62 protein-coding genes, 1 tRNA gene and 1 pseudogene (1 of these 64 running past the window's edge) are annotated in these 56,744 nt (G+C 38.7%); 38 read left to right on the top strand and 26 right to left on the bottom strand.

What is annotated here, in order from left to right; translation table 11 throughout:
- The 24 genes from rpsC to R2Q70_RS00200 all read left to right on the top strand — a co-directional run.
- Positions 1–689, top strand: partial view of a 30S ribosomal protein S3 gene (gene rpsC / locus R2Q70_RS00315; RefSeq protein WP_010599904.1) — the 3' portion only. 157 nt of this gene lie to the left of the window's left edge; 689 of the gene's 846 nt are visible here — the last part of the coding sequence; its start codon lies beyond the left edge, outside the window; it ends in the stop codon at positions 687–689.
- A gap of 40 nt (positions 690–729) precedes the next feature.
- Positions 730–1,152, top strand: a complete 423-nt coding sequence (rplP, locus tag R2Q70_RS00310) for a 50S ribosomal protein L16 (protein WP_010599903.1) — start codon at positions 730–732, stop codon at positions 1,150–1,152.
- A 73-nt stretch (positions 1,153–1,225) separates the two neighbouring features.
- The gene (gene rpmC, locus R2Q70_RS00305; RefSeq protein WP_010599902.1) at positions 1,226–1,438 is read left to right on the top strand and encodes a 50S ribosomal protein L29; all 213 of its coding nucleotides are present in this window, start codon (positions 1,226–1,228) and stop codon (positions 1,436–1,438) included.
- A 13-nt stretch (positions 1,439–1,451) separates the two neighbouring features.
- A complete protein-coding gene (gene rpsQ, locus R2Q70_RS00300) occupies positions 1,452–1,706 on the top strand; it encodes a 30S ribosomal protein S17 (protein ID WP_010599901.1) in 255 nt (84 codons plus the stop codon).
- 1 nt (position 1,707) lies between these two features.
- Entirely contained in the window at positions 1,708–2,076 is a 369-nt protein-coding gene (gene rplN / locus R2Q70_RS00295) for a 50S ribosomal protein L14 (RefSeq protein WP_010599900.1), read from the top strand.
- A gap of 1 nt (position 2,077) precedes the next feature.
- Positions 2,078–2,419: a 50S ribosomal protein L24 gene (gene rplX, locus R2Q70_RS00290; RefSeq protein ID WP_116169305.1), complete on the top strand. Its 342-nt coding sequence runs from the start codon at positions 2,078–2,080 to the stop codon at positions 2,417–2,419.
- The gene (gene rplE / locus R2Q70_RS00285) at positions 2,416–2,982 is read left to right on the top strand and encodes a 50S ribosomal protein L5 (protein ID WP_086547740.1); all 567 of its coding nucleotides are present in this window, start codon (positions 2,416–2,418) and stop codon (positions 2,980–2,982) included. Before rplX ends, rplE begins: the two co-directional genes overlap by 4 nt.
- Entirely contained in the window at positions 2,982–3,251 is a 270-nt protein-coding gene (rpsN, locus tag R2Q70_RS00280) for a 30S ribosomal protein S14 (RefSeq protein ID WP_010599897.1), read from the top strand. The genes rplE and rpsN overlap by 1 nt, the downstream gene beginning before the upstream one ends.
- A 148-nt stretch (positions 3,252–3,399) precedes the next feature.
- The gene (rpsH, locus tag R2Q70_RS00275) at positions 3,400–3,801 is read left to right on the top strand and encodes a 30S ribosomal protein S8 (RefSeq protein WP_231427289.1); all 402 of its coding nucleotides are present in this window, start codon (positions 3,400–3,402) and stop codon (positions 3,799–3,801) included.
- Between the two features lie 18 nt (positions 3,802–3,819).
- A complete protein-coding gene (rplF, locus tag R2Q70_RS00270; RefSeq protein WP_010599895.1) occupies positions 3,820–4,377 on the top strand; it encodes a 50S ribosomal protein L6 in 558 nt (185 codons plus the stop codon).
- A 5-nt stretch (positions 4,378–4,382) separates the two neighbouring features.
- Entirely contained in the window at positions 4,383–4,736 is a 354-nt protein-coding gene (gene rplR, locus R2Q70_RS00265; protein ID WP_316805711.1) for a 50S ribosomal protein L18, read from the top strand.
- Positions 4,737–4,753: 17 nt separating this feature from the next.
- Entirely contained in the window at positions 4,754–5,272 is a 519-nt protein-coding gene (rpsE, locus tag R2Q70_RS00260) for a 30S ribosomal protein S5 (protein ID WP_010599893.1), read from the top strand.
- Positions 5,273–5,276: 4 nt separating this feature from the next.
- Positions 5,277–5,456 (top strand): 50S ribosomal protein L30, encoded by a 180-nt coding sequence (rpmD, locus tag R2Q70_RS00255; protein WP_010599892.1) that lies wholly within the window; start codon positions 5,277–5,279, stop codon positions 5,454–5,456.
- Between the two features lie 136 nt (positions 5,457–5,592).
- Entirely contained in the window at positions 5,593–6,039 is a 447-nt protein-coding gene (gene rplO, locus R2Q70_RS00250; protein WP_316805710.1) for a 50S ribosomal protein L15, read from the top strand.
- Positions 6,040–6,046: 7 nt separating this feature from the next.
- Positions 6,047–7,387, top strand: coding sequence for a preprotein translocase subunit SecY (gene secY / locus R2Q70_RS00245; RefSeq protein WP_010599890.1), 1,341 nt, complete (start codon positions 6,047–6,049; stop codon positions 7,385–7,387).
- A gap of 93 nt (positions 7,388–7,480) precedes the next feature.
- Positions 7,481–8,266 carry a type I methionyl aminopeptidase gene (gene map, locus R2Q70_RS00240; RefSeq protein ID WP_316805709.1) on the top strand — a complete coding sequence of 262 codons (786 nt, stop codon included), beginning with the start codon at positions 7,481–7,483 and terminating at the stop codon, positions 8,264–8,266.
- Between the two features lie 71 nt (positions 8,267–8,337).
- The gene (infA, locus tag R2Q70_RS00235) at positions 8,338–8,556 is read left to right on the top strand and encodes a translation initiation factor IF-1 (RefSeq protein ID WP_010599888.1); all 219 of its coding nucleotides are present in this window, start codon (positions 8,338–8,340) and stop codon (positions 8,554–8,556) included.
- Between the two features lies 1 nt (position 8,557).
- A complete protein-coding gene (rpmJ, locus tag R2Q70_RS00230; RefSeq protein WP_010599887.1) occupies positions 8,558–8,674 on the top strand; it encodes a 50S ribosomal protein L36 in 117 nt (38 codons plus the stop codon).
- A gap of 70 nt (positions 8,675–8,744) precedes the next feature.
- Entirely contained in the window at positions 8,745–9,122 is a 378-nt protein-coding gene (gene rpsM / locus R2Q70_RS00225; protein ID WP_010599886.1) for a 30S ribosomal protein S13, read from the top strand.
- Positions 9,123–9,277: 155 nt separating this feature from the next.
- A complete protein-coding gene (rpsK, locus tag R2Q70_RS00220; RefSeq protein ID WP_010599885.1) occupies positions 9,278–9,667 on the top strand; it encodes a 30S ribosomal protein S11 in 390 nt (129 codons plus the stop codon).
- A 61-nt stretch (positions 9,668–9,728) separates the two neighbouring features.
- Positions 9,729–10,337 carry a 30S ribosomal protein S4 gene (gene rpsD / locus R2Q70_RS00215; RefSeq protein WP_010599884.1) on the top strand — a complete coding sequence of 203 codons (609 nt, stop codon included), beginning with the start codon at positions 9,729–9,731 and terminating at the stop codon, positions 10,335–10,337.
- An 85-nt stretch (positions 10,338–10,422) separates the two neighbouring features.
- On the top strand, positions 10,423–11,415 hold the full coding sequence (locus tag R2Q70_RS00210) for a DNA-directed RNA polymerase subunit alpha (RefSeq protein ID WP_056848536.1): 993 nt from the start codon (positions 10,423–10,425) through the stop codon (positions 11,413–11,415).
- Positions 11,416–11,544: 129 nt separating this feature from the next.
- Positions 11,545–12,075 carry a 50S ribosomal protein L17 gene (gene rplQ, locus R2Q70_RS00205; RefSeq protein WP_316805708.1) on the top strand — a complete coding sequence of 177 codons (531 nt, stop codon included), beginning with the start codon at positions 11,545–11,547 and terminating at the stop codon, positions 12,073–12,075.
- Positions 12,076–12,161: 86 nt separating this feature from the next.
- Positions 12,162–13,004, top strand: coding sequence for a glycoside hydrolase domain-containing protein (locus tag R2Q70_RS00200; RefSeq protein WP_316805707.1), 843 nt, complete (start codon positions 12,162–12,164; stop codon positions 13,002–13,004).
- A 48-nt stretch (positions 13,005–13,052) separates the two neighbouring features.
- On the opposite strand, the gene R2Q70_RS00195 is transcribed toward R2Q70_RS00200, so the two are convergent.
- Both R2Q70_RS00195 and R2Q70_RS00190 read right to left on the bottom strand, forming a co-directional pair.
- The gene (locus R2Q70_RS00195; RefSeq protein WP_316805706.1) at positions 13,053–13,688 is read right to left on the bottom strand and encodes a gluconate 2-dehydrogenase subunit 3 family protein; all 636 of its coding nucleotides are present in this window, start codon (positions 13,686–13,688) and stop codon (positions 13,053–13,055) included.
- Between the two features lie 11 nt (positions 13,689–13,699).
- Positions 13,700–15,436, bottom strand: coding sequence for a GMC family oxidoreductase (locus R2Q70_RS00190; RefSeq protein WP_316805705.1), 1,737 nt, complete (start codon positions 15,434–15,436; stop codon positions 13,700–13,702).
- Positions 15,437–15,719: 283 nt separating this feature from the next.
- Between R2Q70_RS00190 and R2Q70_RS00185 the strand changes: the two genes are divergently transcribed.
- Positions 15,720–16,925, top strand: a complete 1,206-nt coding sequence (locus tag R2Q70_RS00185) for an SAM-dependent methyltransferase (RefSeq protein WP_316805704.1) — start codon at positions 15,720–15,722, stop codon at positions 16,923–16,925.
- A gap of 94 nt (positions 16,926–17,019) precedes the next feature.
- On the opposite strand, the gene R2Q70_RS00180 is transcribed toward R2Q70_RS00185, so the two are convergent.
- Both R2Q70_RS00180 and R2Q70_RS00175 read right to left on the bottom strand, forming a co-directional pair.
- The gene (locus R2Q70_RS00180) at positions 17,020–17,595 is read right to left on the bottom strand and encodes a murein L,D-transpeptidase catalytic domain-containing protein (RefSeq protein WP_316805703.1); all 576 of its coding nucleotides are present in this window, start codon (positions 17,593–17,595) and stop codon (positions 17,020–17,022) included.
- Positions 17,596–17,604: 9 nt separating this feature from the next.
- Complete coding sequence (locus tag R2Q70_RS00175; protein WP_316805702.1) at positions 17,605–17,967, bottom strand: DUF1304 domain-containing protein; 363 nt, start codon at positions 17,965–17,967, stop codon at positions 17,605–17,607.
- A gap of 272 nt (positions 17,968–18,239) precedes the next feature.
- Between R2Q70_RS00175 and R2Q70_RS00170 the strand changes: the two genes are divergently transcribed.
- The 4 genes from R2Q70_RS00170 to R2Q70_RS00155 all read left to right on the top strand — a co-directional run bounded on the left by R2Q70_RS00170 (position 18,240) and on the right by R2Q70_RS00155 (position 21,576).
- A complete protein-coding gene (locus R2Q70_RS00170; protein WP_010601060.1) occupies positions 18,240–18,809 on the top strand; it encodes an RNA polymerase sigma factor in 570 nt (189 codons plus the stop codon).
- Positions 18,790–19,542: a hypothetical protein gene (locus R2Q70_RS00165; RefSeq protein ID WP_316805701.1), complete on the top strand. Its 753-nt coding sequence runs from the start codon at positions 18,790–18,792 to the stop codon at positions 19,540–19,542. The genes R2Q70_RS00170 and R2Q70_RS00165 overlap by 20 nt, the downstream gene beginning before the upstream one ends.
- Positions 19,543–19,626: 84 nt before the next feature.
- Positions 19,627–20,421 (top strand): outer membrane beta-barrel protein, encoded by a 795-nt coding sequence (locus tag R2Q70_RS00160; protein WP_316805700.1) that lies wholly within the window; start codon positions 19,627–19,629, stop codon positions 20,419–20,421.
- Positions 20,422–20,583: 162 nt separating this feature from the next.
- Positions 20,584–21,576, top strand: a complete 993-nt coding sequence (locus R2Q70_RS00155; protein WP_316805699.1) for an ABC transporter ATP-binding protein — start codon at positions 20,584–20,586, stop codon at positions 21,574–21,576.
- A gap of 12 nt (positions 21,577–21,588) precedes the next feature.
- Here R2Q70_RS00155 and R2Q70_RS00150 read toward each other — a convergent pair whose 3' ends face one another.
- Positions 21,589–22,005 (bottom strand): hypothetical protein, encoded by a 417-nt coding sequence (locus R2Q70_RS00150; RefSeq protein ID WP_316805698.1) that lies wholly within the window; start codon positions 22,003–22,005, stop codon positions 21,589–21,591.
- Between the two features lie 126 nt (positions 22,006–22,131).
- Between R2Q70_RS00150 and R2Q70_RS00145 the strand changes: the two genes are divergently transcribed.
- Positions 22,132–22,692 (top strand): DUF4230 domain-containing protein, encoded by a 561-nt coding sequence (locus R2Q70_RS00145; protein WP_316805697.1) that lies wholly within the window; start codon positions 22,132–22,134, stop codon positions 22,690–22,692.
- Positions 22,693–22,747: 55 nt separating this feature from the next.
- Here the strand turns inward: R2Q70_RS00145 and R2Q70_RS00140 are convergent, their stop codons facing one another.
- The 19 genes from R2Q70_RS00140 to atpD form a co-directional block, all read right to left on the bottom strand.
- Positions 22,748–23,098: a cupin domain-containing protein gene (locus R2Q70_RS00140; protein ID WP_316805696.1), complete on the bottom strand. Its 351-nt coding sequence runs from the start codon at positions 23,096–23,098 to the stop codon at positions 22,748–22,750.
- 154 nt (positions 23,099–23,252) lie between these two features.
- Positions 23,253–24,503, bottom strand: a complete 1,251-nt coding sequence (ilvA, locus tag R2Q70_RS00135) for a threonine ammonia-lyase IlvA (RefSeq protein ID WP_316805695.1) — start codon at positions 24,501–24,503, stop codon at positions 23,253–23,255.
- A 299-nt stretch (positions 24,504–24,802) separates the two neighbouring features.
- Positions 24,803–25,963: a 2-isopropylmalate synthase gene (locus R2Q70_RS00130; RefSeq protein ID WP_316805694.1), complete on the bottom strand. Its 1,161-nt coding sequence runs from the start codon at positions 25,961–25,963 to the stop codon at positions 24,803–24,805.
- Positions 25,964–25,973: 10 nt separating this feature from the next.
- Positions 25,974–27,065: a 3-isopropylmalate dehydrogenase gene (leuB, locus tag R2Q70_RS00125; RefSeq protein ID WP_316805693.1), complete on the bottom strand. Its 1,092-nt coding sequence runs from the start codon at positions 27,063–27,065 to the stop codon at positions 25,974–25,976.
- 101 nt (positions 27,066–27,166) lie between these two features.
- On the bottom strand, positions 27,167–28,687 hold the full coding sequence (locus tag R2Q70_RS00120; protein WP_316805692.1) for an ATP-binding cassette domain-containing protein: 1,521 nt from the start codon (positions 28,685–28,687) through the stop codon (positions 27,167–27,169).
- 47 nt (positions 28,688–28,734) lie between these two features.
- Positions 28,735–29,316 (bottom strand): 3-isopropylmalate dehydratase small subunit, encoded by a 582-nt coding sequence (gene leuD / locus R2Q70_RS00115; protein ID WP_316805691.1) that lies wholly within the window; start codon positions 29,314–29,316, stop codon positions 28,735–28,737.
- A 65-nt stretch (positions 29,317–29,381) separates the two neighbouring features.
- Positions 29,382–30,143 carry a class I SAM-dependent methyltransferase gene (locus tag R2Q70_RS00110; protein WP_316805690.1) on the bottom strand — a complete coding sequence of 254 codons (762 nt, stop codon included), beginning with the start codon at positions 30,141–30,143 and terminating at the stop codon, positions 29,382–29,384.
- A 70-nt stretch (positions 30,144–30,213) separates the two neighbouring features.
- On the bottom strand, positions 30,214–30,501 hold the full coding sequence (locus R2Q70_RS00105) for an antibiotic biosynthesis monooxygenase (RefSeq protein WP_316805689.1): 288 nt from the start codon (positions 30,499–30,501) through the stop codon (positions 30,214–30,216).
- Between the two features lie 112 nt (positions 30,502–30,613).
- Positions 30,614–32,020, bottom strand: a complete 1,407-nt coding sequence (gene leuC, locus R2Q70_RS00100) for a 3-isopropylmalate dehydratase large subunit (RefSeq protein WP_316805688.1) — start codon at positions 32,018–32,020, stop codon at positions 30,614–30,616.
- An 86-nt stretch (positions 32,021–32,106) separates the two neighbouring features.
- Positions 32,107–33,588, bottom strand: coding sequence for a ketol-acid reductoisomerase (ilvC, locus tag R2Q70_RS00095; RefSeq protein WP_316805687.1), 1,482 nt, complete (start codon positions 33,586–33,588; stop codon positions 32,107–32,109).
- Between the two features lie 263 nt (positions 33,589–33,851).
- Entirely contained in the window at positions 33,852–34,325 is a 474-nt protein-coding gene (locus R2Q70_RS00090; RefSeq protein WP_316805686.1) for a DinB family protein, read from the bottom strand.
- 3 nt (positions 34,326–34,328) lie between these two features.
- Positions 34,329–34,712 carry a glyoxalase superfamily protein gene (locus R2Q70_RS00085; protein WP_316805685.1) on the bottom strand — a complete coding sequence of 128 codons (384 nt, stop codon included), beginning with the start codon at positions 34,710–34,712 and terminating at the stop codon, positions 34,329–34,331.
- Between the two features lie 132 nt (positions 34,713–34,844).
- The gene (gene ilvN, locus R2Q70_RS00080; protein ID WP_316805684.1) at positions 34,845–35,483 is read right to left on the bottom strand and encodes an acetolactate synthase small subunit; all 639 of its coding nucleotides are present in this window, start codon (positions 35,481–35,483) and stop codon (positions 34,845–34,847) included.
- Positions 35,484–35,575: 92 nt separating this feature from the next.
- Positions 35,576–37,318 carry a biosynthetic-type acetolactate synthase large subunit gene (ilvB, locus tag R2Q70_RS00075; protein ID WP_316805683.1) on the bottom strand — a complete coding sequence of 581 codons (1,743 nt, stop codon included), beginning with the start codon at positions 37,316–37,318 and terminating at the stop codon, positions 35,576–35,578.
- A 21-nt stretch (positions 37,319–37,339) separates the two neighbouring features.
- Positions 37,340–37,894, bottom strand: a complete 555-nt coding sequence (locus R2Q70_RS00070; protein ID WP_316805682.1) for an ORF6N domain-containing protein — start codon at positions 37,892–37,894, stop codon at positions 37,340–37,342.
- A gap of 77 nt (positions 37,895–37,971) precedes the next feature.
- Positions 37,972–39,654 (bottom strand): dihydroxy-acid dehydratase, encoded by a 1,683-nt coding sequence (gene ilvD, locus R2Q70_RS00065; protein ID WP_316805681.1) that lies wholly within the window; start codon positions 39,652–39,654, stop codon positions 37,972–37,974.
- A 77-nt stretch (positions 39,655–39,731) separates the two neighbouring features.
- Positions 39,732–40,622, bottom strand: a complete 891-nt coding sequence (locus tag R2Q70_RS00060; RefSeq protein WP_316805680.1) for an aminotransferase class IV — start codon at positions 40,620–40,622, stop codon at positions 39,732–39,734.
- 624 nt (positions 40,623–41,246) lie between these two features.
- Positions 41,247–41,492 carry an ATP synthase F1 subunit epsilon gene (atpC, locus tag R2Q70_RS00055; protein WP_010601039.1) on the bottom strand — a complete coding sequence of 82 codons (246 nt, stop codon included), beginning with the start codon at positions 41,490–41,492 and terminating at the stop codon, positions 41,247–41,249.
- An 80-nt stretch (positions 41,493–41,572) separates the two neighbouring features.
- Entirely contained in the window at positions 41,573–43,075 is a 1,503-nt protein-coding gene (gene atpD / locus R2Q70_RS00050; protein WP_116169329.1) for a F0F1 ATP synthase subunit beta, read from the bottom strand.
- Positions 43,076–43,236: 161 nt separating this feature from the next.
- Between atpD and R2Q70_RS00045 the strand changes: the two genes are divergently transcribed.
- From R2Q70_RS00045 to R2Q70_RS00035, 3 genes are all read left to right on the top strand, one after another.
- Positions 43,237–44,166 carry an SDR family oxidoreductase gene (locus R2Q70_RS00045; protein WP_316805679.1) on the top strand — a complete coding sequence of 310 codons (930 nt, stop codon included), beginning with the start codon at positions 43,237–43,239 and terminating at the stop codon, positions 44,164–44,166.
- A gap of 191 nt (positions 44,167–44,357) precedes the next feature.
- Entirely contained in the window at positions 44,358–44,822 is a 465-nt protein-coding gene (locus tag R2Q70_RS00040; protein WP_316805678.1) for a peroxiredoxin, read from the top strand.
- Positions 44,823–44,918: 96 nt separating this feature from the next.
- Positions 44,919–44,992: transfer RNA gene (locus R2Q70_RS00035), tRNA-Arg, on the top strand.
- 728 nt (positions 44,993–45,720) lie between these two features.
- On the opposite strand, the pseudogene R2Q70_RS21860 reads toward R2Q70_RS00035, so the two are convergent.
- Positions 45,721–46,509 (bottom strand): annotated as a pseudogene (locus tag R2Q70_RS21860) (recombinase family protein); the annotation flags it as partial.
- The gene (locus tag R2Q70_RS00030; RefSeq protein ID WP_316805677.1) at positions 46,490–46,807 is read right to left on the bottom strand and encodes a hypothetical protein; all 318 of its coding nucleotides are present in this window, start codon (positions 46,805–46,807) and stop codon (positions 46,490–46,492) included. The pseudogene R2Q70_RS21860 and the gene R2Q70_RS00030, both read right to left, overlap by 20 nt.
- A 1,554-nt stretch (positions 46,808–48,361) precedes the next feature.
- Here R2Q70_RS00030 and R2Q70_RS00025 point away from each other — a divergent pair.
- The 5 genes from R2Q70_RS00025 to R2Q70_RS00005 form a co-directional block, all read left to right on the top strand.
- Complete coding sequence (locus R2Q70_RS00025) at positions 48,362–49,318, top strand: methionyl-tRNA formyltransferase (protein WP_316805676.1); 957 nt, start codon at positions 48,362–48,364, stop codon at positions 49,316–49,318.
- Between the two features lie 24 nt (positions 49,319–49,342).
- Complete coding sequence (locus tag R2Q70_RS00020; RefSeq protein ID WP_316805675.1) at positions 49,343–49,873, top strand: phage tail protein; 531 nt, start codon at positions 49,343–49,345, stop codon at positions 49,871–49,873.
- A gap of 30 nt (positions 49,874–49,903) precedes the next feature.
- Positions 49,904–50,422, top strand: a complete 519-nt coding sequence (locus tag R2Q70_RS00015; protein ID WP_316805674.1) for a phage tail protein — start codon at positions 49,904–49,906, stop codon at positions 50,420–50,422.
- Between the two features lie 27 nt (positions 50,423–50,449).
- Complete coding sequence (locus R2Q70_RS00010; protein WP_316805673.1) at positions 50,450–50,965, top strand: phage tail protein; 516 nt, start codon at positions 50,450–50,452, stop codon at positions 50,963–50,965.
- A gap of 118 nt (positions 50,966–51,083) precedes the next feature.
- A partial coding sequence (locus R2Q70_RS00005) for an MBG domain-containing protein (protein ID WP_316805672.1) occupies positions 51,084–56,744 on the top strand: 5,661 nt, incomplete at its 3' end.

Genomic DNA, 56,744 nt, shown 5'->3' with positions numbered 1-56,744 from the left:
AAGTTGTTATCGAGCGTACGTTAAAACGTATCACGGTAACCATCCACACAGCTCGCCCAGGTATCGTAATCGGTAAAGCAGGTGCTGAGGTTGATAAAATTAAAGAAGAGTTAAAGAAATTAACTAAAAAGGAAATTCAAATTAACATCTTCGAAATTAAACGCCCAGAACTTGATGCACAATTAGTTGCAGAAGGTGTTGCAAAACAATTAGAAGCAAGGATCTCATTCCGTAGAGCAATGAAATCTTCTATCGCATCAACAATGCGTATGGGTGCTGAAGGTATCAAAATCATGACTTCTGGTCGTTTAGGTGGTGCTGAGATGGCACGTACTGAGCAGTACAAAGAAGGAAGAGTGCCTTTGCATACATTCCGTGCTGATATTGATTATGCTTTAGCTGAAGCTTTAACCACTTATGGTAAAATCGGCGTTAAAGTATGGATCTGTAAAGGTGAGGTTTATGGAAAACGTGATTTGTCTCCAAACATTGGTTCAACAAACAACGGTCCAAAAGGCGCATCAGATAAACCAGCATTCGGTGGAAGAGATAACCGTGGCGGAAACGATAGACGTGGTGGTAACGACAGACGTGGTGGAAACCAAGGTGGTGGTCGTGGCCCAGGTCAAGGTGGCCCAGGTGCAAATAGAGGTGGTGGCGCAGGCGCTAACAGAGGTCCTCGTAAATAATTGATTTATTAACATCGTTTAACGATTAGAACAAAATAAAATGTTACAGCCAAAAAGAACGAAGTTCAGGAAGATGCAAAAAGGCAGAATGAAGGGTTTAGCTTCTCGTGGAGCTGAATTAGCATTCGGATCTTTCGGTATCAAATCTTTAGAAGCAACTTGGATTACAAGTCGCCAGATAGAGGCTGCCCGTATCGCCGTAACACGTTTCATGAAACGTGAAGGTCAAGTATGGATCAGAATTTTCCCGGACAAACCAGTAACTAAAAAACCTGCTGAGGTACGTATGGGTAAAGGTAAAGGTGCTCCTGAATATTGGGTAGCAGTTGTAAGACCTGGACGCGTAATTTTCGAAGCTGAAGGTGTGCCTTTAGAAGTAGCTAAAGAAGCATTGCGTTTAGCAGCTCAGAAATTACCAATCCAAACCAAGTTCGTAGTACGTAGAGATTACGTAGAAGCATAGTAAAGTGTTGAGGTGAATGTTGTAAATACTTGTTTATTATAACCGCTACACTCAACGTAAAAGAAAAAGAAAAATGAAAAATTCAGAAATCACAGGGCTTTCAAAAGAAGAATTAGTAGCTAAGATTGCGGAAGAAAAAGAGAACTTATCAAAATTAAAGTTCGCACACACTATTTCAGCTATCGAAAATCCTTCGCGTATTGCAAAAGTAAGGAAAGACATAGCCCGTTTAAACACTGCGTTGACTCAAGTAAAAAACACTGAGTCAGCTACTGAAACTAAATAATTTGAGAGTCGACATGGAAAGACAATTAAGAAAAACAAGAACGGGGTTAGTGGTAAGCAACAAGATGGATAAATCTGTTGTAGTGAGCGTGGAACGTAAAGTGAAACACCCGATTTATGGTAAGTTCGTTAAGAAAACTACCAAATTTATGGCTCACGACGAGAAAAACGAATGCGGTATCGGTGATACCGTATTAATTATGGAAACTCGTCCATTGAGTAAAAACAAGAACTGGAGATTGGTACAAATTTTAGAAAGAGCTAAATAAGATGGTACAACAGGAATCGAGATTAAACGTTGCTGATAACAGCGGCGCAAAAGAAGTATTGGTAATTCGCGTGCTAGGTGGAACCGGCAAACGTTATGCTTCAATTGGTGATAAGGTAGTTGTTACCGTAAAAAGCGCATTACCGTCAGGTAATATTAAAAAAGGTACAGTTTCTAAAGCAGTTGTTGTAAGAACTAAAAAAGAAATCCGTCGTAAAGATGGTTCTTATATCCGTTTTGACGATAATGCTGCTGTATTATTGAACGCACAGGATGAGCCAAGAGGTACACGTATCTTTGGCCCGGTTGCGAGAGAACTACGTGAAAAACAATTCATGAAAATTGTATCATTAGCACCGGAGGTATTATAAAATGGGAAACAAAGTAAATACACCATCAAAACTTAAAATCCGCACAGGAGATTTAGTTAAAGTAATTGCTGGCGATTCAAAAGGTCAACAAGGAAAAGTACTTTCAGTACAAATAGATAAAAACAGAGCCATTGTAGAAGGCGTTAACTTAGTGTCTAAACACACTAAACCAAATGCTGCAAATCCGAACGGTGGTATTATTAAAAAAGAAGCTGCTCTTCACATTTCTAACTTGATGTTGGTTGATCCAAAATCTGGTAAAACTACCCGCGTTGGTCGTAAACTAAACGCTGATGGTAAAATCGTTAGAGTTGCTAAAATTTCAGGGGAGGAAATTAAATAATGGCTACACCTAGATTAAAAAGCAAATACAAAGAAGAAGTTGTAAATGCATTAAAAGAGAAATTTCAGTACAAAACTGTAATGCAGGTTCCTAAATTGGAAAAAATCTGTATCAATCAGGGTGTGGGTCGTTTTTCTGTTACTGATAAAAAGATTATGGATACCACTATCGTTGAGTTGACTACCATTACTGGTCAGCAAGCGGTTCCGGCTAACTCTAAGAAAGATATCTCTAACTTTAAATTACGTAAAGGTATGCCAGTAGGTGTACGCGTAACATTACGTGATAACAATATGTACGAGTTCTTAGATCGTTTGATCTCTGTAGCTTTGCCTCGTATTCGTGATTTCAAAGGTATTAACGATAAAGGTTTTGATGGTAAAGGAAATTACACTTTAGGTGTAACGGAACAAATCATCTTCCCAGAGATTAATATAGATAAAATCAATAAAATTTTAGGGATGGATATAACTTTCGTAACTTCGGCAAAATCTGACGTTGAGGCGCTTGAGTTATTGAAACAATTCGGATTACCATTTAAAAATCAAAAAACAGCAGAATAATGGCAAAAGAAGGTGTAAAAGCACGCGAAGTTAAGCGCCAAAAATTGGTGGCTAGATACGCTGAAAAACGTGCAGCATTAAAAGCTGCAGGAGATTTCGAGGGTTTAGATAAATTACCTAAAAACTCATCTCCGGTACGTTTACACAACCGTTGTAAATTAACTGGTCGTCCTCGTGGATATATGCGTACCTTTGGTATTTCAAGGGTAACATTCCGCCAGATGGCACTAGACGGTAAAATACCAGGTGTTAAAAAAGCATCTTGGTAATATAGCTTAGAGCTGAAAGCTTAAAGTCTAAAGCGAATAAACCCGCTTTAGGCTTTAGTCTTTTTGCTTTTCGCTTAAAAAAAGAATTTTAACCGATAGCAGGTCCCACAGCTGGGTAGCAGAAGGAAACCACTATCAAAAACAATAAATAATGAATACAGATCCAATAGCAGATTATTTAACAAGAGTAAGGAATGCCATTAAGGCCAACCACCGTGTTGTAGAAATTCCTGCATCAAACCTTAAAAAAGAAATTACTAAAGTTCTTTTCGACAAAGGTTACATCGCGAACTATAAGTTTGAAGATACTACAGTTCAAGGCACTATCAAAATCGCTTTGAAATATAATCCAATTACTAAAGTTCCTGCTATTCGTACATTAGTGCGAGTAAGTAAACCAGGTTTGAGAAACTACGCTGGTGTTGAAAATATGCCAAGAGTATTAAACGGTTTAGGTATCGCAATCTTATCTACTTCTAAAGGTGTAATGACTGATAAAGAAGCAGCCAAATTAAACATTGGTGGTGAGGTATTGTGTCACGTTTATTAATATTAGGAGAACAGCACAATGTCAAGAATAGGAAAAGCCCCAATTACAATCCCTGCAGGTGTTACGATCACGGTATCAAATGATAACGTTGTTACCGTAAAAGGCCCTAAAGGTGAATTAACACAAGCAGTAGATTCAGATATCACTGTAAGTCAAGAAGATGGAATTTTAACAGTTCAACGTCCATCAGAACAAAAGAAACACAAAGCATTACACGGTTTATATCGCTCATTGCTTAACAACATGGTTGTTGGTGTTACAGAAGGTTATAAATTAACTCAAGAATTAGTAGGTGTTGGTTACCGTGCTACAAATCAAGGTAATACATTAGATCTAGTTTTAGGTTATTCTCACCACTATGTATTCCAATTACCAGAAGAGATTAAAGTAACTACATCTTCAGAAAAAGGTCAGACTCCTAAAATCATTTTAGAAAGTATTGACAAACAATTGATCGGTCAGGTAGCAGCGAAAATCCGTTCGTTACGTGCACCAGAGCCATACAAAGGTAAAGGTATCAAGTTTGTAGGTGAAGTGTTAAGAAGAAAAGCAGGTAAATCAGCATCTAAAAAATAGTAATCATGGCAGGTAAAAAATTATCAAGAAGAGATCGTATTAAAAAAGGGATCAGAAAAAGACTTACCGGTTCGGAAGAGCGTCCAAGGTTATCTGTATATAGAAGCAATAAAGGGATTTATGCGCAGGTAATTAACGATGTAACTGGTACAACAATAGCTTCAGCATCATCTTTATCAAAAGATTTTTCTGGAACAGGTAATAAAAGCGATCAATCAATTGCAGTAGGCAAATTAGTAGCTGAAAAAGCAATTGCAGCTGGTGTTAAAGAAGTTGTTTTCGATAGAAATGGCTATTTATACCACGGTCGTGTAAAATCGTTAGCAGAAGGTGCTCGCGAAGCTGGTTTAGTATTTTAATCTGAAGAAAAAGTAAGATGTCAACTATCAATATAAAAAGAGTTAAAACCACCGATATCGAATTAAAGGATCGTTTGGTTAGTATACAACGTGTTGCCAAAGTAACCAAAGGTGGTCGTACTTTCAGCTTCTCAGCAATTGTTGTTGTTGGAGATGAAAACGGTGTTGTTGGTTTCGGTTTAGGTAAAGCGAAAGAGGTAACTGAAGCAATCGCTAAGGGTGTGGATGATGCTAAAAAGAATTTGGTAAAAGTTCCAATTTTAAACGGTACTGTTCCTCACGAGCAAATCGGTAAATTTTCAGGTGGTTTTGTTTTAATTAAACCAGCTGCAGTAGGTACTGGAGTAATTGCTGGTGGTGCGATGCGTGCTGTATTAGAGAGTGCTGGCGTTCATAACGTATTGGCAAAATCTAAAGGTTCATCAAACCCACACAACGTGGTAAAAGCAACTGTTGATGCATTAACTAAAATGCGTGATGCTTATACAGTAGCTCAAACTCGTGGTATCGATTTAAACAAAGTATTTAACGGATAATATCATGGCTAAGATCAAAATAACACAAGTAAAAAGCGTTATCGACAGAAGCGAGCGCCAAAAAAGAACCGTTCAAGCTTTAGGTTTATCTAAAATGAATCAAAGTGTTGAGGTAGAAGCTACACCGCAAATTATCGGTATGGTTCGCAAAGTGAATCACTTAGTAGCTATCGAAGCAATATAATAAAATTATCAAATGAATGAGTTTTGAGTGAGTGAATGTGCATATTGCAAAACATTCAATCATTCAAAATTCAACCATTATTTATTTACCGTTGTACCTGTTTAGTGAAAGCGAAGGGCAACACAAATTCAAAAAAATGAATTTAAGTAATTTAAAACCTGCAGTAGGTTCTACAAAAAACAACAAAAGAATAGGTCGTGGTACAGGTTCTGGTCGTGGCGGTACTTCAACTCGTGGTCACAAAGGTGCGGGTTCTCGTTCAGGTCACTCCACTAAAATCGGTTTTGAAGGTGGTCAAATGCCTTTACAACGTCGTGTGCCTAAAGTTGGTTTCAAACCAATTAACCGTACAGAATATGTTGGCGTAAACTTAGATGTATTACAAACTTTAGCTGAGAAACACAGCCTAACAACTATCGATTTCGCTGCTTTACAAGCACATGGTTTAGCTTCAAAAAACGACTTAGTTAAAATTTTAGGTCGTGGTGAAGTTAAAATAAAATTAGAAGTTACTGCACATGCATTCTCTGCAACTGCGCAAAAAGCTATCGAAGCTGCAGGCGGTTCAATTGTAAAATTGTAATTATTAAATGAAGAAGCTATTTACTACTTTAAGTAATATCTGGAAAATTCAAGAATTAAAAGAGCGTATATTGTTTACGCTCTTAATTCTTTTGGTATACCGTTTCGTATCTCACGTGGTTTTACCAGGTGTAGATCCAACTGCTTTAGGCACTAACGAAAAATCAGGACTTTTAGGCATATTAGATATGTTTGCCGGAGGCTCTTTCTCTCGTGTGTCTATTTTAGCATTAGGGGTAATGCCTTATATCTCTGCATCAATTGTGGTGCAACTATTGGGTATTGCTGTTCCTTCTTTTCAAAAAATGCAAAAAGAGGGCGAAAGTGGTAGAAAGAAAATGAACCAGATCACTCGTTATCTAACGGTAGCGATTACAATCGTTCAATCTGTAGGTTACGTTAAAACGCAAGTTCCGGCAGAAGCTATTTTATTACCGAATACTTTATTTTTAGTGTTATCTACGTTTGTATTAACAGCAGGTACATTATTTGTAATGTGGTTAGGTGAAAAAATTACTGATAAAGGTATTGGTAACGGTACATCACTAATCATTATGGTTGGTATTATTGCCCGTTTGCCAATTGCAATTTCTCAAGAGTTTAGTGCACGTGTGGGTTCTGCCAGTGAAGGTGGAGGTCCGGTTGCTTTGGTTTTAGAGATTGTTGCACTTTTTGCTGTAGTAATGTTTACCATTTTAATTGTTCAAGGTGTACGTAAAGTGCCTGTACAATACGCTAAAAAAATTGTTGGTAACCGCCAGTTTGGTGGTGTTCGTCAGTACATTCCGTTAAAGGTTAATGCTGCTGGTGTAATGCCAATCATCTTTGCTCAGGCATTGATGTTTATTCCTGGTGCTTTAACGCAATTTGTTCCTTCATTACAAGGTTCATGGTTAATTCAGTTCAGCAATACAACTTCATTGGCTTATAGCTTAACATTTGCGTTTTTAATTATCGCCTTTACTTTCTTCTACACTGCTATTACAGTGAATCCAACTCAAATGAGTGATGATATGAAGAAAAATGGTGGTTTTATTCCAGGTGTTAAACCAGGTTTTGCTACATCAACTTTTATTGATGATGTGATTTCTAAAATCACTTTTCCAGGTGCGGTATTTTTAGCGATCATTGCTATTTTACCTTCTATTGCTGTTAAGTTTGGTATTAAACAAGAATTTGCTCATTTCTTTGGTGGTACTTCGTTGCTTATCTTGGTGGGTGTGGTGTTAGATACTTTACAGCAAATTGAAAGTTATTTATTAATGCGTCATTACGATGGATTAATGAAAACAGGTAGAGTTACGGGTAGAACGGGAGTTCCTGCCGCAAGTAGCAACGCGGCGTTGTAATAAAAAACTATTAGATTTTGAATGATAGAATGAGTGAAAGCTTGGTAAAGTGTTTTACTCATTCATAATTCACTCATTCAAAACGATAAATGAATGTCTAAAATTTATTACAAATCTCTTGAAGAGATTGAGTTAATAAGAGAAAGTTCCATGCTTGTTTCTAAAACTTTAGCTGAAGTAGCCAAGGTTATTAAAGCAGGCATGAATACTTTAGCCCTAGACAAGCTAGCTTATGAGTTTATTAATGACAATGGAGCGATTCCTGCATTTTTAAACTACAACGGTTTTCCAAATTCTTTATGCATTTCGCCTAATGAGCAAGTTGTTCATGGTTTTCCGAGCGATTACATTATACAAGAAGGCGATTTAATTTCAGTAGACTGTGGCGTAATTAAAAACAATTATTTTGGCGATTCGGCTTATACTTTCTCTATTGGAGAGGTTGATGCTGAGAAGCAGAAGCTGGTTGAGGTTACTAAACAGTGTTTGGAGTTAGGCATTGAGAAAGCTGTAGTTGGTATGCGTACTGGAGATATTGGCTTTGCCGTTCAACAATATGCAGAGGCAAATGGATTTGGTGTAGTAAGAGAATTAGTAGGACATGGTGTTGGCGTGAAACTTCACGAAAAACCAGAAGTTCCGAATTATGGAAAGCGTGGAGCAGGACCGAAACTTGAAGAGGGTATGGTGATTGCAATAGAACCCATGATTAATGCCGGCGTTGCAGGTGTAAAATTTCATAAAGACGGATGGACGGTGACCAGTAAAGACAACAAGCCATCAGCTCATTTTGAACACACAGTAGCAATTAGAAAGGGAAAAGCAGATGTTCTATCTACGTTTTCGATGATAGAAAAAGTTTTACAACAAAAAAAATAAATAATTAAAATTTTTTATTTAATTTTGCAACCCTGTTTAGAAGCAGCTAATTAAGTAACAATCAATAAAATATGGCTAAACAAGCCTCAATTGAACAAGACGGAGTAATAAGAGAAGCATTATCGAATGCGATGTTCCGAGTAGAACTTGAGAACGGACATGAGATTATTGCTCACATTTCAGGAAAGATGCGGATGCACTACATCAAAATTCTACCTGGTGACAAAGTAAAACTAGAGATGTCTCCTTATGATTTAACAAAGGGACGCATCACTTATAGATACAAATAAAATGAAAGTTAGATCATCAATTAAAAAACGTAGCGCTGATTGCAAGATTATTCGCCGTAAAGGTAAACTTTACGTTATCAACAAGAAAAATCCGAAATACAAGCAACGTCAAGGGTAATTAGAAAATATTGTAATGTACCGTACAACGGTGGCCCGCCGTTCGGAATTACTTAAAAAGATAAATAAATATGGCAAGGATTTCAGGTATTGATTTACCAAGAAACAAAAGAGGAGAGATTGGTTTAACTTATATCTATGGTATTGGTAGAACTACTGCACAACGTATTTTAACTACTGCAGGTATCGATCTTAACAAAAAAGTACAAGACTGGTCTGATGATGAGTTATCAGCTATCCGTACAATGATCAACGATGAGATTAAAGTAGAAGGTGCTTTAAGATCAGAGGTTCAGTTAAACATCAAACGTTTAATGGATATTGGTTGTTACCGTGGTTTACGTCACAGAAAAGGTTTACCTTCTCGTGGTCAGCGTACTAAAAACAACTCACGTACTCGTAAGGGTAAGAGAAAAACAGTTGCTAACAAGAAAAAAGCTACTAAGTAATAGATAGATGTGAGATGTGAGATTTAAGATGTGAGCACCACATCTTTAAAATCCGCTCTAAATCTGGAATAAAAGAGAAAAAAATTAGGATACTGGGTATCGGGGTAGAGAAAGTCTCATATCTCAAGTCTCATATCTAAAATTTAAAAGATAAAATGGCTAAGAGTAAAAAAGTAACAAAAAAACGTATCGTTGTAATTGAGCCTGTTGGTCAGGCACATATCAATGCTACTTTCAACAACATCATCGTTACGTTAACCAACAACAACGGACAGACTATTTCGTGGTCTTCTGCCGGTAAAATGGGCTTTAAAGGTTCTAAAAAGAACACTCCATATGCAGCTGGTCAAGCAGCTTCAGATTGCGGTAAAGTTGCATTTGATTTAGGTTTACGTAAAGTTGAAGTGTTTGTAAAAGGTCCGGGTTCAGGTCGTGAATCTGCAATCAGAACTTTACAAGTAGCAGGTATTGAAGTAACATCTATTAAAGATATTACTCCACTTCCTCACAACGGATGTCGTCCTCCTAAAAAGAGAAGAGTTTAATTAATTTTAAAGCTAAGAATCTTCAGTTACAGGCTGAATGATACTTTAAAAACAGAAAAAAATGGCAAGATATACAGGCCCAAAATCAAAAATCGCCCGTAAATTCAGAGAACCAATCTTCGGTCCTGATAAGGTGTTAGACAGAAAAAATTATCCTCCTGGCCAACATGGCGTTTCAAAAAGAAGAGGAAAACAATCTGAGTATGCTATCCAGTTAATGGAGAAACAAAAAGTAAAATATACTTATGGTGTATTAGAAAAGCAGTTCAGTAACTTGTTTAAAAAAGCATCTTCACGTGCAGGTATCACAGGTGATAACTTACTTCAATTATTAGAAGCACGTTTAGATAACACAGTTTACCGTTTAGGTATTGCAACAACCCGTTCTGGTGCACGCCAGTTAGTTAGCCATAAACACGTAACCGTGAATGGTGAAGTTGTAAATATCCCTTCATATCAGTTAAAGGCTGGTGATGTAGTTGCGGTTCGTGAAAAGTCGAAATCTTTAGAATCAATTAGTAACTCAGTTGCAGGCAGAACCATTAACAAGTTCGCATGGTTAGAGTGGAATGCTAGTGAATTAACTGGTAAATTCTTAACTTACCCACAACGTGATGAGATTCCTGAAAACATTAAGGAAAACTTAATCATCGAGTTATACTCAAAGTAATAAATAAGATAGTTAATTACCTCGAAAGGGTAATTAACTTTTTTCTTGTTACTATATATTCAATAACGAATTTAAAAAAATATAAATGGCAATTTTAGCATTTCAGAAACCTGACAAAGTGATCATGCAGAAATCTACAGATTTCGATGGCACATTTGAATTTCGTCCTTTAGAGCCCGGTTTCGGTGTAACAATTGGTAATGCCTTAAGAAGAATTTTACTTTCTTCGTTAGAAGGTTATGCTATTACTACTATTCGTTTTTCAGGCGTTTCGCATGAGTTTTCTACCATGAAAGGTGTTGTAGAAGATTTAACTGATATCATCTTAAACTTAAAACAAGTTCGTTTTAAGAAAACAGGTGATTCTGGTGATGCTGAAAAAGTTTTCATCATTGTTAATGGTCAAGATCAATTCAAGGCTGGTGATATCACTAAATTCTCTAACAACTTTACAGTATTAAACCCTGAGCATGTAATTTGCAACATGGATAAATCTGTTACTTTAGAAGTGGAATTAACCATCAATAAAGGACGTGGTTATGTACCTGCTGAAGAAAATAAAGTTGCTGATGCTGTTGTAGGTGTTATCGCGATCGATTCGATCTACACACCAATGAAAAACGTAAAATACACAATCGAAAACTTCCGTGTTGAACAAAAAACGGATTATGAGAAATTGGTATTAGATATTTCAACTGACGGTTCAATCCATCCAGAAGAAGCATTAAAAGAGGCGGCTAAGATTCTTATCCAACACTTTATGTTATTCTCTGATGAGAACCTGGTATTAGAATCTCAGGCAAAAGAAGAAACTAAAGAAGTTGACGAGGAAATTTTACACATGCGCAAAATCCTTAAAACTGAATTAGTCGATATGGATCTTTCAGTTAGGGCATTAAACTGCTTAAAAGCTGCTGATATCCGTACTTTGGCTGATTTAGTTTCTTACGATGTTGCTGACATGTTAAAATTCAGAAACTTCGGTAAAAAATCTTTAACAGAGATTCAAGAACTTGTAAAATCAAAAGGTTTATCATTTGGTATGAACCTGTCTAAATTTAAATTAGACGAAGAATAAATAGAAGTTATAGGTTATAGGTGTTACGTAGTACGTAGAACTTAAAACTTATCACTTTTAAAATAATTAGATTTTCACTGTGTATAATTCCCTCTGAGACAGAGACGGTATACACTTAATTAAAAAACAATGAGACACGGTAAAAAAGTTAATCACTTAGGCAGAACCGACAGCCACAGAAAAGCGATGTTAGCTAACATGGCTACTTCACTTATTAAGCACAAAAGAATCTCTACAACTTTAGCTAAAGCTAAAGCTTTACGTACCTATGTTGAGCCACTTATCACTAAATCAAAGAATGATACTACTCACTCACGTCGTACAGTTTTCTCTTACTTACAAGATAAAGAGGTAGTAACTATTTTGTTCCGCGAAGTTGCTGAGAAAGTTGCTAATCGTCCAGGTGGTTACACTCGTATCATTAAATTAAATAACCGTGCCGGTGATAACGCTGAAATGGCTTTAATTGAATTGGTAGATTATAACGAAGTTTACGGTAAAGATGTAGAAGCTAAAGAAGGGAAGAAAACAACTCGTCGTGGTAGAAGTAAAGCTGCTGCTCCTAAAGCTGCTGAAGCGAAAGCTGAAACTGCTGAAGAAGCTGCTCCAGAAACGACTACTGAAGAAGCTCCAGCTACTGAAGCACCAAAAGGAGAATAATTTATTCCACTTTAAAATTTTAAAAGTCCTGTTCGAAAGAGCAGGACTTTTTTTGTTTATATTGGTTTTTTATTGAACCATCCAACATGAAAAAATCATTTGCGATTATTATCCTATTTTTTTATTTTTTTTCTTGTGCAGCGCAACAGAAAGTTATCTCCATTGCTGATCACTTCATTTCTATCCCTGGAAGAAAATTAGAAATTAATACTGACGGATTTCCAAAACAGATTCAATCTGATTATCATCTACAAAATGCTGATGGTAAGGCAATAAATTTGCTCTATGAGCCCATCCATTTTCACTATTATAGCACACCTAAAGCTCAAATCAAATTAAATGTTTCTGATTTTAAAATTATTTCAGTATCAGATAATCACATCATTTGGAATGCAATAAGTGCTTCAACTGATTTAGAACAAAAAATTACAGGTCAGATGTTGGATAACGGACTCGTTAAGTATAAAATTAGCGTTAAGGCCTTAAAAGATGTTTTGCTTCACAGTATCAATTTTCACATTCCTTTTGAAAAATCAGCATCGAAATACCTTGCTGGTTTAAATGAAAAAGCTGGTTTACGAGCAGATACAGTAAAGTGGACTTGGGGTAATGGCAACAAAAAGCTGCCGGAGGTTTGGATTGGAACCGAACAGCTAGGACTTTATTTGAGCTTGAGTGCACAAAACATGTTCGGTACTGCTGGCATTATGAACGGCTGGGTAAATGATGGCAATGGAAAATTACAAATCAATATTAAAGGTAGTTCTATGCTAGCTGAATTTACCACTGGAAATATTAACTTAAAACAAGGAGATGAATTGGTTTTCGACTTTAATTTGGTCATCTCTGAAGCAGCAGATGCAAATAAAGGGGTTAATCCGGCTAAAGAACTTAAAGCCAGCAATAAGCTTGTGGCCAAAGCAAAGTAGCATGTTCGAAGAACGAATTTTAAATTTCATTCTTCGAACGATAAGTTATCAAACTTTTACATTTTCCATTCCATATTGTTTCAATACATCGTCTGGAACGCCTGTCCACTGATTTGGCGCATTACCGGCATAGCCAATATCTTTTACACCGATTTCGGTTGTGTAAAAGCCAGAAGCGGTTAAATTTCGCATTCTATTAAAGAAGGTTACACCCGCCTGAACTTCAGGCTTCGCTTTTTTAGGATAGGCGATTTCATCGATGATCGAAATCTGTTGATCTGAAGAGGCATCGATAAAAGACTTACTAAACTTGTTGAAGCAATAAACATCTAGCCATTTTAAACCACCTCTCATAGGTACCTTGTGTTCTGGAATATCTTTTACAATAAATTCGATAAACTCTGGCACTTTAGCATCTGATGCACTTCCAGAGACATCGTCTTTCGGGATGATAATATCTGCCAAAACCGTGATGGTAGCCATCTCGTGCTTAGTAAAATAGGTTTCTGCTTTTAATTTTTTATCACGGTCAATTTCCCACTGTTCTCGTCCGGCTTCTTTACTAGTTTCATCTGGAGTTGTGGCAACTTCTGTTTTGGTATCGGGTTGTTTGCAAGCCTCTAACAATACAGCGGTACTCACTGCAGTTAAGCCAATTGCTTTTAGGGAATCACGTCTGTTCATATTGCAATTCTTTAAATGTTTTGTTTCTTCTTTTGAGCTAAAATATATTCCGCGGTGCGCATAGAGAGTGCAAGAATTGTCCAGGTAGCATTTTTATCGCCCTGTTGTACAAACGGGCCAGCATCAACTACAAACAAATTTTTACAATCATGCGCCTGACAATATTTGTTCAAAGCGGATTTTTTAGGATCATCACCCATACGTATGGTTCCCACTTCATGGATAATTTTGCCGGGAGGAAGTAAGCCATAATTGGTTTCAGGGCCTTGAATTTCTGATGTTACTACGCCGCCCATTTCTTTCATCATGTGTAAGAAAGTATCTTGCATGTGTTTCGCTTGCAAAATCTCCTCCTTTGCCCACTTGTAGTGAAAACGCAAAACCGGAATACCAAATTTGTCAACCGCATTTGGGTCTATTTCGCAATAATTATCTTCACGGGCAATTGCAGTTCCCCGGCCAGCCATGCCCACCGTTGTACCATAAAACCTGCGATAGTCATCTTTTAATGATTTTCCATAACCTCCTGCGTCTTTCATCTTACCATCCCGGCCCGGAACCATACCGTTCATTTGCGCCACACCTCCGCCAAAGCCATAAGCAGGCATTCCCATTCCGCCCCAGTATTCGATATGGTAACCGCGTGGAAAATTTAACTTTTTATTATCCAGCCACCAGGGTGAGTAAATGTGAACACTGCCTAAACCATCTTCATTATACCGTTTACGATCCATTAACTGTGGAAGAAAACCCGACACACTTACTCCTGTAGAGTCATGAAGGTATTTACCAACAACGCCACTACTGTTGGCTAAGCCATTAGGATGTGCCGAAGATTTCGAGTTCAATAAAATCCGGGCAGATTCACAGGCACTCGCACCAAGGATCACCATTTTTCCGTTAACCTGGTATTCTTGTAAATCTTTTCTATTGACATATGAAACGCCTTTCGCTGAACCATCTTTATCGGTAATCACTTCACGTACCATAGCCTCAGTAATCACTGTTAAGTTCCCTGTTTTTACTGCCGGGATGACAAGGCAAGAAGAGGAAGAAAAATCGCCGTAAACTTTACAACTTCTGCCGCATTGGCCGCAATAGAAACATGGAGCCCTATCGCTGTTATTTGGTAATGGTTCGGTAAGTACAGAGCCACGTCCAGCAATTACTTTAACTCCGGCTTTATCTGCTCCTGTTTTGATGAAAAGCTCTGTTAAACGAGGCTTTGGCGGTTTCATAAAGATGCCATCGGGTTCATTAGGTAAGCCTTCTTTGGTTCCGTAGATACCAATCATGCGATCAACCTTATCATAAAATGGCTTTACATCATCGTAAGTGATCGGCCAATCGTCTGTTAATCCATCTTTAGCCTGGAAATCTAATGGACCCATTCTGAGGGAGATTCTTCCCCAGTGGTTTGTTCTTCCACCCAGCATTCTCGAGCGGAACCATTCAAACTCAGTTTTGTTTTTAGTGGTATAAGGTTCTCCTTCTAATTCCCAACCGCCATATGAAGCGTCGAAATCTCCAAACGGACGAACGGTACTTGCACCTCTGCGGGGAGATTCCCATGGCCATTTTAGTTGGTGGGCATCTAATCTCGGATCGAAATATTGCCCCGCTTCAAGCATCAAAACTTTTTGTCCGGCATTTGCCAAAACATAGGCCGCCATGCCACCGCCTGCTCCCGATCCAACAATAATAGCATCGTAAACAGTTGGCGATTTTTTTATCTGAAAGTCACTCATGAATATTGGTTAGAAATGAATTGATATTCTAAGCTAAAGTTAATTTTTTTGAAATAAAAGCGATTGGTGATTTTGGAATGATTACAGATAATATCTTGCTTACTGATATTCCTAAATCGTATTACCTAAATCTTTTCTTAACTTATCGAAAACCAGCTTTTAGAATATTTTTCCATTTGGATTTTAAGATTTTCGCTGGCAAAAAGTCGCTCAATTGTTACATTAATTTCTGCAGTCTGTTCTGCAGATAAATTGGTTTATCTTTGTGGTTTAAAATTTATCGATGGTATTTTCAGCACATTTAGAACAATTTACATCGGCTTTAACGCAAAGCCTCAATGACCAAAATTTTGTTAAAGTTTCGCTAGGGAACTATAAAGGGGAAGAAAATGCGTTGAAGCAAATTCATATCCGTAAAGTGATTATCAAACGAGAAGATAAGCTTGCTTTTACCTTTCGTTACCAAACACGTGATGTGGTTAAAAATTTTGATTTAAACGAGGGCATTAACTTAATCGCTGAATACCTGAATACTGGTTTTAGAATTGGTACGCTGTTTACTACAGTGAAAGATTTAATCCTTGAGCAGTTGAATAATGGTAAGGTTGTATTAAGGGAAACAAAGGCTTCTGCGACTGAGGTGCCAACAGCGAGTCACGATAAAGAAAAATCAAGGCTAATTACAACTGATGCAAAATCATATTTAACCGAGTTAAAAATTACTGATGCTGATGGAAAAGTGTTTAAAAATGCACAGGATAAATTTCGGCAGATTAATCACTACATCGAAATTTTAAGTTCCCTGATTAAAGAATTACCCGATAGTACCATAAAAAAAGTTGCCGATATGGGGTCGGGAAAAGGCTATTTAACTTTTGCCTTGTACGATTATTTACATTCCGTTTTAAAGCTAGATGCTGAAGTTGTGGGAGTGGAATATCGTCAGGATATGGTTGATTTATGTAACAGTGTTGCAAGGAAATCGAGCTTTAATAAATTGAACTTTGTTCAGGGAACAATTGAAGACTATCATGCTGAAGACGTTAATTTATTAATTGCACTTCATGCATGCGATACGGCTACTGACGATGCGATTTTTAAAGGCATTAAAGCTAACGCTGAATTGATTGTGGTTGCCCCTTGCTGCCATAAACAAATCCGGAGGGAAATTGAGCAGAATAAAGTGAAAAACGACGTTTCTTTTCTGACTAAATATGGCATCTTTTTGGAACGTCAGGCCGAAATGGTGACGGATGGAATTAGAGCTTTGATTCTGGAATATTTTGGCTACAAAACCAAAGTATTTGAATTTATTTCAGATGCGCATACCCCAAAGAATGTGCTGGTCGTTGGGATTAAGAAAAGTCCGAAGTCTTTAGTTGGAAGTCAGATGAGTGAGGAGCAGAAAGTATTGCTCCAAAAAATTAAAGACAGTAAAGCTTATTTCGGAATTGGTTATCATCATTTAGAAAGATTGTTGAACTTGTAGTAATAAACTCGTCATGCCGAATTCATTTCAGCGTCTGAAACTTTAATCCGCTTTGCATTGAAGACCTTGGAATGAATTTAGCGTGATGCTAGTATTAAACATAAATCCAAAGTAATACTGGCTTTTTCTTTGTTTTTAAAAGCGCATCTATTTTGCGCATCACTTCATCAGCCAAAACAGGGCAACCAGCACTTTGACCAAATAGGGTTTGCGGATAAATTTCTTGGTTAGGAACTGGCGTGTACGAATGTAATACAACAATTCTTTTAAATGCATTGTTATTTGTTTCTTCTAAGCCATGCATTTTGTAGTGTATATGAATTCCCCAGTTGCTATATGAACGCCCTTTAACTTTATACTTTCCTAATGATGTACAATTGCTACCCAATTTGTTGCTGAATACTGGTTTTGTTGCCGTACTTCCATTGCCAATGCCATGAGCGCAAAGCCCTTCGATAAGGATTTTTTCTTTGTTAAAATCGTAAACGAAAATTCTATTCTTACCCGAATGGATGCTCATATCGACCAATATGGCAACTGAAATATCCATTTTGTTTTTCTTACAAAAAGCTAAAGCTTCATTGATTTTTGTCTCACTTATTTTATTATTCGAAGATGGTTTAAAACTGAAGAGGATAAAAGCACTGATGAGGATTGTGAAATTTCTCATACTCTCTCCTTACTTCAAATGCAATAAAATAATAGCAATTAATGCAGGAATAGATTGGACATAAAGAATTTTTTTGCTAGCGGTGGTTGCGCCATAAATGCCGGCAATAACTACACAGGTTAAGAAAAATACCGCAACGTATAATCTCCAGTGATGATCGCTGATACAAAGTGACCAAATTAAACCAGCCGCAAGAAAACCGTTGTATAAGCCCTGGTTTGCAGCCAATGTTTTTGTTGGTACAAATAAATCTTTTGGGATGGTTTTAAAAACTTTAGGTGCTCGGGTAGTCCATGCGAACATCTCCAACCACATGATATAAATGTGAATAGCGGCTACTAAGCCGATGAAAATTTGTGCTGCTAACTGCATTTTGTTTGGTTTTGAGATTGAAGATACAACAAATAAGGTATTATCTACTAGTAAATGGACGCTGCGATTTTCACTGGATTGAAAATATTGTTTAGAAAATATCTTACTATTACATTACAAGTCAGAATAATTATATCTTTCTTGAAATTTTACTAAAAGCTATATTTCTGATAATCAGCTGCTGTAAGTTTATTTTAACTTTTATTTAACTTTTTTTACTAACTGATGCAACCAATGTTTGTAATCTGCCATCTTCTATCTACAAACACACAATGAAATTGACGCGGAGCTATACGATAAACGATTTGATGGAGGGCTGCAAAGCAGGCGACCGGAAGATGCAGGAGTTGCTTTACAAGCAAACTGCCTCGAAAATGCTAGCGGTTTGCATGCGCTACGCAAAAGATAGAATGGAGGCTGAGGATGTATTACAAATGGGCTATATCAAAGTTTTTCAAAAAATTAAAGAGTACCGGGGTGAGGGTTCTTTTGAAGGGTGGATCAGGAGAGTAATGGTGAATACGGCCATTGAAAGTTACCGCAAAAATTTAAGAAGCCTGAATGTGGTAGAAATTGATGAGGCTTATGAGCAACCATCAACAGGGTTTGACTTTGGAACTTTAGGCATGCAGGATTTAATGAAAGTGATACAAAAATTGGCTGATGGCTATCGGATGGTTTTCAATATGTACGCCATTGAAGGCTATTCACACAAGGAAATTGGAGAAACGCTGGGGATCTCCGAAGGCGCCAGCAAATCGCAGTTATCAAGAGCCAGAGCAATTTTAAAAGAAGAAATTATAAAAATGGAGGGATTTGGTTATGCAACCTATACAGGATAAAGATTTCGATAAGTTATTCAAAGATGCTTTCGACGATGCAGAGATTACACCATCGAGAGACTTATGGGCAAATATTGAAAGCGAAATTGAACCAAAGAAAAAACGAATTATTCCGATTTACTGGTTAGCTGCTGCAGCAGTTTTGGTAGTAACAACAGTTGGAATTTTAGTTTATCAACAGCAAGTTGTTGAACCAAAACAGTTTGCAAATAATATCGCAACTAAAACTGAAAAACCGGCGATCAAAATTCAACCGGTTGGAGACTCGACAAAAGTTGTTGAAGCCGTAACACAAAAAGTTGAACAAGCTTTACCGGTTACTGCGAAACCTGTTCAGGCGATTGCGAAAAATGAGGTTAACAAAACAATTAAGCCAGTAGAGAAACTGAAAATAATTTCTGCTCCTGAAATGCAAAAACAAGAAACCATGATTGCTCGGGTGGAGAAACCTAAAGAAGACATCAAGGCTAAAATTGAGGATGCGGTTTCAAGGGTTAATCAAGAGACTGTAATTGCATCTACCGCTACGGCAATAAAAGCAGATGAAGTGACAGGAGAGGATAACCAATCAGATAATAAAGGCATCCGAAATGTTGGCGATGTAGTAAACCTGATCGTAAATAAGGTTGATAAAAGAAAAGATAAGTTTATCCAGTTTCGTACCGATGATGATGATTCTTCAATCTCCTCTATTAATATTGGCCCGTTCAAATTCGGAAAAAAGAAAAAATAATTAGGATTGATTAAGGTTTAAAAATCGGGTTGTTAAATCTATCATTCAATAATTCATTCATTTAAAATATAAACACACACAAATATGAAACGTCTAATTTTTACAGCACTAATGGTAAGCGGACTTGCCGGTGCTTTTGCTCCAAGCGCTTTTGCACAACAAGATAGTACCAGAAGAAATAAAAAAGATTTAAATTATGGTATTGTTACGATCACCAGAGGTGATAAAGATAGTACTCAAACAGATCCTAAAAAAGGTAGGTTCATAGGAGGTGTAACTTTTACCCGAATTGATTTAGGTTTCTCCAGATTAATCGATAATGGAAGCTTCAATCTATCTCCAAATAACGAATTTCTAGATTATCGCGGCGGTAAAACCAGTACATTTTCTTTTGATGTTTTGCAATTTGGCTATCGTTTTAACTCTAATTTTAAACTTTATATAGCTGGAGGTTTCGACTGGACATTAATCAGGTTGAGAGATAATGTTACCATTCAAAAAAACCTGCCTACGTTAACGGCTCTTCCAGAAAATGTTGATTTTTCTAAAAATCGTTTTTCAAGCAGCTATGTTCACATTCCTTTAAATTTTGAGTTCCGCACCAATGAAACCCGCAAAGGAAAAAGATTCTACTTTATCTTAGGTCCTGAAGTTAGTTTCTTATTGGGTGGAAAGGTTAAACAAATCAGCGAGGAGTTTGGCAAGCAAAAACAATATGATAACTATCACTTCCAGTCAGTTCGTTACGGAGGTTCATTCAGGTTTGGTTACGGTGGATTAGGTTTATTTACCAAATACTATTTTAACGATATGTTCGATACAGCGGCTCAGGCAGGATTAAAAAACATGAGCTTCGGAGTAACTTTTGGCTTAAATTAGCACCATTAACGTTTTGGTTTAAACTCATGAACCAATGATTGATTAACGATTAATACACACAAATAAAACTAGATCCTGTTTCGGTTAGGCGAAACAGGATTTTTTGTTAAAACATTTTCGGTAAAGCTTTAGTCTTTCTGCTTTAAGCTTTATATTTACCCTGTGAGCGATACGATAATCAGTGTAAAAAACCTAACGAAACAATACCAATCAGAACAGGCTGGAGGGATAAAAAATATTAGTTTTGACATTAATAGCGGTGATGTAGTTGCCATTATTGGCGAAAGCGGAAGTGGAAAATCGACGTTGTTAAAATCAATTTTCGGTTTGTTAAAAACCGACGAAGGCAACGTTTTCTTTGAAGATAAGCGTGTTTTAGGACCTGATGAACAACTGATTCCAGGGCATAAACAAATGAAAATGGTTACTCAGGATTTTTCATTGAATATTTATGCGAAGGTTTATGATAACATTGCCTCACAATTATCTAACACCGATTTAAAAACCAAGGCCGAAAAAACCTTGGCAATAATGGAACATTTACGCATACTTCCGCTGCAAAATAAAAAAATTATAGAGCTAAGTGGCGGTGAACAACAACGTGTTGCCATTGCCAAAGCGATGGTTGCCGATACTAAGGTTTTATTGTTGGATGAACCCTTTAGTCAGGTTGATGCTTTACTTAAAAACCAATTAAGGGCCGATATTAAACGTGTTGCGGCAGAAACAGGGGTTACGGTTATTTTGGTTTCACACGATCCCGCTGACGGATTGTTTTTAGCCGACCAGTTGCTTATTTTGAGAAACGGCGAACTTCTGCAAACCGGTAAACCATCTGAAATTTACCAGCATCCAAAACACATTTACACGGCACAAATTTTAGGAAATGCTGTTGTTTTATCTCGTGGCGATGCTGAAAAAATAGGACTTAAAACTTTCTCGGGAAATGTAGTTTTCTACCCGGAATGGGCAGAGATCAGCAACAATTGGAGCAGCAGGCGTTTTGAGGTAAAAGATGTTTATTACAAGGGTTTTTACGATGAATTACTATTAGAAAGAAATGGGGTAACGGTTCGGGCGTTACAACTGAACAGGGGAGAGCATAAAAAAAACGACCACGTTCAACTGAACATTAGTCGTTTTTTAGAGTTTTAATTTTATTAACAGTTAGTTTCCAGCATAATCTGATGGAATAATAACAACCTTAACCAAGGTATTATAATTTGGTGGAACTGTGGAGGTTAAATTGTTAGTGTCTTGAACATCGAACCTCAAACCGCCACTGTAAACTTTATAACTAAAAGCATTATAATTATATGTATAGGGTAACTGAATGTCGCCCGTTGGAACCTCCACAGGATGTTCAAAATAAACTAAAATACCCTCATCGTCCAATGTTATTCCGTCAATTGCCGCTAATGATTTGTTAACAGAATAGCTTCCATTAGCATTACGTTGCCATTCATTTGCATTGATCGTAAAGTTGTACGTTTTTGCCCTTAACTCTTGATAAATTGTTTCTTTCTTGCATGAAGCCAGGCCTAGCGTAGCAATGCAAAGCATTAGGATAGTAAGTTTTTTCATTGTGATTAGTTTTTATTTGTGTGTGTATTGTGCATAATACAAAACAACTGCCAAAAATTCAGAATCACACATTGTGGATTAATAATTGTTTATCTTAAGGATCACAATAATGAAATTTCGGTTTGTATGAGAATAATTTTTAGAGTTTTGCCCTGGTTAATCCTGCTGGTTGCAGGCTATTTTTTCATATCAAAAAAGTTCAGTATCAACACTTCAGTAGAGAGCAAACATCAGCTATTGGTCGAAAAAATTGAGGCTATGGGCAAGTTAGAGCTGGTTCGTTATCAAATTAGCGATGTTATTGAGCATAAAAATAAAACAGATTTCCTGCCCGAAGCCAGCGTTTTACTCATCGTTAAAGCAGAGGCAGTAGGCTGCATCGACCTTACAAAAATTACACGTGAAGATATCAAAGTTGAAGCCGATACCGTTGTAGTAAATTTACCACAGCCAGAGATCTGTTACGTAAAAATTGATCACGAAAGTTCACGGGTTTATGATACCAAAATGGCCTATTTCAGGGAGGCAAAATTGGTAGATGAGGCTTACAAAGCGGCAGAGCAAAAAATATCTTCAGAAGTTAAAAAATCCGACATACTAGCCCAAACTAAAACCAATGCATCAAGTGTGTTGAAGCCGATTATCGAAGGTTTAGGCTATAAAAATGTACGGCTGACTTTTGACTAAAAATTAACCACAAAGGTCTCAAAGAAAAATGTTTTCTAATCTTTGTGGTTAAATTCTATTTTAAAAAATCCTCACGGTGTGGATTGAAAATATCAATTAACAAACCCGCTTCTAAGCAAACAACGCCATGAAATACATTCGAAGGTGCAAAAAAAACATCTCCTTCGTTAAGTATTTTCTTGTCATCACCCATGCTTACTTCAAAACTGCCCTCTGCCACGTAACTTAATTGCAAATGTGGATGATTGTGAATTGTTCCGATAGCGCCTTTTTCAAATGCAACCTTAACCAGCATTAAATTATCATCAAAAGGCATTACCCTACGCTTTACACCTCCACCCAAATCATCCCAATCGAGGTCGTTATCCGTTATTAATGTTTTGTTGGTTAAATCTTTGAAATTCATTTTTCTAACTTTTAACGTCACCCTGAATTTATTTCAGGGTGTTTTTTGTTACTAAGATGCTGAAATAAATTCAGCAGGACGAAATGTATTAAAATAGTCTTTGCGTTCTTTGCGAAAAACTCAGCGTCCTTTGCGGTTAAATCGGTTAAACTAACTATACTAAATACTCAAATAAAGTCTGGTCTTGATTCAACTCGATAATCTCGAATTTAAAATCTTTCATGCGTTGCAATAAGCTTGCATAATCGTCTTTGTTGGTCAATTCAATTCCAACTAAAGCAGGCCCGTTTTCTTTGTTTGTCTTTTTAATAAATTCGAAACGGGTAATGTCATCCTGCGGACCTAAAACCTCATTCACAAATAACTTTAAAGCTCCCGGACGCTGCGGGAAACGAACAATAAAATAATGTTTCAAACCTTCAAAAAGCAAAGATTTCTCTTTGATTTCCTGCATGCGTTCGATATCATTGTTGCCACCACTCACCACGCACACAACGGTTTTGCCCGCAATCTGGTCTTTTACCTGCTCTAAAGCTGCAACTGATAATGCGCCTGCAGGTTCAACTACAATCGCATCTTCGTTGTAAAGTTTTAAAATAGTAGTACAAATTTGCCCTTCCGGAATAAGGTAAGTCGAGCTCAGCAATTCCTTACAGTATTGGTAAGTAATCCAGCCCATTCTTTTCACCGCTGCGCCATCAACAAAACGTTCTATATTTTCAACCGTAACTGGCCCACCATTTTTAAGGGCCTCGCTTAACGATGGTGCACCCATTGGTTCTACGCCGAAAATTTTCACATCAGGTTTTACGGTCTGCAAATAAGCACTTACGCCAGAAGCTAAACCGCCGCCACCAACAGGTACCACAATCACATCTAAATCCGGCAAATCCTCAAAAATTTCCATCGCGACAGTCGCCTGCCCTTCAATTACTTTTTCATCATCAAATGGCGGAATAAATGTCGATGACTTTTCTTCACAGTATATTAAGGCTTCTTTCAGGCAATCATCAAAAGTATCGCCAACCAACACAATTTCAATATTATCGCCGCCAAACATATTTACCTGTTTAATCTTTTGCTTTGGCGTTATTTCAGGCATAAAAATTACACCTTTAATCCCTAGTTTTTTACAAGAATAGGCAACACCTTGCGCATGGTTACCAGCACTTGCACACACAATGCCGTTTTTCAGCTCATCGGCAGGTAAGGCACTTATTTTATTATAAGCACCACGTAATTTGTACGAACGCACAATTTGTAAATCTTCTCGTTTGAGATAGATGTTTGCATTATACTTTAACGATAATCCTGCATTAAATTCAAGCGGAGTGCGTTTTACAACGCCAGTCAAAGTTTTAAAAGCCCTTTCAAAATCGAAAGTGTTTTTTATTGTATCGTTCATTTTTTAACCCCAAACCCCTATATGGGCTTTTAATATTGTGTACATTTTTTTTGAAAAGCAAGTTTTGTGCTTTTCGGTTATTGTAGTCCTGCCATACATTACAATCTTTTTGCGATTATCAGTCTGAGCTTGTCGAAAACCTGCAAACAAAAAGTATTTCCATTGCTGTCAGGTTTAGCAAACCTTAGTCTGTGCAGGGAAGTAAAAATTAACCCCCAACCCCTGTTTGCAAGTAGGGAGGAGAGTTTCATTCAAAGTCCAAGTCGCAATGATTGCTTCACGCTTTAGCCTTTCAGCTTTTAAGCCAAATGCAAAGCGACCAATTGGTTCAAATCAGTATCGTTAATACCTTGTTTGCTGTCTGCTAAAACAAGGAATTGTTTGTAAACGATATCTAAATGTTCTTTTTCTAATTTATGTCCTAAGCGGTCTAAATGGTGTTTCAAGGCCGCACGACCACTTCTAGCCGTTAATACGATTGTTGCATCAGGGAAACCAACATCCTGTGGTTTAATAATTTCATAATTTTCACGGTTTTTTAAGAAACCATCCTGGTGAATTCCAGAACTGTGAGAAAAAGCATTACCACCTACAATTGCTTTGTTAGGTTGTACCGGCATGTTCATTTGGTTTCTCACCATGTGGCTCATTTCGTAAAAACGAGTCGCATCAATTTGAGTATTCAAACCTAAAACCTTATGCGTTTTCAAAATCATCACCACTTCTTCCATTGAAGTATTGCCGGCACGTTCTCCGATTCCGTTGATGGTACATTCTACCTGACGGGCACCGTTTTGTAAACCAGCAATGGAGTTGGCAGTAGCTAAACCTAAATCGTTATGGCAATGAACCGAGATAATGGCATTATCGATATTTTTCACGTTTTCTTTCAAAAACAAAATTTTCGATCCATACTGGTCTGGTAAACAGTAACCATTTGTATCTGGAATGTTTACTACAGTGGCACCGGCAGCAATAACAGCCTCAACCATCTTCGCTAAAAATTCAATATCTGCTCTGCCCGCATCTTCTGCATAGAACTCGATATCTTCAACATATTTTTTAGCATATTTTACGGCATCAACAGCACGCTCTAAAATGTCTTCGCGGGTGCTGTTAAATTTATGTTTAATGTGGAAATCTGAAGCGCCAATTCCAGTATGAATACGAGGACGTTTTGCATAACGCAAAGCATCGGCAGCTACATCAATATCATTTTTATTTGCACGCGTTAAAGCGCAAATGATGGGGTTGTTAACAGCTTTTGAAAGTTCAATAACGCTGTTAAAGTCACCTGGACTAGAAACCGGGAAACCAGCTTCAATAACATCAACACCTAAAAGCTCGAGTGATTTAGCGATTTCTACTTTCTGGTTTGTATCTAACTGGCAGCCTGGAACCTGCTCACCATCACGTAAGGTGGTGTCGAAAATATAAACTTTGTTCGGGTCGTGAATCATAATCTTTTATTTAGGAATTGATTAATTTTTTTGATAAGAATTTTAATACCAATTTGCCCATTTCGGCAGTGCCTAAAACTTTAAATCGGTTGGTGCTTTGGTCGGCAATGTCGTGTGTTCTAAAACCTTCTTTTAAAACGGCATCAACAGTATCAACCAATAATTTAGCTTCATCTTTTAAGCCGAAACCAATTTCGAGCATTAAAGCTGCGGATAGGATAGAGGCCAAAGGATTTGCTAAATCTTTACCGGTAATATCATGTGCCGAGCCATGAATGGGCTCGAAGAAGCCTGTGCTCTCGCCTACAGATGCCGAAGCCAGCATCCCCATCGAACCTGCAATTTGCGAAGCTTCATCAGTTAAGATATCGCCAAATAAATTTGCGGTTAAAACCACATCGAATTTCTTAGGGTTTTTAATTAACTGCATCGCAGCATTATCAATAAACATGTGTTCCGTTTCCACATCAGGGTATTGTTTTGCAATCTCCTGAACGGTTTCACGCCACAAGCGAGAACTTTCTAACACGTTTGCTTTATCAACAGAACATAACCTTTTGCTGCGTTGCTGAGCAGCCTGGTAAGCTTTGTGCGCAATACGCTCCACTTCGTAGCGGTGGTAAATCATCAAATCAGAAGCCGTATTTCTATCTTCGGAACGCGATTTTTCGCCAAAGTAAACATCGCCTGTTAATTCACGGAAGAATAAAATATCGGTTCCTTTTAATATTTCCGGTTTAATGCTCGATGCCTGAAGAAGTTCATCAAATAGTAATATCGGGCGGAGGTTTGCAAATAAACCAAGTTCTTTGCGGATTTTTAAAAGGCCTTGTTCTGGTCTAACTTTTAAACTCGGGTCGTTATCGTATTTGGCATGGCCGATGGCGCCAAAGAGGATGGCATCGCTTTTTCTTGCTTTTTCTAAGGTTTCGTCTGGCAAAGGTTCGCCGGTTACTTCGATAGCCGCATGGCCCATTAAAGCTTCATCAAACTCAAATTCATGACCGAAAATTTCTGCAATTTTCTCAAGTGCTGCTTTTCCCCAAGTGGTTACTTCTGGTCCAATACCGTCTCCAGGTATTACTAAAATGTTCTTCTTCATTTTCGACTTCTATTGTTTTTCGGCTAATCATTTGCCACGGAGACTCGGAAATTAGGAAAAAATTGATTCCGTGTATTCTGTGTTTCCGTGGCAATTATGTTTTAGCTTAGTATTTCTATATTCAAATTTTCGACGACTTTTACCTCGCCTTTTTCTAATAATATTCTTTTTTCGATGCAGGTTGGCAACTGCGATTCAAAATGGCCAACATAAATTAAGGTCATTCCGTTGCTGCACAACTCATCAACCAATTGGTTAAAATGCTGCGTTTGCTGCTGGTCCAAACCCTGGCAAGGTTCATCCAGAATTAATAATTCCGGGTTTTTGATGATGGTTCTCGCCAATAAAACCAATCGCTGTTTACCTAATGGGAGCGAGGCTAACAACTCATTTTTACTTTCTGTTAGTCCAAAATATGCTACCAATTCATCAACCTGTTGGCTTTTACTGTAAGGCAATTGCTGAAATAACCCAACGGTATCATAAAAACCAGACGCAATGCTTTGCCAAACAGTAGAATTGGCATCAAAATACCAATGAAATTCAGGAGATATTAAACCAATGTGCTGCTTAATGTCCCAAATGCTTTCGCCACTGCCTCGTCTGTTTCCAAATAAATAAAGTTCGTTCGCGTAAGATTGCGGATGGTCGCCATTTACCAGGCTTAACAAAGTTGATTTTCCGGAACCATTGTGGCCTTGCAACAACCATTTTTCGCCTGCCTTAACTTCCCAATTAATATTCTTTAAAACCTGCTTTTCGCCATAGCTGATGTTCACATCAATCATTTTTACAATTTCTTCTGATGAATAAAGCGGCGATTCTTTCAAGAAATCTGGAATTTCTTTTAAACGTTTTTCATCACGCACCGCTGATGTAGCTCTTGAATCTGAAACACTAATTTTGCCATCTTTTATCTCCGCGAATCGATTAATTGAAGTCGGTAGTTCGGTATCGTTCGAAATCAAAATCAACTGAACACCATTTTCAGCAACTTCATCCATTAAAAGATTCAGGTTGTTACGTGATGCAGCATCCAAGCCTGTGTAAGGTTGGTCGATGATTAACAATTGCGGTTTAAGCCACAAAGCTTTAACTAATTGCAGTTTTTTGTGTTCGCCGCTTGATAATTCTATTAATTGCGAACTGGCAAAAGAGGAAAAATTTAAGGCTTCTAAAATGTGTTCAACTTGATCTAGATGAAGACCTTTTTCTTTACCATAACTCACCAGTTCTGCATGAACGGTAAGTGTGTCTTTCGCCTGCTGACTGGTGTAACGTTGCTGATAATAAAAGTTTGCAACGCCTTCTAAATTTTTAAACTGATACCAGCTTTCTACAAATAAAACTTCAGCAGGTAACTGGCTTTTATCATTAAAGTTGATTTTTACTTCGCCAATGGCACTTTGTAAGCCAGCAATTATTTTAGCTATGGATGTTTTTCCACTTCCACTTTCGCCAGATAAAACATATTGTTCACCAGTATTTATAGTCCAGTTCAAATCCTTTAACACCGATTTTTGTTGGTGTTTTAGGTTTAAATCTGAAATGGCAACAAAAACCCCTAAATCCCCTAAAGGGGACTTTGATTTTCTATCGTTAATGTTTATCGGACCAGCCATTTTTACAATTGTATTTACTGTGGGTTTTCAGTTCCTCCTTCAGGGGGCTAGGGGTTTTCAAATTCCTCAATCAAATCCTTCTGCGCCAGGATGAAATCGATATCATCATAACCATTAATCAGACACGATTTTTTGTAAGCATTGATCTCGAAAGATTCCTGAGCACCTGTTTCAACAATGGTTACCGTTTGGTTTTCTAAATCAACCTCCAATGGAGATTTTGCATTGTTATCTACTGCCTTGAAAATTTGTGCTAAGAAATCCTCACTCACTTGGATCGGTAGCAAACCATTGTTCAAAGCATTGCCTTTAAAAATGTCGGCAAAGAAACTACTGATTACCGCATCGAACCCTGCATCTTGTATCGCCCAGGCCGCATGTTCACGGCTGCTTCCGCAACCAAAGTTTTTACCAGCTACTAGAACCTGACCGCTGTAGGTTGGATTATTCATCACGAAATCTGCTTTAGGCTGATTATCGTTTTCATAACGCCAGTCGCGGAACAAGTTTTCGCCAAAACCCTCACGAGTAGTCGCTTTCAAAAACCTCGCAGGAATAATCTGGTCGGTATCGATGTTCTCTATGTTTAATGGCACTACTGCCGATGTTAATTTTGTGAATTTTTTCATTGTGTCGTTTTTTTGTTCTTTGGTTTGTTGGTTGTTTAGACTTACAACGTATAACCTAAAACTTATTACTTTTTTATCGCTTTCACCCGCAATCTTCTGTAATCTGCCACCCATTCTCCGTTGATAAAATAATTGGGTTTCAGTATTTCTACGGCTAAATTTTTAATGGATTCAGCTTGTTCTTTTGTTAAGTTTTTAAACGCATGCTGTGCGAATTGATTAATCCAAACATACATGCCTTCTTCGCCAATCAGTTTGGTTGGTCTGTCGAATAACCAAATTTGCTCCACTTCAAATCCTTTTGATTCTAAAAGCGTTGCATAAGTACTCACTGATGGAAAAAACCAAAAATTTGTCAGTACTTGATCAGCAAGTTGTAATTCTTCGGCAGCAGCTTTTATCGCATGAGTGATGCTTTTAACATTACCTTTTCCACCAAACTCCGCAACTAATCTTCCGCCAGTTTTCAGGCTTTTGTATAAACCTTCAACTAGGGCATCCTGGTTTTCAATCCAGTGAAAAGTTGCATTACTGAAAATTGCGTCAAACTTTTCATGGTATGGAAGTTGCGTTCCATTAACCACTTCAAAGCTTAAATTTGGGTAAGCAGCTTTTGCATTGGCAATCATATCTGCCGATGCATCAGTTCCTAAAACCACAGCACCACTTTCGGCAATTTGCGCAGCCAGCTGACCAGTTCCACAACCTACATCTAAAATGTGTTCGTCGGCTTTAGGGGCTAACCATTGCAAAACATCCGCTCCGTAATCAGATACGAAGTGGTGTTGTTTATCGTATAATGTTGCATCCCAAGCTATTTCTGGCATTTTTACTTATTTTAAATTTTTATCATCTAAGAACCTAAGGGCATCTAAGAGATTTCAAAGGATTTCAGCTTTAAACTTCTACATAATGTTCAACAATTGGAAAAGGCTCATAAAAATGATGCAATAACTTTTTCCAGTCCTGGTATTCTGCTGAACCTCTGAAGCCTTCCGTGTGTGCTTCTAATGTTTCCCAGTTTACCAGCAAAATGTATTTATCAGTTACTTCTAAACATTTTTTCAGCTGATGCGAAATGTAACCATCCATAGAAGAAATGATTTTTTGAGCCTCGTTAAAAGCTTTTTCGAAATCAACTGATAAATCAGCCTTTACATTTAACATCGCAACTTCTAAAATCATATTTTTTACCTTTCCGTCATTGCGAGGTATGAAGTAATCTATTTTATAAGAGAGATTGCTTCGTGCCTCGCAATGACGGATGTGTTAACATTCTGCTTTAATCTTTCTGCTTTTAGCTTTCAGCTAAAAACTCCCTAACATCCGTAATCACACCCGTAACAGCAGCAGCAGCAGCCGTTAACGGACTCGCCAACAAAGTTCTTGCATTTTGTCCTTGCCTACCTTCAAAGTTTCTGTTCGAAGTAGAAACACAATATTTTCCTGCTGGGATTTTATCCTCGTTCATACCTAAACAAGCGCTACAGCCTGGCTCACGTAATTGGAAACCAGCCGCTTCGAAAATTTTATCCAAACCTTCGTTTTTAGCTTGTTGTTCTACTTGTTTCGAACCAGGAACAATCCAAACCGTTACGTTATCCGCTTTGCGTTTGTCTTTAACAAAATCAGCTACTTCACGTAAATCTTCAATACGGGAGTTGGTGCAACTCCCAATAAAAACATAATCAACAGGTTTACCAATTAACGATGCATCATCATCAAAACCCATATAATCCAATGCTTTTTGATAAGAAAGTTTTTCTTTCTCAGGTTGTGCACTGGTTGCAGGGATATGCTCCTGGATGCCCATTCCCATTCCCGGGTTGGTTCCATAAGTAATCATTGGTGCAATGTCTGCTGCATCGAAAGTTAACACACTATCAAACGTTGCATCAGCATCGCTGTACAGAGTTTTCCAATAAGCTAAAGCTTTATCCCACTCTTCACCTGCTGGCGCAAATTTTCTACCCTTAATGTAATCGAAAGTAATTTGGTCTGGAGCAATTAAGCCACCTCTTGCACCCATTTCAATGCTCATGTTGCAAATCGTCATTCGAGCTTCCATGCTTAAACTCTCGATTGCCGAACCGGCGTATTCAATAAAATATCCGGTTCCACCAGCCGCAGATATTTGAGCGATGATGTAAAGAATAATGTCTTTCGCACCAACACCTTTTCCAAGTTTGCCATTTACTTCAATTTTCATGGTTTTAGGCTTCGACTGCAACAAACATTGCGTGGCGAAAACCTGCTCTACCTGTGAAGTTCCGATACCGAAAGCAATTGCCCCGAAGGCGCCATGTGTAGAAGTATGACTATCGCCACAAACCATCGTTTTTCCTGGCAAGGTAATACCTAATTCAGGACCTATAACATGAACAATCCCCTGAAAAGGATGACCCAAACCATAAAGTTCGATGCCAAATTCTGCACAATTTTTAGTCAGCATATCCACCTGGTAGCGGGAAAGCTCTTCTTTAATTGGTAATAATTGGTTTAAAGTTGGTACGTTATGGTCGGCCGTTGCCACTGTTTGCTGCGGACGAAAAACAGGTAAACCTCTTTTGCGCAAACCGTCAAACGCCTGCGGAGAAGTTACCTCGTGTATTAAGTGTGTATCAATGTATAAAATATCAGGAAATCCTTCTTCACTTTTTACAACGTGTGCATCCCAAATTTTTTCTACTAATGTTTTTGACATTTGTTAATCTTTTTTAAACCTCGCAGGTTTTTAAAACCTGCGAGTTTTTGGTTTTGTATTTAAAGCCCCCTTCAGGGGGTTGGTGGTTATGCAGTTTTAATCGCCTTCATTGCCGTCATCGCTTTGCGCAAAGTAGCACCAATTTGTTCTACCTCGTGAGAGCGGATTGCCTCGTTCACATCAATTAATTTTCTGTTATCAACAGCGCCATCTTTGCCTTCGTTAAAATTTTTACCCACTAAATCAGTATCTACTTTTTTCATGAAATCAGCCAATAGTGGTTTACAAGCTTGGTCGAATAAGTAACAGCCGTATTCAGCAGTGTCAGAAATTACGCGGTTCATTTCGAACAATTTTTTACGGGCAATCGTGTTTGCAATTAGTGGCGTTTCGTGTAACGATTCATAGTAAGCAGATTCTGGTTTGATACCCGCCTGAACCATCGTTTCGAAAGCCAACTCAACACCAGCACGTACGAAAGCAACCATCAATAAATAGTTGTCGAAATATTCTTGCTCGCCGATTTTGACATCGCCAGCAGGTGTTTTTTCGAAAGCAGTTTCGCCTGTTTCAGCTCTCCATTTCAATAAATTTTTATCGCCAGCAGCCCAGTCTTCCATCATCGTGCGACTAAACTCGCCACTCATGATATCATCCTGGTGTTTTTGAAATAACGGACGCATAATATCTTTCAATTCTTCCGAAATTTCGAAAGCTTTGATTTTTGCAACATTGCTTAATCTGTCCATCATTGCCGTGATACCACCTTGCTTTAAAGCCTCAGTAATCACCTCAACACCATATTGAACCAGCTTAGATGCATAACCAGCGTCGATTCCTTTTTCTACCATTTTATCGAACGATAGGATAGAACCTGTTTGCAATAAACCACAAAGAATGGTTTGTTCACCCATTAAATCAGATTTAACTTCAGCAACGAAAGACGATTTTAACACACCCGCTCTGTGACCGCCAGTACCTACGCAATAAGCTTTAGCCTGTGCTAATCCTTTTCCTTGCGGATCGTTTTCAGGGTGCACCGCAATTAAAGTTGGTACGCCAAAACCACGAACATATTCTGCTCTAACCTCGCTACCAGGACATTTTGGTGCCACCATAATTACGGTCAAATCTTTACGGATTTGCATGCCTTCTTCCACAATATTAAAACCATGAGAATACAATAAAGTAGCGCCATCTTTCATTAAAGGCATAATTGCATTCACTACCGCAGTGTGTTGTTTATCAGGGGTAAGGTTAATTACCACATCAGCAGTTGGAATTAATTCTTCGTAAGTACCAACCTTGAAGTTGTTTTCCGTTGCATTTTTCCACGAATCCCTTTTGCCTTCAATTGCCTCTTTGCGCAACGTGTAACTTACATCTAAACCACTATCTCTTAAATTTAAACCCTGGTTTAAGCCTTGTGCGCCACATCCTACAATTACTAGTTTTTTGCCTTTCAAAGCGCTAACGCCATCTAAAAATTCGTTGCTATCCATGAAATCGCAAACACCCAGTTGGTTTAATTTTTCTCTAAGAGGTAATGTGTTAAAATAATTTGACATCGTTTTTGTTATTTATTTTATGGTTCTATTTTTCTAATTATTGTTCTTTTTGAAAAGTAATTTTCTGTACTTTTCGGTTATTTCAGTCCCGCTTTACATTGCAATCTTTTTTAACTTCTGTCATTCAGGAACGAAGAATCTGTTTCATCGGTTGCAGATGCTTCGTGCCTCAGCATGACAGCTTATTCAAGGTTGCTGCTAAAAAAGTATTTCCACTTCAATCGGGTTTATCTAACTTGGGTTTGGTGTTTTTACCCTAAACCCTAAACCTTTTCTACACCTTTCTTCAGCGCCCATGCATATCCATAATGCACATTATCATGGCCTATGGTTGTAATCAAAACCTCTTCAATACTTTTCATTTCCACACCATAGGTTGAAGTTGAAAATGGAGTGATGTTCGCAAACACGCCATTAGCATAGTCTTCTTTTATTTTCTCAATACTCTCAAGTGCTAGGGCCTTTAATTCTGCTACTTCCTCTGCTGTTACAGTATAAGTCGGGCGAGTATCTTTTCTATAAAATTCATTAAACTTTACAGCACCCGCATCGGCCAAAATTCCAGTGCGCACATAACAAAGTGTTTGCGTACTCACCACAATATGCCCGAAATTCCAGATGATATTGTTATTGTAACCATCAGGAATTTTATTCAACTCTTCAATCGTTAATCCATCAACAAGCTGAATAAATGCTTTGCGTGAGCTTATTATAAAATCAAATACTTCGTTCATCATTTTTTATGCTTCTATCTCCGATTCGTCTAAAGGCTGGTTAAAGGTTATCTTATTAAAGAATGGGTCATTTACCGTAACTGCCCAACTTCCGTAAAAGGTTCTTTCCAAACCCGGTCTGTTATATTTATATTTTTTATCAATCAGCTCCTTATGAAATTCTTTCAATCCAGTGCAATCGATATGAATGTGTGCACCGGGAGCACAATCGCCATGATGCTCACTTAAATGCAATTCGATACCAGCTAATGAAATCTGCATATAAATAGGAGCGTTGTCATCAAAACGATGCTCCCAATCTATTTTAAAGCCAAGCCAATTCACATAAAATTCGATTGCTTTATCATAATCGAACATTCTCAAAATTGGCTTAACGCTATTACATTTCATATTTGTTTGATTTGCCGCTATCAGTATGAGTCTATCGAAGGCTATTTGTGCGCTTCGACAGGCTCAGCATGACAACTCGCTTTAGTTTTACGTCCTGAACTTATAACTTACTACTTATCACGTAGTACTTATTTACATCGTAAAAATCTTATCCCCCTTTTCTAAAAATTCATTCTCTACCAATTCTTCTCCAGGTTCGAAAGCTTCAAATTCTTTCAGTTTTTCGTGGAAACCAGCACTGTCTTTAATAATCGCAACCCTTGCCGAACGCACAAACTCAATCAATTCGTAAGGTTCTAAAGCTTTAACCAACGCATCAGTTTCTTCTCTGTGGCCTGTTACTGCAAAAACGGTATAATCCTTGCGTATTACGACTGCACTTGCACCATATTGTCTAAGCAAACGTTCTACGGTTACTTTTTCCGCAATTTCATCAGTAGAAACTTTGTATAAAGCCAATTCCTGCCAGATAATCTCGTCATTGGTGTTGAAGTACACTTTTAATACTTCAATTTGCTTTTCGATCTGACGGGCAAGTTTTCTAACCACTTCATAACTTTCTGTAATCACAATGTTAAAGCGGTGTATACCATCAATTTCAGATGGAGAAGTATTCAAACTTTCGATATTGATTTTTCTCTTCGAGAAAATAATCGCAATCCTGTTTAATAAACCGATACGGTTTTCCGCATACACAGTAATGGTGTATTCTTGCTTTCCCTCGAAATCGGCTTTTGCTATCTTATGTTCTAATGTATTTTCAGTACTCATGTTTCTTGGATTAAGGATAAAGGAACAAGGACAAAAGACATTGTGCCAGTGCTTTTAATCTTTATTCCTTGCTCTTTGTTCTTTTATCTTAATTATTTCAACCTAATCTCACTTACGCTCATTCCTTGCGGAACCATTGGGAAAACGTTATTTTCTCTTCCAACCATCACCTCAAGTAAATAGGAGCCTTCGTGGTTAATCATGGTTTCCAATGCTGTTCTTAAGTTAGCACGTTCATCAACCTTATCGGCTTCGATGTAATACGCTTTAGCTAAAGCTACAAAATCAGGACTGGTGATGTTCACAAACGAATAACGTTTATCGTGGAATAACTGTTGCCACTGGCGAACCATGCCTAAGAAACGGTTGTTCAATATCAGGATTTTCACCGCTGCACCAAACTGCATAATGGTACCCAATTCCTGTGGCGTCATTTGGAAACCGCCATCGCCGATGATGGCAATTACAGTTTTGTTTGGCGCACCATATTTAGCGCCGATTGCCGCAGGCAGACCAAAGCCCATTGTGCCTAATCCACCAGAGGTGATGTTGCTACGGGTATTGTTAAATTTAGCGTAACGGCAAGCTACCATTTGGTGCTGACCAACATCGGTTACAATTACAGCATCGCCACCACAAATTTCGTTAATGTTACGTAAAACTTCGCCCATCGTCATTTCTTCGCTTGTTGGGTAAAGTTCTGGCGTAATCACCTGGTCTATTTCCTGTTGATTATAATCTTTGAATTTCGCTAACCAATCTTCGTGTTTGTTCTCGTTAACCAAGTTGGTTAACAGGGGTAAAGTTTCTTTACAATCGCCCCAAACGCCAACTTCTGCCTTAACATTTTTGTCAATTTCAGCTGGATCGATATCCAGGTGGATAACTTTGGCTTGTTTTGCGTATTTATCTAAGCGCCCAGTAACACGGTCATCAAAACGCATTCCGATGGCAATTAATACGTCACACTCGTTAGTTAAAACGTTTGGTCCGTAATTACCATGCATGCCCAACATACCAACATTCAGTGGGTGAGAGGTTGGAATTGCGCCATCGCCCATAATTGTCCAAGCAGCAGGGATGCCACTTTTTTCGATAAAAGCTTTAAACTCTTGTTCTGCGCTACCCAAAATAACACCTTGTCCGAATAATACAAATGGTTTTTTTGCTGAGTTGATCAATTCAGCTGCCTGCTCGATAAACTCAACCCTAACTTTTGGTTTTGGTCGGTAGGAGCGAATATGATTACACTTTACGTATTCAGGAAATTCCTCAACCTGTAATTGTGCGTTTTTAGTAATATCAATTAAAACTGGTCCTGGTCTGCCGCTTTTAGCAATATAAAATGCTTTTGCCAAAACCTCGGGGATTTCCTTAGCATCGGTAACCTGGTAATTCCACTTGGTAACTGGTGTAGTAATGTTAATTACATCCGTTTCCTGAAAAGCATCGGTTCCCAATAAGTGAGCGAAAACCTGTCCGGTGATACAAACCAGAGGCGTACTGTCGATTTGCGCATCAGCTAGACCTGTAACCAAGTTGGTGGCGCCGGGTCCGCTGGTAGCAAAGCAAACACCTACTTTTCCGCTTGTTCTGGCAAATCCCTGCGCAGCATGGATACCGCCCTGCTCATGGCGAACCAAAATGTGTTCTAATTTATCTGCGTAATCGTAGAGTGCATCATAAATTGGCATGATTGCGCCACCTGGATAACCAAAAATGGTGGTGACACCTTCTTCAATTAATCCATTCAACAAAACCTGTGAGCCCGTTCCCTTGAAAGTTTTTGAGGTTTCTGCCTTTGCCTCGGTTTGTATTTCTTGTGCAGTTTCCATAATTATGTTTTTGCGGTTCTATTATTCTTTAATCTTAAACCCAATTCTTTCTCTGTCTTTCCACTTCAATTGAGCAATTTTCTCGTCTAACAAATTGTCCATAGCATCGTACAATTCATTTAGCTGAACATCATGTTCTCCAAGTCGCTCTTTGATTTCCAATAATTGCTCATTGATGTTAGCTTGCTTAAATAAGATTTTTCTTACATCAACAAAAGCTCTCATAATAGCAATATTCATGTTAATCGCTTTTTCACTTCTTAAAACACCACTTAACATGGCAACACCCTGCTCTGTGAAAGCGTAGGGTAGAGCAGAATTTGGTCTTTTGGATGAATATGTCATCACAATTTGTGATGACATATCGTGATTATTAATTTCCATCCTAACATTTTCAAACTCTTGATTATTGAGCTGAAACATAAAATCTTCAGGGAAACGTTCTATATTTCTTTTTACTGCCTGATTCAATACTCTTGTTTCAACTTCATAAAGTGTTGCTAAATCGAAATCTAATATTACTCTTTCCCCCCGAATTTCATAAATTCTACTTTGAATACTTTTAATGATGTGCATAGTAATTCATTTTAATATTTAATTCATAGTCGGGATGACTGATGTTCAAGGTTTGTATCCACAAACCTGATTCAATTCTAATATTCGTCGGTTACGCAGCCACTTGCTGCATCTGAAACTGTTTTAGCATATTTATATAAAACGCCTTTTGTTACTTTTAATGCCGGCTGAACATATTTTTTTCTTCGCTCTGCGATCACTTCTTCGCTTACTTGTAAACTGATGATGTTATTAACGGCGTCGATTAAAATTGGGTCATTATCTTCAACCAAACCAATTAAACCACCTTTATAAGATTCTGGAGTGATGTGACCTACCACGAAACCGTGAGTGCCACCAGAGAAACGGCCATCAGTAATCAAAGCAACCGATTTACCCAAACCTGCACCAATAATGGCTGAAGTTGGTTTTAACATTTCTGGCATACCTGGAGCACCAACCGGACCAGAGTTTTTAATTACGATGACATCGCCTGGTTGAACGCGACCGCTAGAAATACCAGCTATTAAATCGTGTTCACCATCAAATACACGAGCAGGACCTTCGAATTTTTCGCCTTCCTTACCAGAAATCTTTGCCACTGAACCTTTCTCTGCCAAGTTTCCGTAAAGGATTTGTAAATGACCAGTTGCCTTAATTGGCTCACTCATTTTTTGAATGATTTTCTGGTCGTAATCCATAATCGATTTTACGTCAGCTAAATTTTCAGCCATTGTTTTACCGGTTACCGTTAAACAATCGCCATGCAATAAACCTTCGTTTAATAAAAATTTCAAAACGGCTGGAATGCCTCCATATTGATGTAAATCTTGCATCAGGTATTTTCCACTTGGCTTAAAATCGGCCAAAACAGGCGTAACATCACTCATCCTTTGGAAATCATCCTGCGTAATTTCTACACCGATCGCTTTTCCCATTGCGATAAAGTGTAACACAGCATTGGTACTTCCACCTAAAATAATGATTGAACGAATTGCATTCTCGAATGCTTTTCTCGTCATAATATCAGATGGTTTAATATCTTTTTCTAATAAAACTTTGATGTATTTCCCAGCATCCAAGCATTCTTGTTTTTTCTCAGGACTTACCGCTGGATTTGATGAGGAATAAGGCAAACTCATCCCTAATGCCTCAATTGCTGACGCCATTGTATTTGCCGTGTACATACCACCGCAAGCACCTGCACCCGGACAAGTATGTTTTATAATGCCTTGATAATCATCTTCTGATAAATTGCCGCAGATTTTTTGTCCTAAAGCCTCGAAAGCTGAAACAATGTTTAATTCTTCGCCTTTGTAATGCCCAGGAGCAATTGTTCCGCCGTAAACCATAATCGATGGGCGGTCTAAACGAGCCATTGCCATAATTGCGCCCGGCATATTTTTATCGCAACCCGGAATTGAGATTATCCCATCATAATATTGGCCACCACAAATGGTTTCGATACTATCTGCAATTACATCGCGACTTACCAATGAATAACGCATGCCATCAGTACCGTTGCTCATTCCGTCACTAACCCCAATCGTATTAAAAATCAAGCCCACTAAATCATTTTTCCAGACCCCAGCTTTAACATCTTTTGCAAGGTCGTTAAGGTGCATGTTGCAGGTGTTGCCATCGTAACCCATACTTGCAATTCCAACCTGTGCTTTTGCCATATCTGCATCGGTTAAGCCAATTCCGTAAAGCATGGCCTGAGCTGCAGGTTGTGTTGGGTCTTGTGTAAATGTTTTACTGTACTTATTTAATTCGCTCATTGTTTTGGTCGGTTGTAATGTTGTATTGTTTTAAAGTTGTAATGTTTGTAATCAGTCTTGATTCTCGCTACTCGATACTAAATGATCACTTCGTAATTCACTTTTTCAAGCACAAGGTTTTTGTAAGCCCGTTGTATGGTATAACCGATCGATTCTCTCCAAGGGGTGCGGAAAACGATATCGTCAATTGATGCTATTCCGGCAATTTCAGTAGCTGTGCCACATAAAAAAGCACTGTCTGCTTGTTTTAAATCTTCTACAGTTAATTTCCGCTCAATGCATTCGATATCTAGAACGGTACAAAGTTCTTTAACTGTAGCCCTGGTAATGCCGGGTAAAATATTTCCTAAAGATGGTGTATAAAGTTTGCCATCTTTCTCCAAAAAGATGTTGGCTCCCGATGCTTCGGCTACGAAACCATGCATGTCTAAAAGCAAGGCTTCATCGTATCCTTTAATGTTGGCGGCGGTTGTTGCCAATATTGAGTTTACATAGTTTCCGCTCAGTTTCGCTTCCATTGGAGTCGATTTAGGGTTCGGTCTTTCGTAATCTGAAATGGTTAATTTTAAAAGCTTTATTCCTGAATAGGCATCCCAATCCCAGGCGCAAATTAAAATTGAAACACCACTTGGTTCATTCAATTTCATATTTGGGTGGCAAAAAACCAATGGCCGGATGTAGGCATCTTTCAGTTTATTTAACGTAAGAAGTTTATAAGTTTCTTTGATTAATTCTTGTTTATCCCATGGGAAAGGGATATTTGCCAGTTGACAAGAACGTTCTAAACGATCAAAATGTGCAGCAGCTTTAAAAATGCGATTGCCATTGTGTGTTTTGTAGGCTCTAATCCCTTCGAAAGCAGCATAACCATAATGCAACGACTGACCGTAAAGGTCCGTGCTACTATCTACAGCTTTTTCAAACTTTCCATCAAGGTAAATAATCGTGTTCGAATTATAATATTTCATCACGTTTTGTTATTTAAAAAAAGCGTCCTGTTTCTATCAGGACGCTTTAGGTATATTTAATTTCTTTTAAATCTATTATAAGCAGTCCGTCTTCTTCCCTAAAATATCTAGGAGTAGCAGGTTAAGTAAAATGACAGGCAATAACACAACATTTCCAGCTGCAATTGCAGTAGAATTGTTTGAAAATGTATTGCGTTGATTAATCATGTTTCCTTAATGTTTATAAATACCAATTTAGTTTTTGGTTCATTAATTTGCAAGAGAAATCACAAAAAAGTGAAATAAGAATATAATTCTTTATTTAGGTTGTAAAACAGAATGTTGTTTGTTATTACGATGGGATTAGTGATTTAATGCCGCTAGCCGTAGACCAAATATCAAAACGGTATACGGTATGTTTGTTATGCTTGCATTATAAATTTTCTGATTTTCTTCCTAAAATGGATTTTATCCCACTAATTCTTAGGATTTCTTGATTTTTGAAAGGGGGCACAACATGCAGATTTTTTTAATTAATTGGTTAGTGTTTTAATGTAAGATAAGTTCTAATAAAAAAAGCCTTTCCGAAATTAATCGAAAAGGCTTTTGTTGAAATGCTGAATCAATCAGCATGAAGAATTTTAATTAAGCAATACCTTCTGCTAAAACAACAATTTTATTATGAATAGCTTCTACTACACCACCTTTAATAAAAAAACGTTGTTCTTCATCTTTGCCTGCTTTTATAATAACTTCTCCATCTTCTAAAGTCGAGATGATTGCCGCGTGGTCTCTCAGGATTTGAAAAGAACCTAAAGTCCCCGGAACTGTAACTGCTGTTACTTCACCTTCGAAAACTTTTTTATCTGGAGTTAATATTTCTAAGTTCATTCTTTTATAGATGTAAGATATGAGATATGAGACATAAGATTTTGCATCTCTTCTCAAATCTCAAATCTAATGTCTCAATTCTAGTTCGCTTCTGCTAATAATTTTTTACCTTTTTCAATAGCATCTTCAATGCTACCAACTAAGTTAAATGCAGCTTCAGGATATTCATCAACTTCACCATCCATAATCATGTTGAAACCTTTGATGGTATCTTTAATGTCAACCAATACACCTTTTAAGCCTGTAAATTGCTCAGCTACGTGGAAAGGTTGAGATAAGAAACGTTGAACACGACGAGCTCTTGATACCACTAATTTATCTTCTTCAGATAATTCGTCCATACCTAAAATCGCGATGATATCTTGTAATTCTTTATAACGTTGTAAAGTTTCTTTAACACGTTGTGCAGTGTTATAGTGCTCATCACCTAAAACAGCAGGAGAAAGGATACGAGAAGTAGAATCCAATGGATCTACCGCTGGATAAATACCTAACTCAGCAATTTTACGTGAAAGCACAGTAGTTGCATCTAAGTGGGCAAAAGTTGTAGCCGGAGCCGGGTCAGTTAAATCATCCGCAGGTACATATACCGCTTGTACTGATGTAATTGAACCACGTTTAGTTGAAGTAATACGCTCTTGCATTAAACCCATTTCAGTTGCCAATGTTGGTTGGTAACCTACTGCAGATGGCATACGACCTAATAAAGCCGATACCTCAGAACCTGCCTGCGTAAAACGGAAGATGTTATCAACGAAGAAAAGGATGTCTTTTCCAGCGCCTTCACCATCACCATCACGGAAATATTCTGCAACTGTTAATCCTGATAAGGCTACACGAGCACGAGCACCAGGAGGCTCGTTCATTTGACCGAAAACCAATGTTGCTTTTGATTCTTTTAATTTTTCAGTGTCAACTGATTTTAAATCCCATCCACCTTTTTCCATTGAGTGTAAGAATTCATCACCATAGTTGATTACGCCAGATTCGATAAACTCCCGAAGTAAATCGTTACCCTCACGAGTACGCTCACCCACACCTGCGAACACTGATAAACCAGCATAAGCTTTAGCGATGTTGTTTACCAACTCCATGATCAATACAGTTTTACCTACACCAGCACCGCCGAACAAACCGATTTTACCACCTTTTGCATATGGCTCTAATAAATCGATCACCTTAATACCTGTAAAAAGTACTTCAGTTTCAGTTGATAAATCTTCGAACTTAGGAGGAGTAGCGTGAATCGGGCGACCGTCAGCTTTATCTACTGCAGTGATTCCGTCAATTGCGTCACCAACTACATTAAATAAACGACCTTTAATTTGGTCGCCAACTGGCATTTTAATCGCTGAACCAGTATCAAGTACCTTCATTCCACGAACTAAACCATCAGTAGAATCCATAGAGATTGCACGTACGCGGTCTTCACCTAAGTGCTGTTGAACTTCTAAAACAATTTTTTGTCCATTTTCTTTTGTTATCTCTAACGCATCGAAAATTTTAGGTAGATGGGCATCATCAGCAAAGCTAACGTCAACCACTGGGCCGATAATTTGTGCTATTTTTCCTAAGTTAGGCATATCTGTTGTGAGTAAATTTATTACAGTCAATGAATTAAAGCTGTTTGTAGGGGCTCCAATTCGGTTGGCAAAGTTAAGTTATTATTAGTAAATTTTAAATATATATTGGAAATTTTTCTTAGGTGATTTTAATCGGTAATTTAGGGGCGTAAAATCAATCCATGAAAACCATTTTAACTACAGGTAGCAACGGCCTTTTGGGGCAAAAATTAACCGAAAAAGTATTAGCGGAAGGAAGGGTGAAGTTAGTCGCTACATCCAAAGGGATTAATCGTTATCCTGTAAGCGATGGTTATGAGTATGCAGAAATGGATATTCTAAATGCAACAGAAGTTAGGGCCGTAATTGAAAGATATCAGCCAGACGCAATAATACATACAGCAGCAATGACAAATGTAGATACTGCTGAAGCCAGCAGATCACTTTGTTATGAGTTGAATGTAAGCGCCGTTCAAACATTATTATCGCTTTGCGAAGAAAGAAAAATTCAATTAATACACCTGAGTACTGATTTCGTTTTTGATGGAGCAAATGGTCCGTATAAAGAAGACGATGCAGTTAGCCCCGTAAGTTATTATGGTGAATCGAAAGTTTTGGCTGAACAATTACTGAGAAAATCAACTGCCAATTGGGCGATTTTAAGAACGATATTGGTTTATGGCATCACCAATGATATGAGCAGAAGTAATATTGTACTTTGGGCCAAAGGTGCATTGGAGAAAGGCTTGCCGATTAATGTTGTGAACGATCAGTGGCGTATGCCTACGTTGGCGGAAGATTTAGCTGAAGCTTGTTTGCTTGCGGTAGAAAAAAATGTTAAGGGTATTTATCATGTTTCTGGTAAAGATTACATGAGCATTGCCGATTTAGTGCGAAAAGTTGCCGATTATTGGTCGCTCGATAAATCGATAATTTCTGAAATAAGCTCTGAGAGTTTAAATCAATCTGCAAAACGACCGGTAAAAACTGGCTTCGTGTTAGATAAAACGATTAGAGATTTAGACTACAAACCACATAGCTTCGAAGAAGGCTTGAGGATAGTGGATGAGCAGATGAGACGTGGAAAGTGGAAAGTGAAGAGTAAAAAGTAAAAAGTAGAAAGTAAAAAGTATTTAGACCAGGTGGTAAATATGCGTAGGACATAATGATATAACATTTGCAAACAGGCTAATTTTTCTTTTTGAAACTTTGCGTTACACTAACCGATTAAACAATTTAGCAATTACAACAATTTAACAATTTCAAAAAAAATAACAATTTCAAAAATTTAACAATATAATATATGTCACTACAAATTGGCGATCAAGCCCCTGATTTTAAATTATACAGCTCAGATTTAACTGAAGTTTCTTTATCCGCATTTAAAGGTAAAAAAGTAATTATTCATTTCTTTCCAATGGCTTTTACCGGTGTGTGTACCGAACAGCTATGTGCTATGCGTGATAATTTTAGCTTTTACGAGGGGATAGATGCGCAGGTTTTAGGAATCTCTGTCGATTCTCCGTTTTCATTAGCGAAGTTTAAAGAAGTTCAAAACTATCAATTCCCATTATTGTCTGATTTTAACAAGAATGTGTCTGAAGCTTATAGCGCTTTATATCCTGAATTTGTATTTGGTTTGAAAGGAGTTTCGAAAAGAGCAGCATTTGTAATTGACGAAGAAGGAAAAATTGCCTACGCAGAAGTTTTGGAGGATGCAAAGGATCTGCCTGATTTTAAAGCAATTGATGATGTCTTAAAAGCATAAGCAAAATGCAGGCAAGATTTTTTGAATATTTTTTTTAAAATTATTTTGAATTTAAATCTCAAATCTTACCTTTGCAGTCCGCTAACGAACGGAAATGCATTTGTAGCTCAATTGGATAGAGCATCTCACTACGGATGAGAAGGTTTGGGGTTCGAATCCCTACAAGTGCACTTGAAGGGAGGATTGAAAAATCTTCCCTTTTTTTATTGACAATCATCACGCCTAATTCCCTCATTTTAAGGTGGTTATAAGATAGGATGTTCATCATCGTGGGTGTTCGATACATGCCGTTTTCGTAGTAGAGATTCGAGTCGAACACCAGATCTATAAACTCTCGCTTTTCTAACGTATCAAACTTGTGATAGATTGATTTTAAGTCTGTCAATAATTCTAACTCTTTATTGAGTATTTCGTATGCTTCGCTGTGATTGGTATTGAGCCTTTCTATCGAAATTTCTAGATTGTCTATAGTGATTTTATATTTGTCGTGCCACCTTTTGTAAGTCTCCTGATCGATTTCATTTTTAATCCATTTTTCTTCAACTGCGTATAGTAGCTCCCGTTCTTTTGTTAGTTCTAATTTTTTTTCTGCTATTATTTTACGATTATGTTCGAGCTCTTTCTCTATTTCTTTTTTTGAACTGTCTTTTATTATCTGAATTGATCTTGCAGGTAGGCTCATTAATTCAAGCGCTGCGTCAAATTGTATATGGGCTTTCCTAGCGCTAATATTATTGTGTTTCGAAAACCTGCATTTGTAATAATAAAAATATTGTCCTGATTTGCCACGAGAAGGTGCTCCGGTCAACAAATTACCACAGTGGCATTTTAAAATACCCCGCAAGGGGAGGGAATCATCGACTATAGTACGCGGTTTATATATGCTTTTAAATTTGCTTTGCACCATTTTCCACGAAATCATATCAATGATGGGCTCATGGATAGCCGGGAATAGCCCGCCAGGGTGTTCCTTGTATGCCTTGGCATGTACGAGTCCTGCATAAACGGGATTGTTTAAAACCCTTTCAACCGCCATGTTTCCCTTTCTGTCAAATCCAATTTCTACAGCCTTTTCTTTAATCAGGTATAGCGGAACGTTTTTTAAATAAGCATCATAAATAAATCGCACGATTTTTGCTTGTGGTTCATTGATAACTAATCTGCGGTTACGAGGCTCACCTATTTTGTCATATCCGAATGGTGTAATTCGAAAAACAAATTTTCCTTCTTTCGTCTTTTTGGAATATATGCCTGACCGTATTTTGATGCTGCGGTTGATGTTATCCTCCTCTGCTAATAAAAGTTGTAGACCTGCTCTGAAGAAACTCCCGGGCTTATCATAGTCAAATTCGATGCCCTCAGAAACACTTATGATCTGTATGCCGTATTTTGATTGTAAAGTTTTAACCATTCCCATGGCTTCACCGGCATCCCTGCTGAATCTGTCCATCTGATCAACGAGTAGGTAGTCAACATTCTTGTGGTATAGGCTGATAAATTCCTGCAACTTAATAAAATCAGGTCGGTCAAATGTTTTAGCGCTTCTCCCGCGATCGATGAACGTATCTATGAGGTTTATTTTATTTAATTGGATATAATGATCCGTAACTACCCGCTGACGCTCGATCGAATTTTCACTCTGTTTTTTGTCGCTGAATCTTAAATATCTAATAGCTTTCTTTTCCATACAACTGTTCCAATGTTGATTTAACAATAACTTTTACTATTAAATTTAGTAATTTAGTTTCTTTTTCTCGAGATATTTTTTCAATATTATCATTACTTCTTTCCACATTTTCTTTGGCTTGTATGGTGTTCTTCTGGTATGGTTTGGGGATACTATTTTTTGAATTTATTATTGATGGTTTTGGTGGTAATTTTCGGTATTCCTTTGCGTGACTTTTATCAAAATTTTTCGCTGATGATTGTGGTAGCGAATGCTTTCTCTTCTGCGGGATATTGCTAATTTCTTCTTTCTTTTCCATACATAAGACTTTTGGTATCCTAGCTATTATTTCATAATTTGTCGGCTGAATCTCTATCAACCGTAGGTCCATTTAAGGTTAAAAATCAGAAGAAAATCTATGATCAACTGGGTGTCCTGTTCGTAAGTACGCAATATTTGTCGATTGCGAAATTCTTGTAGTGTCGTAATAATTCTTGAAATCTTCGATTTAAGAATTATTATCGTTTAAAATTTCTGCTATCACTTCCTTTTTTGCTCAAATTATTATGGCTAATTTTCAAATGGATAATATAACAGGCTTGCGAATTTGAAAAAGAAATCATTTTTGCGTCATAACTGTTGCTGTACTGGCGATACTGGAGACCGATTTTAAGCCGGATAGGAATCTTGCGAAGGTGATGAATGATCGGTTGGTGCGTGTAGCAAAGGAATTGCAGGAGGTTTATTTTAAGTCACTGTCGGGCAGGGGATTCTCTTCGAATGATTTGGTAGTCTATATTAGTTGTAACTCCAAATATAAGATTCGCTTTAAGATCATGAATGATGTACCTGCTGATATCGAGGTTTTATGGCTGAGTGTTATCGGAAGGCTGGGATACATCCTTTGGAAAGCTAATGCAATTGTGGTTAACTAAGCGCATATTTAGTCAATAATATTACTTTTTGGATGAATACCCTGAGAGAATTTAATTTCATGTCGCCCATCATTATCCGTTAAGGCGTAATATTTGGTGTTAGGAATTATTACTTAATGCCTTGCGAAGGTTTTTTATCAGTACTTATAATTCTGCCGCTTACTTTATTGATTGTAATCGCTTTTAGTTAATCCCGTCAGATCAAACTATTAATTTTTTATTTCATGATATTACTGTTCCGTTTCATAGGTATCCCTATTCGAAATATGTATTGCTGTAAAAAATTTACTAGGCCGATCCTAATGTATTTCTATTAGAGCTTATAAACTTTAGGTGAATTATTATTTTGAAAGTATTGCAAATTTTAATTTTATAAAGTGTCATAATAACAAGGGTAATCTTTCATTAAGTGACTTCGAATTTACCCTACACCACTAAAAAAAGTGAGAATGCCTATATTACAGATATAGACAATGTTTTTACTCTAATACTGGACTCGATAAGAAAGCCGGGTGTACAGTCTACGCCAGTTTGGGCGGCTAATATATTAGAAATGTAAAGTCTTGGGTGATGTGAGGGGTTCGATTTTTGTATTGCCGAGATACCAGGCATATCAGCTCCGCTATTACCTTCAATCTTTTGTTAGCTATAAAAAAAGACCTGCGCCGTTTCTCATTCGTCCGTAGGTGGGATTTGCTATTAACTTTACGATTCTTTGGTAAGCAATTCGAAAATGTCTGTGAAAAACTTAAGGTAGTTTAAATAATGCCCCACTGCATGATGTTCATTTAAATAGAGCTGTAAGGGAAATCTTGTTTGTATGATTATTATGTTCAATATACTGATTTATAAGTATTTTTTAATTCTTGTTTGTAGTTAGTGAAATTTTAAATAAATTTACAAAACCAAACTAAAACTTCATCTTAATAGCGCTCCCGTTGAAAGTAATTGTATTCTCGAACCATGCTTCGTGCATTCCTGTTCTCCATTACTTTTACATAAAGGGATGGATTAAAGCTGTAGTAACGGCAGACGGTAAGTCTCCGAGTGAAAAACCTATAGAAGATTTCTGTAATTTAAATACAGTTCGTTTTGTAAAGATAGAAAGACTTGGATTGACCAATATCCTGCCGGCTCTTTTTGAAGATCTGATGCCAGACTTCGTCATCATGTTCGGGTTTCCCTATCGAATTCCAAATTTCTTATATACGCATCCTAGGTTGGGGTTTTACAATGTACATTTTAGTATGTTGCCAGAATATCGTGGTGCAGATCCTATTTTTTGGCAGATAAAGAATGGTGAAAACTCTGGAGGGGTTAGTATTCATTTAGTAGATGGTGAATTTGATAACGGTCCCCTCGTAATGCAGGAGCCCTTAGTCTTTATTCCAGGCGAAACCTCTGGAATATCAATTGGGAGACATAGCCAGCTTGCCCTACTGATGATTCAAAAATTAACTAATAGCCTTAGTGAGCGTAATCGAACTCCATCATTGCCTGGCTCTTCCCGCATATCAAGCTATTTTCCAAAAGCCAATCAACATGATATTAAAATTAATTGGGCGCTTCAGGGTGCATCGGAAGTTGAAGCCCTAGTTAATGCTTGTAATCCCGGTGCTGGAGGAGCGGTAACTTTTTTTCGGAAGCAAATAGTTAGAATTCTGGAAGTTTCTCCTGTCGATGGCACTTTTAACCAGGAAGTAGTTCCCGGGGGAGTGATTCATGCGGATCAGAGTGGGTTATATGTAAAATGTTTTGATCACAAACTTTTGCGTATTAACATATTGAAGTTAGAAGAAGGCTTCCTAACGGGTTCCAAACTAACTGCTCTAGGGGTGAAAGTTGGAGATAAATTTGAAGATGCAGATCCTGAATACAAACAATTAAACCATTAATATAAACCACATTAAAAACAAACTATGTTAGACTCGAACTACATTGGTGAGATTAGAATGTTTGCCGGGAATTTTGCCCCGGTCAACTGGCAATTCTGCGACGGATCTATTTTGCCTATTAACGAAAATGAAATTCTCTACTCCTTGCTTGGTACAACTTACGGGGGGGATGGTGTAAATACTTTTGGAATTCCTGATCTCCGGGGACGTGTACCTGTGCATGCTGGAACAGGTATTGGCTTGACACCAGTCGTGCTAGGCCAAAAGGCAGGAACGGAGCAGGTAAACATCTCATTAAACCAGATGCCGGCACATTCACATGCTTTAATGGCGCAGACTGCTGAAGGAAATGCAAATTTACCAAGAGATAACGCTTTTGCAGATACTGGAGCGCAAGATCCTGATTTTGCACTTGTTTCTGTGAACCCGGATGTAGTTATGGGCGTTCAGTCTGTCTCATTTATTGGAAGCAATATTCCGGTCGAAATTAGTCAGCCATCCCTGGCAATAAACTATATCATTTCATTAATGGGTATTTATCCAACTCCTAATTAACTTTTTAATCAGAATTTCAACTAAACAAATATGGATTTTTATCTAGGAGATCTTAGAATTGTAGCCATCAACTTTGCGCCAAAGGGCTGGGCATTATGTAACGGACAATTAATGTCTGTACAACAGAATCAGGCTTTATTTACACTTTTGGGTACAACGTATGGCGGAGACGGGAAAACGACCTTTGCACTTCCTAACCTTCAGGGACGGGTTTCCTTGGGCTTTGGGCAAAGCCTCAGCGGAACGACTTATACCCTTGGACAATCGAACGGCAGCCAGACAGTTTCGCTGGTGCAAAACCAGCTGCCGCAGCACAACCATTTTTTTCTCGCAAATAATTTACCAGGTACGACCAATGCGCCAGGAAGTAATTATTTTGCGGATTCAGTAGCTCCGGATCTTGATTACTCGACTTTAGGACTAAACACGACGATGGCACCTAACGCGATTGCTCCCGCGGGAAATAGTATGCCTTTACCTATTCAGCAACCTTACCTAGGATTGAATTATATAATCGCCATTACTGGATATTTTCCATCAAGAAATTAATCGATATCAAAATTTAAAATTATAACAATGAATTTTATAGGAGAAATTAAATTAGTAGCTGAAAACTTTGAACCTTCAGGCTGGATGTTTTGCCGGGGGCAATTGCTTGCCATAAGTAGATATACCCCATTATTCTCACTCCTGGGAACAACATATGGCGGGGATGGCAAGACTACATTTGCATTGCCTAATCTGCAGGGCACTGTAGCGGTTGGCGCTGGTGATGGCCCAAGTTTGACCCGTTTATCACTTGGCGAACAATTTGGATCGGAAGCTGTAAAGCTTAATGTTAATAACTTGCCCTCACATAATCATAATGTAAATGCGGTAAGTGCTGTTGGCACTACCTCTTCGCCAAGTGGAACTTATTTTGCCAATAAAGGAAGGGCGGATAACGACTATACTACTAATCTACCAAATACACAACTAAATATTGGAACAATTGGCGTTACTGGCGGGAATGATCCGGTCCCTTTGATGCAACCTTATCTTTCACTTAATTACGTGATTGCTTTCCAGGGGGAATTTCCCAGGAGACCTTAATTGATTTCTGGCACAACCTTTTAGGAGTGTTGTGCCAGTCATTAAAAAATATAAAATTTCTAATGGGAAAAAGCCGATTGTAGCCGTCAGCCGAACTCAGTACCTATAACCAAATCATATGAAAAAAGCTTTACGCATTTTATTTTCAACTACCATTCTTTTATTGCTTATTCTTGTTTCAAAAGCCCAGATCCAGTATCAGGACAGCTATGAACAACAGTTTGGCAATTTTATTGTTAACATGAATGTTACCAGTACTGCTGCAGGACGCAATATATTTCAGGGTCAGGGAAGTTCAACTGGCGGGTCTACGCCGTACAGGATTTTATTTACCGCGAACCGTTGGGAAATTCAATTTTTTGATGGCGGAACATATCTAACAACATTTTTTAATACCACAGCAACGTTACCTAATCCTCCTGCTATTGGCAATGGAACATGGGTAAGTGCTATGGGTGATCAACTTATCGTATTGAATGGTTCGGTTATTTATGCACAGCCTGTCGCCGCCCCAACGGTAACGGCTTTAAGCCCAACCAGCGGCCCGACCAGTGGAGGCAGCAGCGTTACCATTACCGGTACTAACTTTAGCGGAACTACCGCGGTGACCTTTGGCGCTACCGCGGCAACAGGCTTCACCGTGAACTCGGCAACACAGATCACGGCGACAGCACCAGCAGGAACAGGCACAGTTGATGTCCGCGTCACTACAACAGGGGGCACCAGCGCGACCAGTGCGAGCGATCAGTTTACCTATGTCGCAAGACCAACGGTAACAGCTTTGAGCCCAACTAGTGGTTCGTCTGGTGGAGGGACTAGCGTGACCATTACCGGTACTAACTTCAGTGGGACTAACGCGGTGACCTTTGGTGCCACGGCGGCTACAAGCTTCACCGTGAACTCGGCAACACAAATCACGGCAACCGCACCGGCAGGTACAGGCACCGTTGATGTCCGCATCACTACAACAGGTGGCACAAGTGCGACCAGTGCCAGCGATCAGTTTACCTATGTCGCAAGACCAGCGGTAGCGGCTTTGAGCCCAAACAGCGGCCCGACCGGTGGAGGTACTACCGTGACCATTATCGGCACGAACTTCAGCGGGACTACAGCGGTGACCTTTGGTGCCACGGCGGCTACAGGCTTTACCGTTAACTCAGCAACACAGATCACGGCGACCGCACCTGCAGGTACAGGCACCGTTAATGTCCGTATCACTACAACAGGTGGTACCAGTGCGACCACTACCAGCGATCAGTTTACTTATGTCGCAAGACCAGCTGTAACGGCTTTGAGTCCAAACAGCGGCCCGACCAGCGGAGGTACTACCGTGACCGTTACTGGCACCAACTTCAGCGGAACTACAGCGGTGACCTTTGGTGCTACGGCGGCTACAGGCTTTATCGTTAATTCGGCAACACAGGTCACGGCGACCGCACCGGCAGGAACAGGTGCCGTTAATGTCCGTATCACTACAACAGGTGGTACCAGTGCGACCAGTATCAGCGACCAGTTTACCTATACACAAGCCAATCAGGCACCGGTAGTTACTGCCACGGGTGGTTCAATCACCTTTTCGGGTTCGGCAGCGGTGATAGATAATGCCTTAACTGTTTCAGATGTGGACAATACCACTTTAAGTGGGGCCACTATAGCTATTACCGGAAATTTTATATCTGGTCAGGACATTTTAGCATTTACTGCAAACTCCTCGCTTTTTGGTAGCATAGTTGGCAGTTATAATAGTGCTACAGGTGTGTTAACTTTAACATCAAGTGGGAGTACGGCAACGGTTGCCCAATGGCAGGCCGCATTAAGATCAATTGCATATAATAATACGGCAGGTTCACCAAATACTGCAACAAGGACTATAAGTTTTACCGTAAATGATGGTACGGCAAATAGTAACACAGCTACCAAGAATGTAACGGTTATTAACCAAGCTGCGGTAACTTCAATAGTTCGTGTCAGTTCTAACCCTATAAATACCTCAACTGTTCAGTATACTGTTGCGTTTGACAAGTCCATAACCGGAATAACTACTAGCAATTTTTCTATCACCACTACTGGTACTGTTTCAGGCGTGAGTATCTCGTCAGTATCTGGTTCAGGAAGTAGTTATACCGTTACTGTACATACAGGTACAGGTTCGGGTAGCCTTACTTTAAACCTAGCTAATGCTACAGGCATTACTCCGTCGATTAGTACCTCATTGCCATTTGCCGGAGAAACTTACACTCTTGACAAAACGTCACCAATAGTGGTGATCAGCAGTACGGCTGGTTCCTCAGGTGGATCGACAAGTACCTCTCCAATTCCATTTACAGTTACCTTTTCAGAACTTGTAACCGGATTTGTAACAGGGGATATTACTCCTGGAAATGCCACAATCAGCGGGCTTTCGGGTACTGGAACCACCTATACTTTCAACGCAATACCAATAGCAAATGGTGCGGTTACAATGAACATTGCGGCTAATGTGGCGCAGGATGTTGCTGGCAATGGAAACTCTGCTGCTAATCAGTTTTCTATTAGCTACACGCAAGCCCCTGTAGTTACCGCTACTAATGGTTCTACTGCATTTACAGGTTCGGCTATAGCAATAGATAATGGGTTAACGGTTATCGATGCTGATAATATCACACTAAGTTATGCTACCGTTGGTATCACTGGAAACTTCATTTCCGGAGAAGATATATTGACTTACTTGAATAATTCTTCAGCGCTATATGGCAATATTACCGGTAGCTATAATGGTGGCACAGGTGTACTAACGTTAACGTCGAATGGTGCTACGGCTACGGTTGCGCAATGGCAGGCTGCTTTAAGATCAGTAATCTATAATAATACGGCGGGTTCACCAAATACCGCAACAAGAACAATAAGTTTTACCGTAAATGACGGTATGGCAAATAGTAATACGGCTACCAAAAATGTAACCGTTATCAACCAGGCCACAGTAACTTCAATTGTTCGTGCGGCATCAAATCCAACTAATGCTGCTGCAGTAACCTATACCGTTACTTTTAATAAATCGGTAACAGGTTTGAGCACAAGTAATTTTTCCATCACCACAAGTGGTACCATAAATGGTATTTCGCCTTCCGTATCCGGTTCAGGTACTACTTATACGGTTACCATTAATACGGGCACAGGTTCTGGAACGATGAGGCTAAATCTTGCTAATTCTACCGGTATCTCGCCTGGCCCAATTACTAATCTGCCCTTTATTGGAGAAACATATAATATAGATAAAATTGCACCTTCCGTTACCTCGGTAGCTGTTCCGGCTAATGGTACTTATACCGCTTCACAAAATCTTGATTTCACGGTTAATTTTTCAGAAGCGGTTACAGTAGATGCCACAGTTAATACACCTTTTATTGCTCTAACATTAAATACTGGCGGTACTGTACGCGCAAACTACATTTCAGGTAGCGGCACCTCTGCACTTGTCTATCGATACACAATTGCCAGTACAGACAGAGATTTGGATGGCATTGTTTTAGGTGCGTTAATTATCAATGGTGCCACGATCAGAGATGCGGTAGGTAATAATACAAATACAACCTTAAATAATGTAGGCAGTACTGTTGGTGTACTGGTAGATGGTACGCCAAACACTTCTCAAACGATTACGTTCAATATCTTGCCTGCAAAAACTTATGGTGATGTAGACTTTAATCCTGGAGCCACGAGTAATAACTCAGGCATTCCGATTACCTATACCAGTAGCAATACCAACGTTGCAACTATTGTAAATGGTAAAATTCATATCATTGCTGTTGGCTCGTCAACAATTACGGCCAGTCAGGCAGGAGATGCCTCTCATAATGCAGCAGTGGATGTGCAGCAGACACTAGCGGTTAATGCAAAAACCATCACGGTAACGGCTGCAGCGAAGAGCAAGACCTATGGAGATGCTGATCCTGCGTTGAGCTATACCTTTGCTCCGGCTTTAGTTGGAACAGATACTTTCACGGGAAGTTTGGCCAGAACATCAGGTGAAAACGTGGGTACTTATGCGATCAACCAGGGCACACTTGCATTAAGCAGCAATTATACTGTTACTTATGTTGGTGCTGATTTAACGATCGGTGCAAAAATCATCACGGTAACGGCTGCAGCGAAGAGCAAAACCTATGGTGATGCTGATCCTGCACTGACCTATACCTTTGCTCCGACACTGATAAGTGGCGACAGTTTCAGCGGAAGCCTGACCAGAACACCAGGTGAAAACGCGGGTACTTACTCGATTGGCCAGGGCACACTTGCATTGAGCAGCAATTATACCGTTACTTATGTTGGTGCAGATTTAACGATTGTAGCAAAAACCATCACGGTAACGGCTGCAGCGAAGAGCAAAACCTATGGTGATGCTGATCCTGCGTTGAGCTATACCTTTGCTCCGGCTTTAGTTGGAACAGATACTTTCACGGGAAGTTTGGCCAGAACACCAGGTGAAAACGCGGGTACTTACTCGATAGGCCAGGGTACACTTGCATTAAGCAGCAATTATACTGTTACTTATGTTGGCGCTGATTTAACGATCGGTGCAAAAACCATCACGGTAACAGCTGCAGCGAAGAGCAAAACCTATGGTGATGCCGATCCAGTATTAACCTATACCTTTGCTCCGGCTTTAGTTGGAACAGATACTTTCACAGGAAGTCTAACCAGAACACCAGGTGAAAATGTGGGTACTTATGCGATCAACCAGGGCACACTTGCATTAAGCAGCAATTATAACGTTACTTATGTTGGCGCTGATTTAACGATCGGTGCAAAAACCATCACGGTAACGGCTGCAGCGAAGAGCAAAACCTATGGTGATGCTGATCCTGCACTGACCTATACCTTTGCTCCGGCACTGGCAAGTGGCGACAGTTTCAGCGGAAGCCTGACCAGAACACCAGGTGAAAATGTGGGTACTTATGCGATCAGCCAGGGCACATTGGCCTTGGGCAGCAATTATAACGTTATTTATGTTGGTGCAGATTTAACGATCGGTGCAAAAACCATCACGGTAACGGCTGCAGCGAAGAGCAAAACCTATGGAGATGCTGATCCTGCACTGACCTATACCTTTGCTCCGGCATTGGTAAGTGGCGACAGTTTCAGCGGAAGCCTGACCAGAACACCAGGTGAAAACGCGGGTACTTACTCGATAGGCCAGGGTACACTTGCATTAAGCAGCAATTATACCGTTACTTATGTTGGTGCTGATTTAACGATCGGTGCAAAAACCATTACGGTGACTGCTGCAGCGAAGAGCAAAACCTATGGTGATGCCGATCCTGCACTCACCTATACCTTTGCTCCGACTTTAGTTGGAACAGATACTTTCAGCGGAAGCCTGACCAGAACACCAGGTGAAAATGCGAGTACTTACTCGATAGGCCAGGGTACACTTGCATTAAGCAGCAATTATACCGTTACTTATGTTGGTACTGATTTAACGATCGGTGCAAAAACCATCACGGTAACGGCTGCAGCGAAGAGCAAGACCTATGGTGATGCTGATCCTGCACTGACCTATACCTTTGCTCCGGCTTTAGTTGGAACAGATATTTTCACCGGAGGTTTAACCAGAATATCAGGTGAGAACGTGGGTACTTATGCGATCAACCAGGGCACACTTGCATTAAGCAGCAATTATACCGTTACTTATGTTGGTACTGATTTAACGATCGGTGCAAAAACCATCACGGTAACGGCTGCAGCGAAGAGCAAAGCCTATGGTGATGCTGATCCTGCAATGACCTATACCTTTGCTCCG

Source organism: Pedobacter agri (assembly GCF_032678665.1).
In the GTDB taxonomy this organism is placed as follows: domain Bacteria; phylum Bacteroidota; class Bacteroidia; order Sphingobacteriales; family Sphingobacteriaceae; genus Pedobacter; species Pedobacter agri_A.
Note: the sequence above shows the minus strand (reverse complement) of the source record. Positions and strands in the feature narration are given on the sequence as shown.

Excerpts from the sequence above, each read along its gene's own strand:
- rpsQ (WP_010599901.1), top strand. The coding sequence starts at position 1,452 with ATGGAAAGACAATTAAGAAAAACAAGAACGGGGTTAGTGGTAAGCAAC.
- R2Q70_RS00120 (WP_316805692.1), bottom strand. The coding sequence starts at position 28,687 with ATGGCTGGTCCGATAAACATTAACGATAGAAAATCAAAGTCCCCTTTA.
- ilvC (WP_316805687.1), bottom strand. The coding sequence starts at position 33,588 with ATGTCAAATTATTTTAACACATTACCTCTTAGAGAAAAATTAAACCAA.
- rplX (WP_116169305.1), top strand. The coding sequence starts at position 2,078 with ATGGGAAACAAAGTAAATACACCATCAAAACTTAAAATCCGCACAGGA.
- R2Q70_RS00150 (WP_316805698.1), bottom strand. The coding sequence starts at position 22,005 with ATGAAAAAACTTACTATCCTAATGCTTTGCATTGCTACGCTAGGCCTG.
- rplO (WP_316805710.1), top strand. The coding sequence starts at position 5,593 with ATGAATTTAAGTAATTTAAAACCTGCAGTAGGTTCTACAAAAAACAAC.
- R2Q70_RS00180 (WP_316805703.1), bottom strand. The coding sequence starts at position 17,595 with ATGAGAAATTTCACAATCCTCATCAGTGCTTTTATCCTCTTCAGTTTT.
- R2Q70_RS00175 (WP_316805702.1), bottom strand. The coding sequence starts at position 17,967 with ATGCAGTTAGCAGCACAAATTTTCATCGGCTTAGTAGCCGCTATTCAC.
- R2Q70_RS00040 (WP_316805678.1), top strand. The coding sequence starts at position 44,358 with ATGTCACTACAAATTGGCGATCAAGCCCCTGATTTTAAATTATACAGC.
- R2Q70_RS00200 (WP_316805707.1), top strand. The coding sequence starts at position 12,162 with ATGAAAAAATCATTTGCGATTATTATCCTATTTTTTTATTTTTTTTCT.
- R2Q70_RS00070 (WP_316805682.1), bottom strand. The coding sequence starts at position 37,894 with ATGCACATCATTAAAAGTATTCAAAGTAGAATTTATGAAATTCGGGGG.
- map (WP_316805709.1), top strand. The coding sequence starts at position 7,481 with ATGTCTAAAATTTATTACAAATCTCTTGAAGAGATTGAGTTAATAAGA.
- R2Q70_RS00020 (WP_316805675.1), top strand. The coding sequence starts at position 49,343 with ATGTTAGACTCGAACTACATTGGTGAGATTAGAATGTTTGCCGGGAAT.
- R2Q70_RS00185 (WP_316805704.1), top strand. The coding sequence starts at position 15,720 with ATGGTATTTTCAGCACATTTAGAACAATTTACATCGGCTTTAACGCAA.
- infA (WP_010599888.1), top strand. The coding sequence starts at position 8,338 with ATGGCTAAACAAGCCTCAATTGAACAAGACGGAGTAATAAGAGAAGCA.
- R2Q70_RS00190 (WP_316805705.1), bottom strand. The coding sequence starts at position 15,436 with ATGAGTGACTTTCAGATAAAAAAATCGCCAACTGTTTACGATGCTATT.
- R2Q70_RS00085 (WP_316805685.1), bottom strand. The coding sequence starts at position 34,712 with ATGAAATGTAATAGCGTTAAGCCAATTTTGAGAATGTTCGATTATGAT.
- R2Q70_RS00195 (WP_316805706.1), bottom strand. The coding sequence starts at position 13,688 with ATGAACAGACGTGATTCCCTAAAAGCAATTGGCTTAACTGCAGTGAGT.
- ilvA (WP_316805695.1), bottom strand. The coding sequence starts at position 24,503 with ATGAACGATACAATAAAAAACACTTTCGATTTTGAAAGGGCTTTTAAA.
- R2Q70_RS00010 (WP_316805673.1), top strand. The coding sequence starts at position 50,450 with ATGAATTTTATAGGAGAAATTAAATTAGTAGCTGAAAACTTTGAACCT.
- R2Q70_RS00145 (WP_316805697.1), top strand. The coding sequence starts at position 22,132 with ATGAGAATAATTTTTAGAGTTTTGCCCTGGTTAATCCTGCTGGTTGCA.
- R2Q70_RS00210 (WP_056848536.1), top strand. The coding sequence starts at position 10,423 with ATGGCAATTTTAGCATTTCAGAAACCTGACAAAGTGATCATGCAGAAA.
- rpsM (WP_010599886.1), top strand. The coding sequence starts at position 8,745 with ATGGCAAGGATTTCAGGTATTGATTTACCAAGAAACAAAAGAGGAGAG.
- R2Q70_RS00060 (WP_316805680.1), bottom strand. The coding sequence starts at position 40,622 with ATGAAATATTATAATTCGAACACGATTATTTACCTTGATGGAAAGTTT.
- leuB (WP_316805693.1), bottom strand. The coding sequence starts at position 27,065 with ATGAAGAAGAACATTTTAGTAATACCTGGAGACGGTATTGGACCAGAA.
- rplF (WP_010599895.1), top strand. The coding sequence starts at position 3,820 with ATGTCAAGAATAGGAAAAGCCCCAATTACAATCCCTGCAGGTGTTACG.
- atpC (WP_010601039.1), bottom strand. The coding sequence starts at position 41,492 with ATGAACTTAGAAATATTAACTCCAGATAAAAAAGTTTTCGAAGGTGAA.
- rpmJ (WP_010599887.1), top strand. The coding sequence starts at position 8,558 with ATGAAAGTTAGATCATCAATTAAAAAACGTAGCGCTGATTGCAAGATT.
- R2Q70_RS00170 (WP_010601060.1), top strand. The coding sequence starts at position 18,240 with ATGAAATTGACGCGGAGCTATACGATAAACGATTTGATGGAGGGCTGC.
- rpmC (WP_010599902.1), top strand. The coding sequence starts at position 1,226 with ATGAAAAATTCAGAAATCACAGGGCTTTCAAAAGAAGAATTAGTAGCT.
- R2Q70_RS00130 (WP_316805694.1), bottom strand. The coding sequence starts at position 25,963 with ATGATTCACGACCCGAACAAAGTTTATATTTTCGACACCACCTTACGT.
- leuD (WP_316805691.1), bottom strand. The coding sequence starts at position 29,316 with ATGAAAAAATTCACAAAATTAACATCGGCAGTAGTGCCATTAAACATA.
- rplP (WP_010599903.1), top strand. The coding sequence starts at position 730 with ATGTTACAGCCAAAAAGAACGAAGTTCAGGAAGATGCAAAAAGGCAGA.
- R2Q70_RS00160 (WP_316805700.1), top strand. The coding sequence starts at position 19,627 with ATGAAACGTCTAATTTTTACAGCACTAATGGTAAGCGGACTTGCCGGT.
- R2Q70_RS00110 (WP_316805690.1), bottom strand. The coding sequence starts at position 30,143 with ATGCCAGAAATAGCTTGGGATGCAACATTATACGATAAACAACACCAC.
- R2Q70_RS00030 (WP_316805677.1), bottom strand. The coding sequence starts at position 46,807 with ATGGAAAAGAAAGAAGAAATTAGCAATATCCCGCAGAAGAGAAAGCAT.
- R2Q70_RS00105 (WP_316805689.1), bottom strand. The coding sequence starts at position 30,501 with ATGATTTTAGAAGTTGCGATGTTAAATGTAAAGGCTGATTTATCAGTT.
- rpsE (WP_010599893.1), top strand. The coding sequence starts at position 4,754 with ATGTCAACTATCAATATAAAAAGAGTTAAAACCACCGATATCGAATTA.
- leuC (WP_316805688.1), bottom strand. The coding sequence starts at position 32,020 with ATGTCAAAAACATTAGTAGAAAAAATTTGGGATGCACACGTTGTAAAA.
- rpsN (WP_010599897.1), top strand. The coding sequence starts at position 2,982 with ATGGCAAAAGAAGGTGTAAAAGCACGCGAAGTTAAGCGCCAAAAATTG.
- secY (WP_010599890.1), top strand. The coding sequence starts at position 6,047 with ATGAAGAAGCTATTTACTACTTTAAGTAATATCTGGAAAATTCAAGAA.
- rpsK (WP_010599885.1), top strand. The coding sequence starts at position 9,278 with ATGGCTAAGAGTAAAAAAGTAACAAAAAAACGTATCGTTGTAATTGAG.
- rpmD (WP_010599892.1), top strand. The coding sequence starts at position 5,277 with ATGGCTAAGATCAAAATAACACAAGTAAAAAGCGTTATCGACAGAAGC.
- rpsD (WP_010599884.1), top strand. The coding sequence starts at position 9,729 with ATGGCAAGATATACAGGCCCAAAATCAAAAATCGCCCGTAAATTCAGA.
- R2Q70_RS00140 (WP_316805696.1), bottom strand. The coding sequence starts at position 23,098 with ATGAATTTCAAAGATTTAACCAACAAAACATTAATAACGGATAACGAC.
- R2Q70_RS00165 (WP_316805701.1), top strand. The coding sequence starts at position 18,790 with ATGCAACCTATACAGGATAAAGATTTCGATAAGTTATTCAAAGATGCT.
- ilvN (WP_316805684.1), bottom strand. The coding sequence starts at position 35,483 with ATGAGTACTGAAAATACATTAGAACATAAGATAGCAAAAGCCGATTTC.
- ilvB (WP_316805683.1), bottom strand. The coding sequence starts at position 37,318 with ATGGAAACTGCACAAGAAATACAAACCGAGGCAAAGGCAGAAACCTCA.
- ilvD (WP_316805681.1), bottom strand. The coding sequence starts at position 39,654 with ATGAGCGAATTAAATAAGTACAGTAAAACATTTACACAAGACCCAACA.
- R2Q70_RS00045 (WP_316805679.1), top strand. The coding sequence starts at position 43,237 with ATGAAAACCATTTTAACTACAGGTAGCAACGGCCTTTTGGGGCAAAAA.
- rplR (WP_316805711.1), top strand. The coding sequence starts at position 4,383 with ATGGCAGGTAAAAAATTATCAAGAAGAGATCGTATTAAAAAAGGGATC.
- rplN (WP_010599900.1), top strand. The coding sequence starts at position 1,708 with ATGGTACAACAGGAATCGAGATTAAACGTTGCTGATAACAGCGGCGCA.
- rplQ (WP_316805708.1), top strand. The coding sequence starts at position 11,545 with ATGAGACACGGTAAAAAAGTTAATCACTTAGGCAGAACCGACAGCCAC.
- R2Q70_RS00090 (WP_316805686.1), bottom strand. The coding sequence starts at position 34,325 with ATGATGAACGAAGTATTTGATTTTATAATAAGCTCACGCAAAGCATTT.
- R2Q70_RS00015 (WP_316805674.1), top strand. The coding sequence starts at position 49,904 with ATGGATTTTTATCTAGGAGATCTTAGAATTGTAGCCATCAACTTTGCG.
- atpD (WP_116169329.1), bottom strand. The coding sequence starts at position 43,075 with ATGCCTAACTTAGGAAAAATAGCACAAATTATCGGCCCAGTGGTTGAC.